Raw genomic sequence first — 54,837 nt, 5'->3', positions numbered from 1 at the left:
CGTGCTGGTGATGAGCTTTCTGATGCTGCTGGATATCAACCCGAAATATCGCTTCGAGGATATCGACGCGCTGGATCTGCGCGTCTGCTATAACGGCGAGTGGTATTACGTGCAGCCGGTTTCGGAAGGCGGGGTGAAGAAGATCCTGAATCTGCCGGATGCGCCGGAGCAGGTGAAAAGCGGCATCCATCGCCTGCTGCAGCAGAAAGGTGAGGTGGATTTCTATGACGTCTACTATCTGACCTGGGGCCACCAGCAGGCGGCGCGCATTTAACGACCGCGCTGGTCGGCAATCAGGCCGCCCAGCGTGTCGATCGCCGCTTCGGCGCGCGTGTCCCACGGCCAGGCGGCGTTGACGCGAAAACAGTGGGTAAACTCCTCGCCTGCGGAAAAGAGCCGCCCCGGCGCGATGCTGATCCCCTGCTGTAAGGCCTGCTGATAGAGTCGCGTGGTGTCATAGCCGCGCGGCAGCGTTACCCACAAAAAGAACCCGCCCGGCGAATCGCTTACGCTGGCTTCCGCCGGCAGCGCGCGGCTGAGCGCCTGGCGCACCCACTCTTTGCGCCGTGCCAGCGTCTGGCGCAATTTTTTCAGATGGGTGTCGTAGCGGCGCGTGGCGAGAAAATCCGCCAGCGCCAGCTGCATCGGCGCGCTGGTAGAGAGCGTGCTCATCAGCTGCAGACGCTGGATGCGCTGCGCGTGCTCCCCCGCCGCGACCCAGCCGACGCGAAACCCCGCCACCAGACATTTAGAAAACGAGCCGCAGTGCAGCACGCCGCCGCTGCGATCCCAGTATTTCGCCGGATGGGGCGGCTCGCCGCCGCTCCAGAGTTCGGCGTAGACGTCATCTTCGATCAGCGGCACCTGATAGCGCGCCAGCAGCGCCACCAGCTGCGCTTTGCGCGCGGGCGACAGCGTGACGCCGAGCGGGTTTTGCAGCGTGGTCATCAGCCAGCACGCTTTCACCGGCCAGCGCTGCAGCGTCTCTTCCAGCTGCTGCATGTCGATGCCCTGCTGTGGGTCGCTCGGCACCGCCAGCGCTTTCAGCTTCAGGCGCTCGATCGCCTGCAGCGCGCCATAGAAGGTTGGCTGCTCGATCACCACGTAGTCGCCGGGCTCGGTCAGCGCCTGCAGGCTAAGGTTGAGCGCTTCCAGCGCGCCGTTGGTAATCACGATTTCATCCGGCGACAGGGTAATACCCTGACGCGCGTAGCGCTGCGCCAGCATCTGCCGCAGCGCCGCGTTGCCGGGCGGAAGGTTGTTGAGCGCGTCGAGCGGCGTCAGCTGGTGGGAGACGTTAGAGAGAGAGCGCATCAGCTGGCGCTGCGGAAAAAGTTCGGGGTCGGGAAAGGCGGAGCCGAACGGCACAATCGCCGGTTCGCGTATCGCCTGCAGCACGTCGAAGACGAAGTTGTTGATATCCACCTGCTCGCTGAGCGCCACCTGCGCGGGCGCGGTTTGCAGCGCGCGCGGCGCGACATAGTAGCCGGACTGCGGCCGCGAGACGATCCAGCCCTGGCTCTCCAGCACCTCATAGGCGTGCATTACCGTCATCAGGCTCAGCCCATGCTGCGCCACCTGCTGACGCAGCGACGGCAGCTTCGTGCCCGGCGGCCAGATGCCCGCCTCAATCTGCTGCTGAATCTCATCCGTCAGTTGCTGGTATTTCGCCACGGGCTGCTCCTTTCGTTGCCGGCGCGCAGTTTAGCATGGGGAGAACAGAAGCGCCGAAGGCGGCATAAGATTTGATATCAGCGATACCCAGAAAGCAAAAACCCCGCTTGCGCGGGGTTTTCACCTGAAGAGTCGAAACTGACCGATAAGCCGGGTTCGTTCAACCCTAAGTCAGGCATCTGAGGCACCAGGGGCGTCTTGTGTCGCAGACTGTATCTAACCTTGTGTAACAGAGGAAAGCCCGTCAACTGAAGTGCCTTTACATCCAACCGTGCTCAATAGCAAACATTAACAATCCGCCAACGATAAAAGAAAACACGCTGGCAAGACCGAAAAATATCTCCACATAAAAAGGCCTTATAATCCTTTTTGGTAGCCCGCGAATAAAGTCCTTATCATCATTTTTAGTCAATATTGAACTTCGATTCCAGAGTAATGGCATAAATATAAACTGTGTTTTTATGCCATATGCACCACTGTAATAAAACGAGTTGACATTTTCAAAAAATAATACAGCATCGGGAAGAGATCCAAATTTTTCTTTATATAATACGCAAACTTCTCTGAATCGTTTTCGATTAAAAACAGATTGAATCAGACTTATGATTAACAATAAAACTCCTGTAAGAGTGAGTATTACTGAAGTCATTTTCAGATCAGTCATTGTTGGTCACCTCGTAAAACCCCAGTTTTTCTCCGATGAATTCACCGGCAGCTTTAAATGATCCGCTTAGAGCTTTATCACTTCCATATGCTATGCCACCACTAACACCGAGAGTGCAAATCAAAGCTCCAGCACCTCCTGCCTCTATAGTTGCTGCTCCCAGAACTACTGCACATATAGCCTCTGCTGCACCACCCTGTAAGATTCTACCAGCCAAAGCCCCCCAGCGAGACTCCCCGAAAACTCTCCAATGGAGGTAAACGAGGTTTTGGCGCAATCCCTGCCAACAGAACAGGCTTAGGCAATCTTTGCTGCGGTATCGAAAGCAGACAAGCCAATGCCAATCTTCCCGACTGTTTCCATCCACTTCACGTATTTCGCCAGCTTTTCGATATGGGTGGCATAACCTTCTATATCGCTCACGCCTGTTTCATTCCAGCGACGAGTAATTGAACGACTAGAGAGGCCGAGGGCGTTTTTCAGGTCTGTGTACTCGTTGAACATGAAACGGTGCTTCATAAACATCTTCAGCACGCTATCGAGCTGACCGAACAGGCAAGGGACGCAACTTTCACACCCAGCCATGCCTAATTACTAACATTTGTAACACACCAATAATGAGAAATAACAGACTGATAACCGCCAGGTATATCTCTACGTAGAACGGACCAATAAGCCGTTTGGGTAGCCCACGAATAAAGTCCTTGTCATCGTTTTTGGTCAGGATTGAGCTTTTATTCCACAACAGCGGCATGTATATAAAACTTACTTTTGTGCTGTATGCCACTTTGACATAAAGCGTATTGACGTTATCGAACAGCAATACAGCAGCGGGCAGATTACCGTATTTTTCTTTGTACAGGATGCAGATCTCTTTAAATCTATCCCTGTTGAGAACTGAAGCTATGATACTGGCTATACCAAAGCCGAAAGCAAGTGCTCCAATAATTACTGTTGCCTTGGCGCTAAGTAGATCATTAATGGTCATTGCTTGTAACCTCATATAGCGATTCACCAACGAAGCCACCGAACGCAGATGTGGCTTTATCGCTCCCATATGCAATAGCGCCATTTACGCCGAGCGTACAGAGTAATGCTCCGGCACCTGCGGCCTCTATGGTTGCAGCGCTGGGCTGTCTGGTATCACAGACTGTATCTAGCTTTGTGTAACAGAGTAAATCCCGTCAACTGAAGTGCCTTTTACACCCATCCGTGCTCAATCGCTAACATTAACAATCCACCAATAATAAAAAACAGTATGCTGGCAGCACCGAAGTATATTTCGACGTAAAATGGCCTAATCAGCCGTTTCGGTAGTCCTCTTATGAAGTCCTTATCATCATTTTTGGTCAGAGGTGAACTACTATTCCACAATAGTGGCATGTATATAAATTGTACTTTTATTCCATATGCTCCTTTGACATAGAGCGAATTGACATTCTCAAACAACAACACAGCATCTGGCAGGCTGCCATATTTTGCTTTATATAATTTGCAGATTTCATTAAAGCGTTTTCGGTTAAGCAGAGATGCAGTACTGCTGATAATTATCAGTAGTGTCCCAGTAAGAATAGCTATTACCGAAATCATTTCTAAATTAATCTTCACCGCTTACCTCATAAAGGCCAAACCCTTTCCCGATAGACTGCCCCGTTTTTCCTCCTGCCCAGCTTAGAGCCTTGTCACTTCCGTATGCTATGCCACCGCTCACACCAATAGTACAAAGTAACGCACCTGCCCCCATGGCTTCAAAAGTCGCAGCCCCCAAAACAACTGCACAGACAGTATTTGCAGCGCCCGCACCAATGAGCCTACTTGCGGCCATTCCACCTACCAGACTCCCGGAAAACTCCCCAATAGAGGTAAACGAGGTTTTCGCACAATTCCTGCCAACCGTGCAGGCTTCGGTAATCTTTGCGGCGGTATCAAAAGCAGACAGGCCAATGCCAATCTTCCCGGCTGTTTCCATCCACTTCACGTATTTCGCCAGCTTTTCGATATGGGTGGCATAACCTTCTATATCGCTCACGCCTGTTTCATTCCAGCGACGAGTAATTGAACGACTGGAGAGGCCGAGGGCGTTTTTCAGGTCTGTGTACTCGTTGAACATGAAACGGTGCTTCATAAACATCTTCAGCACGCTATCGAGCTGACCGAACAGGCGACGGCGCTCAGCAAAGAATTGTTCACCGATTAGTGTGCCGCTGGTGATGTACTGGTTCTTGTAGGTTTTCTCAATCTCGACAAGGATTTTTTCAACCTGTTCGAAATACCCTTTCGCGGCTTCGGTTACTTGTCCTGAGTATCCATAAGTATCGCTCGCCGTACTGGCAGCAGCAGCGAACATCTCAATGGTGTCTTTGTGCTTGTAGAGAAAGTTGGCTTGCTGAATGGAGAGAGGAGCCAAGGCTGCATCAACTCGCGCTTTCGCGGCCTGCATATGGGAGATTTGCTCTTCATCCTGCTTATTGGGGTCAACTACCAGCATGATAGAACCCGCTTTATATCTTTCATCCGGGCCGTTTAGTGTAGCGAATAGCTCCTTTACCCCTGCTGGCGGATTCTCTGTGAATAGCAGGCGCTGCCAGGCTTCTGTAGTACCACCGTAAGGGATAATGGTAAAACCTGCGTCGATACCGGTTTTCTTTTTAGCTGCCTGGGCGTGTTCGACTGGCTCAGGAAGTACAGGCATCATCTCCACGAGGTGAGATAGATCGGTGTTCGTTACTGTTGCTTCTCCACCAAGTTCGTAATCGTCATCGAAGTTTGAGGGAATAAATTTTGATTTACAGGGGCAAGAGCTATAGCTGTGCAGCGTTCCGGCAATCCTTTTGCCGTGTATATCATCATCAAGTCCACCACAGATACGGTAAATCCCTGGATGCTTACCACAAGTTACTTTATGCCCTTCGCAGGACATATCTCTGTCAAAATGCTGGTGGTCGCTCCATCCCTCAGTAATTACACCACCACATCGAGTTTTATCACCCCTGAATAAATAATATCCCTTAGCTCCCATCAGTGCTTACTCCCCGGCATGGTCAGGAATCCTTCCGGAAGTTCGCAGCCTTCACGCAATACCAGTTTAATGCTTGATTGCGGCGTTGAGATTATTTCATCACCATTATCAAGCATACTGCCAACAAGAGCCGCAGATGCTCCCTGCATAACACGCGCTTTACCTGCACCGGAAATAATTGCGGCCTCTCTGCCGTCAGCGTATACAACTTTATTTCCAACTCGCGCCATTAGATACCCGCCAACTGTACTGCTTCCTGTTACATGGCTGATTACCCCACCGTTTCGGGTAAGGCTTCCCACAACGGCGAACCGAAACACGTAAGCTAAAGAGCTACTTGTTTTTCGCTTGTTAATTTCTTCAGGTTTTTTGCGTGCCTGGCTGTCGCAGAGTGTTAAAAGTGCCTCGTTGTATGGCGGTTGTGAATGAGCCTCACTAATTTCAGGTGTGATTTCGTTAAAGTAATGCTGCATAAACCCCTCTACTCAGATCAATTAATCCTATAGAACATTCATTTTATAAATATCGCTATTTATTGAGAAGTGTTTTTCACTAAAATTGAAATTTTCTTTTGAATTATTTATCTCGTCATTTTTTGATGAATTTTATTCACTGCCATCTTTATCACAGGCCTTGATGTATAGAAAATGTTTTAACCCCGTGATAAATGTAAAAGTACAAGTGCCATTAAAGTTAAATTGCCAGAGATTTAACAGACACCTCTGATTCATTTTAGATGACTTAAAAAGAGGTGCGTATGAGCGGTAAGCGTTATCCCGGAGAGTTTAAAATTGAAGGAGTCGAACGGGTTGTTGATCGTAGTCATTCTGTTTCCGGCCTTGCAACACATCTTGATATTACTACTCACAGCCTTTACGCCCGGATAACGAAGTACGGTTCGAATTATTCTAATAAAGAACAGTCAGTTGCTTAGGCCGAAATCTGCCAACCTCAGAAGGGGTTGAAGCGGGTTAATGACGAACGGCACATGTTGCATACTTCACAAAGCTGATTGTGTTAATGATGTTGAGGAGTTGTTCGCGCCCTATCCTGCGAAATTTGAAGAGCGATATGCATGAGCTAAAGACGAGAAATGATAAACCGGCAGTGACAAGGGCTATCAATACTCAAAGAACAGTGAAAAAATTGGCGATCAATAAAGCGAAAGTAGACTTAGTAAATGTCGTTGCGGTGAAGCGTATAAGGGATAATGCAACCGTTGGTGTATCCCATTTCTGCTTAGGCGCGTGTTAGAAAGGTAAACATGTCAGAGGGGATTCCAGGCGCCAGAAAGCAAAAACCCCGCTTGCGCGGGGTTTTCACCTGAAAAGTCGAAACTGACCGATAAGCCGGGTTCTGTCGTGGACAGTCATTCATCTAGGCCAGCAATCGCTCACTGGCTCAAGCAGCCTACCCGGGTTCAGTACGGGCCGTACCATGCGAACCCCTATTTGGCCTTGCTCCGGGTGGAGTTTACCGTGCCGCGAACTGTTGCCAGACGCGCGGTGCGCTCTTACCGCACCCTTTCACCCTTACCTGATCCCATAAATGGGCCATCGGCGGTTTGCTCTCTGTTGCACTGGTCGTAGGCTTGCGCCCCCCAGGCGTTACCTGGCACCCTGCCCTATGGAGCCCGGACTTTCCTCCCCTCTGCCCGTCTCCCTACAAGAGGGACGACGACAAAGCGGCGACTGTCTGGTCAGCTTCGGCGCGAGATATTAGGGCATTCGACCGCGTTTGTCACGCCTCTTGCTGATCGAGCGCGAAGCGATAGAGCGCATTTTTCTTCACGCCGTGGATTTCCGCCGTCAGCGCCGCCGCCTTTTTTAACGGCAATTCTTTCTGCAGCAGCGCCAGCGTGCGCAGCGCGTCGGCGGGCAGCGCCTCTTCATCCGCCTTATGCCCTTCGACGATCAGCGCCATCTCCCCTTTGCGACGATTCTCATCCTCTTTGATCCAGGCGAGCAGCTCGCCTACCGGCGCGCCGTGAATCGACTCCCAGGTTTTGGTCAGCTCGCGCGCCAGCACCACATAGCGATCGGCGCCCAGCTCCTTCACCATATCTTCCAGGCTGTCGAGCAGACGGTGTGTCGACTCATAAAAAATCAGGGTGCGCGGCTCCTGCGCCAGCGCGCGCAGCGCATCGCAGCGCGCCTTGGTTTTGGCGGGCAGAAACCCTTCGTAACAGAAACGATCGGACGGTAACCCGGCGGCGCTTAATGCTGTGACGGCGGCGCAGGCGCCAGGCAGCGGCACCACGCGGATGCCCGCCTCGCGGCAGCGGCGCACCAGATGGTAGCCCGGATCGTTGATCAGCGGCGTGCCGGCATCGGAAACCAGCGCAATGCTCTGCCCTTCCTGCAGCTTCGCCAGCAGCAGTTCCGCCTTCTGCTGTTCGTTGTGGTCGTGAAGTGCGAAGAGCCGCGCAGCGATGGCGAAATGTTGTAGCAACAGTCCGGTATGACGTGTATCTTCCGCTGCGACCAGATCGACGCCCGAAAGCACCGTCAGCGCCCGCTGGGTGATATCACCCAAATTACCAATCGGGGTTGGAACGATGTAGAGCGTGCTGGCAGAAATCTCTGCCCGATCGAGTTGTTTCATTGTTTCATCCGAATTGCCGATTTAATATTGAGCATCTTGAAAAAAACATCACTGGATACAGTATGCTTCCTTCAAAAATCGTTCGTCATAAAGCAAGACGCTTTGTGCCTGTCCTTCTTGCTGGGCTGATTTTAGCCGCCTGTAGCGGTCAGGGGCCGCAAACCTCAAACGTAAATATTCAGGGGCCCATTACCGGCGGGTCTGATTACTATCTGCAGCAAGTGCAGCAAAGCAGCGATGATAGCAGGACAGACTGGCAATTACTTGCCATCCGTGCCCTGATGAAAGAAGGAAAGTATCCGCAGGCCGGGCAGCAGCTTAACCAGCTGCCGAGCCGCCTCAGCGACACGCAACAGCAGGAGCTGCTGCTGCTTAAGTCGCAGTTTCTGTTCAGCCAGCAGAACGTGCCGGGCGCAACGCAGCTGCTGAGCCAGGTGAAAGTTGACGACCTGTCGAAAGAGCAGCAGGCGCGCTACTACGGCCTGCAGATCGCCGCCGCGCAGGGCAAACCTTCGCTGACGCTGCTGCGCGCCTATATCGCGCAGGAGCCGCTGCTGAGCGGCGAGGATCATCAGAAAAACATCGACGCTACCTGGCAGGCGCTGACGCAGATGACGCCGCAGGAGGCGAGCAATCTGGTGATCAACGCCAGCGAGAATACCCTGCAGGGCTGGCTGGATCTGCTTAACGTCTGGCGCGCCAACGCCCAGGATGGCGAGATGCTGAAGTCCGCCCTTAAAGACTGGCAGACGCGCTATCCGCAAAACCCGGCGGCGAAAACCCTGCCAACGCCGCTCAGCCAGGCGCAGAACTTTACCAAAGCCTCGACCAGCACCATCGCACTGCTGCTGCCGCTGAACGGCCAGGCGCAGGTGTTCGCCAGCGCCATCGAGAAAGGCTTCAACGACGCCAAAAACGGCGCTCTGAACGGTGCGCCGCAGCCAACTGCCCAGCCCGCGACCCAGCCGGCCGCCGCAGACGCTGCGCAGCCCGCGCCGACCGGCGAAGCCAATACCGTGGTCAGCCCGGCCGCCGCCGCGATTACCCCAGCCGATACTCAGCAGCCCGCGGCGTCGCAGCCAGCGGCCAGCGCCGCGCCCGCCAGCAGCGCGCAGATCAAGGTCTATGACACCAGCAGCCAGCCGATTCAGCAGGTGCTGCAGCAGGCGCAGCAGGATGGCGCAACGCTGGTGGTTGGTCCGCTGCTGAAAAACAACGTCGAAGCGGTCGCCAACAGCCAGACGCCGCTCAACGTGCTGGCGCTTAACGCGCCGGAGCAGATCCAGAACCATCCGAATATTTGCTATTTTGCGCTTTCTCCTGAAGACGAAGCGCGCGATGCCGCGCACCATATGTGGGATCAGGGCAAACGCCAGCCGCTGCTGCTGGTGCCGCGCAGCAGCTTCGGCGATCGCGTGGTCAACGCCTTCGCCCAGGAGTGGCAGAAGCTGGGCGGCACGGCGCCGCTGCAGCAGCGCTTCGGCTCGACCGCCGAGCTGAAGCAGGGCATCAACAGCGGCGCGGGCATCACGCTGAGCGGCACGCCGGTCAACACGCAGCCTGCGGAACCGCAGGGCGTGACCATCGCCGGACTGACGATCCCGTCGCCGCAGCAGGAGAGCGCGCCGCCAGCGGCGAGCGGCGGCGGCGTCGATTCGGTTTATATCGTCTCGACGCAGGATGAGCTGCAGCTGATTAAGCCGATGATCGCCATGCGCACCGGCAGCCGCAGCGCGGCCTCGCTCTACGCCAGCTCGCGCAGCTATCAGGCAGGCGCCGGCCCTGACTTCCGTCTGGAGATGGAAGGGTTGCAGTTTAGCGACATTCCGCTGCTTTCAGGCCGCAATCCGGCGCTGATGCAGCGAGCAGCGCAGTCGTTCAACAACGACTATTCGCTGGTTCGCCTCTATGCGATGGGCATTGACGCCTGGACGCTGGCGAACAGTTTTAACCAGGTGCGCCAGACGCCGGGCTTCACCATCGACGGCAATACCGGCAAACTGAGCGCGAATCAGGATTGCGTGATCAACAGGACGTTGTCATGGAGCCAGTATCGTCAGGGCGAGATCGTTCCCGCCTCCTGAACCCTCGGCGCCTCGGCGCCGAACAGGAACAGCGCGCCCGGCGCTATTTAGAGCGCGCCGGTCTGCGCTGGGTCGCCAGCAACGTGAACTATCGCGGCGGCGAACTGGATCTCATCATGCGCGACGGCGCATGCTGGGTGTTTGTGGAGGTGCGCTACCGGCGCGATGCGCGCTACGGCGGCGCGCTGGCCAGCATCACCCGCCTCAAACAGCAGAAACTGCTGCGCGCCGCCGCCCTGTGGCTGGCGCAGCGCGGCGGCAGTTTTGAGACGGTGGATTGCCGTTTCGACATCATCGCCATTACCGGTACGGCGCTGGAATGGCTGCCCAATGCCTTTAATGCAGACGTATAGAACCAGGTGGTCGTGTGCAGGACAGAATCAAAGCGTGTTTTACTGAAAGTATTCAAACCCAGATTGCCGCCGCAGAGGCGCTGCCGGATGCCATTTCCCGCGCTGCGATGACGCTGGTGCAGTGCCTGCTTAACGGCAATAAAATTCTCAGCTGCGGCAACGGGGCCTCAGCCGCCAACGCGCAGCATTTCGCCGCCAGCATGATCAACCGTTTCGAGACCGAGCGCCCCAGCCTGCCTGCGCTGGTGCTCAGCGCGGACAACGTGATGCTGACGGCGATCGGTAACGATCGTCAGCACGATGAAATTTACGCTAAGCAGGTACGCGCGCTGGGTCAGACCGGCGACGTCCTGCTGGCGATCTCCACCCGCGGCAACACGCGCGATATCGTGAAAGCGGTAGAAGCCGCGGTGACCCGTGATATGACCATCGTTGCGCTCACCGGCTATGACGGCGGCGAGCTGGCGGGCCTGCTGGGCCCGCACGACGTGGAAATTCGCATCCCGTCGCACCGAAGCGCCCGCATCCACGAAATGCATATGCTGACGCTGAACTGCCTGTGCGACCTGATTGACAACACACTGTTTCCACACCAGGAATAGCTGAAGGAGCAAACATGAAAGCATTGAACGCTGTCGCCATCCTGTTAACCGCCATGCTGCTGCAGGGCTGCGTTGCCGTCGTCGCCGGCGGTGCGGCCGTTGCCACCAAAACTGCCACTGACCCGCGCACCGTGGGCACCCAGGTCGATGACGGCACGCTGGAGCTGCGCGTCAGCAACGCGCTGGCGAAAGATCAGCAGATCAAAACCGACGCGCGCATTATCGCCACCGCCTATCAGGGCAAAGTGCTGCTGACCGGCCAGGCACCGTCGCAGGATATCGCCAGCCGCGCGAAGCAGATCACCATGGGCGTGGATGGCGCGACCGAAGTTTACAACGAGATCCGCATCGGCCAGAAAGTGAGCCTCGGCACCTCGTCGTCAGACACCTGGATCACCACCAAAATCCGCTCGCAGCTGCTGGGCAGCGATCAGGTGAAATCGTCGAACGTGAAGGTCACCACCGAAAACGGGGAAGTGTTCCTGCTGGGTCTGGTGACGGCGGAAGAGGCGAAAGCGGCGGCGGATATCGCCAGCCGGGTCAGCGGCGTGAAGCACGTCACCACCGCGTTCACTATGCTGAAGTAAGCGAGCATCAGGCCGCTCATCTGTCCACAAGCGGATGATATGGGCCGAAGAGCAAAGCGTCCCGCGCCAGGGAAGGCGCGGGCCGAGCGAGCATGGATGCACTGAGCGACTTTGCGATCGGACCATGTCATCCGCGCAGGCACAGCGGCAACAGACGAACAGGGCGGCCTTAGCCGCCCTTTTTTACACCGGTATGTCGATCACCAGCGCCCGCGTCGCGGTCTTCGCCCGCAGCCGAATCTGCTGCTCCTCCTGCAAAAACGCCCCGTCGCCGCAGCCCAGCTTCTCCTGACGATCGCCAGGCGTCACCGCCTCCAGCGAGCCGTGAATCGACTGTAAATAGGCGCGCGGACCGCGCAGCGTCAGCGTCTGCTCTTCTCCCGGCGCCAGCCGCAGCTGATGGACCCACACCTGCTGACGCAGCTGCAGGCTATTGCCCGCGCCGTCCGGCGAGGCGATCAGCAGGCTGTTTTCCCGCGCCGGCAGCACGATTTTTTGCAGCGGCGGATTCTCTCGCTCGGGACAGGCGGCCAGCCAGAGCTGCATGCGCGTCAGCGGCTGATCCTTACGCAGGTTGATCTCGCTGTAGCTGACGCCCTGCTGCGTGGCGAGCAGCAGCGCTTCGCCTTCGCGCGCAACGATATGATTACCCTCGCTGTCGCGATACTCCGCCTCGCCCTGCAGCACGATGTTCAACACGTCGACCTGCGGATAGGTGCGCGGCTGAAAGGCGGCGCCCGGCGCCAGCACTTCCTGGTTCAACACGCGAAGCGAAGCGTAGCCCATCAGTTTGGGATCGAAATAGTGACCAAAAGAGAAACTGTAGCGCGCCTGAAGCCAGCCGAAATCGGCCTGGCCGCACGCGGACGCACTGCGCGTTGTTATCATGATAATCCTCCAGCTCGCCGCGGCAGAGAGCGGCCGCAGACTTGATACCCATTATGGTAAAAGGCTGGACGCCGTATTGTTAGCCAGTTAATCTGCCGTGCATATTCAAATTTCCTGAAAGAGAGTGCGGATGGCCAAAGAGCGGGCTTTAACCCTGGAAGCGTTGCGCGTGATGGATGCGATCGACCGGCGCGGCAGCTTTGCGGCGGCGGCGGATGAGCTGGGGCGCGTGCCGTCGGCGCTCAGCTACACCATGCAAAAGCTGGAGGAAGAGCTGGACGTGGTGCTGTTCGACCGCTCCGGCCACCGAACCAAATTCACCAACGTCGGGCGCATGCTGCTGGAGCGCGGACGCGTGCTGCTGGAGGCGGCGGACAAGCTCACCACCGACGCCGAAGCGCTGGCGCGCGGCTGGGAAACCCACCTCACCATCGTCACCGAGGCGCTGGTGCCGACCGACGCGCTGTTCCCGCTGGTGGAGAAGCTGGCGGAAAAAGCCAATACCCAGATTTCGCTGATCACCGAGGTGCTGGCGGGCGCGTGGGAGCGGCTGGAGCAGGGCCGCGCCGATATCGTTATCGCGCCGGATATGCATTTTCGCGCCTCCACCGAAATCAACACCCGCAAGCTCTACACCATGATGAGCGTCTATGTCGCCAGCGCCGATCACCCTATCCACAACGAGCCGGAGCCGCAGTCGGAAGTGACGCGCGTGAAATATCGCGGCATCGCGGTGGCCGACACGGCGCGCGAGCGTCCGGTGCTGACGGTGCAGCTGCTGGATAAGCAGCAGCGCCTGACGGTGAGCAGCATGGACGACAAGCGCCGAGCACTGCTGGCGGGCCTCGGCGTCGCCACCATGCCCTATTCGCTGGTGGAAAAGGATATTGCGGAAGGTCGGCTGCGCGTCGTCAGCCCGGAATATACCCGCGAGGTAGATATTATTATGGCGTGGCGCCGCGACAGCATGGGCGAAGCCAAAGCCTGGTGCCTGCGCGAGATCCCGCGCTTGCTGGCGAAAAGAAGCTAGGCCTCTCTAACGGCGCCAGGCTGGCGCCCGTTGTTACAGCCGTCCCAGACACTCAATCGCCACCGCCTTAAACCCGGCAAAATCGCTGCTGTCGCGCAGCCGGGCCACCGCCCTTTCGCGCAGAAACGTCACGAACAGATCGTAGATCGCCATCGCCTCTTCATACTCGCTTTTGCTGATCGCCAGCAGAAAGATCACCGAGGCGGTGTCGTCGCCCCAGGGTATGCCCTGCGGCGCCAGCACGGTATAGACCACGGTCTTCTTCGCCAGCAGGCCGAGCGAGTGCGGCAGCGCGATGCCCTCGCCCAGCATGGTGCTGACGATCGCCTCGCGCTCCTCTACCGAAGGGTAGAAGCTCGCGTCGACATAGCCTTCCGCCTCCAGCCGATCGCACAGCTGACGAAACAGCTGCGACTGCGTCATCGGCTTATCGACGATCAGGAAGTGCTGCGCGTCGAAAAACTTCTCCAGCATATAGGGCCGCGTGCGGTCCACCAGCACCAGCTTGCCGATCTGCTCCAGCTGAAAGCCGGTGGGAAACGGCGACATCACCACCACCGGCTTATCTTTCTCGCTCAGCCGCGCGGTGGAGATAACGAAATCCTCGTCGATGCGCGTGCGCGCCTCATACTCGCGCTGCGACAGCCGCGCGGTCACCTGCAGCTGCGGGTATTTGCGCAGCAGCATCGCCTCAATCATGCGCAGCGTCGAGTTGCCGCTGTCGCATACCAGCAACACCTGCGGATGTCGTTGATAGCCGACGTCGTAGTGACGCTCCAGCCCGACGCCGATGTGCAGCACCAGAAAGCCGATTTCGTTCTCGCTGATGGTATAGGGCGTGTATTTGCCCCAGCTGGAGACCGCCGCCAGCGTCACGTCGTAGGCCATCGGATAGTGCTGTTTGATATTGTCCAGCAGCGGGTTGGGAATATGGATCTGGTAACGCACGCGGGTGATCATGGTTTTAATGTGCGTCAGCAGATCGGCGCGCAGCTGCGCGTCGCCCTGCAGGTTGTAGTTGTAGTGGGTATTGATATAGCTCAGCAGGTAATCCACCAGCGCGTCGGCGTCATCGGCATTGATGGCGCTCGGCGCCGCCTCCTGGATCTGGCGCGCCGCGATATTGACCCGCAGCCAGCTCTCTTCCGCTGGGGACACCGGCTTGCCCACCAGCGGACGCAGCAGCGCGATCAGCTGGTGCGCCGCCTCGCGCACGTCCAGCCCGACATCTTCCGCGCCGGGATCGCTGAGCGGATAGCCTTCGCTGATGCGCCGCACCGCCACCGCGCAGTAGAGGCGCAGATAGCGCTCGCCCTCGTCGCTGAGGCGCACGTTATGGCGCGTCAGGCACTGCTGCAGCAGCGGGCGCAGCGTCTCGAGAATGCCGCTGTGCAGCGCTTCGACGGCGATCAGCGGGCTGTCGGCCTGCTCCTGGTCAATCTGCCACAGCAGGTCGGTTAAACAGGTGCGGATCGCCACTTCGCTGCCGAACAGCTTCATGCCGTAGTGCGGCTTGCTCTCAATGTTGAGGTGATAGCGCGCCAGCCATTCGCGCACCTCGGTCATGTCGTTTTGCAGCGTGGCGCGGCTGACGAACCACTCTTCCGCCAGATCCTCCAGCTTCAGCGACCAGGCGGCGGTGAGAAAACGCGTCAGCAGATAACGCACGCGCTCGGCGGAGGTGCGCGGCACGCGCAGCGGCGCGCGCTTGTGCGGCTCCAGCCGCTGGAAGCGCTGCGCGTCGTCGATTTTCAGCTGATAGCCGGCGCCGCGGCTCAGCACAAACTGTGCGCCGTAGTCCGCCAGCAGCGCGTTGAGCGCGCTGATATCGGTGCGCACGGTGCGCGTGGAAACGGCGAAGCGCCGCGCCAGCTCATCCTGGGGCAGCGTTTCGTTCTGCAAAGCGTCAAACAGTTGCGCAAGGCGCTGGTTAGGAAATCTCAAGGCGGTCTACCTGTTGCAGCGATGGCATGCTTCAGCGGCATCATGCCGAAAGATAGCAGCCTAAAGCGAACGCCGCGTCACGTCCAGGCATGCGCCGACGCCCTGTGAGGCGCGCCGGCGCAGCGGGCGTTACGGCAGCAGTTTCTTGCAAATCGCCAGCAGCTGGCGCACATCTTCCACGCGCGTATCGCCGCTGGCGGGATCGATAATCGAGCTGTAGACGTGCGGGATAATTTTACTGACGCCCGCCTCCAGCGCAATGCGCAGGATCGCTTCGACGTTATCCAGATCGATGCCGCCGGTCGGCTCCAGCCAGAAGTCGTGCGCCGCGCACGCCTGCGCCACGGCGCGATATTCGTCAACCGCCTTCAGGCCGCCCATAGGAAAGTATTTCACCGAGCTGCCGCCCATATCCTTCAATAGCGCGATGGCGGCGTCGATCGGCACCTGCGCGTCGCTGCCCTGCGAACTCAGCGGGCCGGTGGAGATCTTTACCAGGCCCGGCGTGCCGGTCGGCGAGATCAGGCCGTTGACCACGGTTTGCGACTGGCCGAGCAGCGCGCGGCTGGTGGCGACGCCGGTAAACACCTGGTTGACGTGCTGCGGCTGCAGCACGGCGGAAATCTCGCTCACCATTTTTGACTGATTTGGGTCGCCCGCGCCCAGCCCGACCGAGAGCGCGTTGTCGATCAGCGCGGCGTATTCGCGCATATCGGCGATGGCCGCCTCGTTGCTGCTGTAGTTTTTTGACAGCACGCCCACCAGCACATGCCCTTCCGCCGCTTCCCAGATGGCGCGCGCGTTGGCTTTCGATCCGGCCAGCACGTTAAGGCAGAGACGATCCTGATAGAAATTCGGGGTCAGCGTCATGCGGTTTTTCCTCCGTTCAACAGCGCCTGAATCGAGGTGAAAATGGTGTGCAGCTGCTCGGCGCTGACGCTGCGCACATCCGCCTCGATAATGCCTTCGTTGGCTTTGTAGCCGCGAAAATAGATGGCGATGGCACCGTTTTTCAGCGCCTGTACGATATCGCCGGTGCGCTGGCCGATGGCCGCCTCGTCGAATTTGATTTCGGCGCGGGCGATGTCGCGTCCCGCCGCGTCCCACACCACGCGCGCGCTGACGCCGCGCAGCTGGTTGAGGCTGTCGATAAAGGGCGTCATCTTCTCTACCATCTGCGCGCCGCTGGTTTTCTCCAGCCGCAGATAGTTTTCAACTGCCTGCGTCAGGCCGAGGATGCCCTCTTTGCCGACTTTCATTGCCCGGCCGATGCCGTTGCTCTGGCGTTTCACCCACTCGACGTACTGCTGTCTGCCGATCACCAGCCCGCTGGTCGGCCCCTCAATCGCCTTCGCGCCGCTGTAGATCACCAGATCGGCGCCGTACTGGTAGTAGCACTGCAGATCCTCTTCGGCGGCGGCATCGACGATCAGCGGCACGCCGTGTTTGCGCGCCACCACTGCCGCCTGCTCGACGCTCAGATGGCTTTTCTGCACGCAGTGGTGCGATTTCACGTAGAGGATCGCTGCGGTCTGCGGCGTGATCGCCGCCGCCAGCTGCTCGGGCGAGCATTCGTTGCTGTAGCCCGCCTCTACCAGCCGCCCGCCGCCCAGCGCCACCATGCTGCCGACCGGCGCGCCGTAGTTGACGTTATGGCCCTTCGGCACCACGATGTCGTGCGGCACCGCCAGCGGTGCGGCGTGCAGGTTATCCAGCAGCCAGTCGCTCTCTTTGACGATCACCGCCGCCACGCACTGCGCGATGCCCGCCGAGGCGCAGGAGACCACCACCGCGTTTTCTACGTTCAGCAGCTGCGCGATATAGGCGCCGGTTTTGTTGACCAGATCTTTCATTTCGAAATAGTGGCTGAGGCCGGTCTGGACGGTGTCGACTACATCCGCCGACGGCGTAGAGACGCCGAGGATGGTCATGCGGCCCGAGGCGTTGATCACCGGCTTCAGGCCATATTTTTCATAAATCGAAGACATTGGCTTTCCCTTCTTCTGTCAGGAACCACTCGCCCGCCACCACGGCGGCCAGCGGCGTAAGGTGTTTCTCCCCGGTAAGCTGTTCGCCTTCGGAATCCACAAACAGGCGGGGCGTGTCGGTCAGGCTGAACAGCGTCAGATCGCCGTCATAGCCGACCTCCAGTCGTCCTTTGCGCGTCAGGCGCAATCCTTCCGCCGCCTTCCAGGTGACGCAGTCGATCACCTGCGGCAGCGTCATGCCGACGCTAAGAAATTTCGACATCACGTGCGCCAGGCTATGCACCGGGCCATTGAGGCGGTTGCGGCAGTAGATATCGGAGCTGATGGTGTCGGGCAGAATGCCCTGCGCGATGGCGACGCGCGCCACCTCAAAGCTAAAGCTGGCGCTGCCGTGGCCGACGTCCATCTTCACGCCGCGCGCGATGGCGTTGCGCACCGACGCCTTGAGTTCGCCCTGCGGCGTCAGCACGCGGTTGGGCTTGCCGTTAAAGCAGTGGGTGATGATGTCGCCCGCGGTGAGACGATCGGCGATCTCCGCCAGATCCGGCGGATTGTTGCCGATATGCACCATCAGCGGCAGGCCGCCAACGCGCTGCTGGATCGCTTTGGCTTTGATCAGCGGCTGAATGCCGTTCTCGCCCACCACGCTGCTGCTCATGCGCGCCTTCAGGCCGACGATAAAGTCGGGTAGCCGCGCGACGGCGCCCGCTACCGCGTCGCCGTCGATCTGGCGCATATCCGCCAGCTCGTTCTGCGTGACGATGCCGGTGCGCGCGATATTGATCAGCGCGTAGACCTGAGTCGTGGCGGCGCGGGTAATCGCATAAAAATCATCGATATGGTCCGCGCCGGTGCTGCCCGCATCGATCACCGTGGTGACGCCGGTGGCAACGCCGATGGCGTCCGCCTCGTCGTGGTAGATGGGCGATTTGGGGTAGCAGTGCACGTGGGAATCGATCCAGCCTGCGCTGACGTAGCAGCGTCCGGCCAGATCGCGTTCGCGTTTGGCTTCGCCCGGCAGGCTGTCGGCGACGGCGGCGATTTTGCCCTCCTGCAGCGCGATATCCACCAGCCGTTCATTCGTCAGCCTGGCGCGGCGAAGGATCAGATCGAACATAGCAACTCCTTAACGCGGCGGCCCGCTGACGAGCCGCCGTTAGCTCTAGATGGCGACCGGGAAGATCGCGCCGAGGATCATGGCGCCGAGGATCGCGCCGCCGGTGATCGGCTTGTTCCACAGGTAAAACAGCAGCGCGCCGAGCAGCGATCCCAGGCCGATCGGGATCGAGGCCGCCATAGCGGAGAGAATGATCAGCGGCCCTAAAAAGCGGCCGGAGGCGTTGCCCGCGCCCATCATCACATCCGCGCCGTAGGTCGAGTCGCTCTGGTTGATGGTGAACTTGCGCGTCAGAATGATGATGTAGCCAATCGCCAGGCCGATCACCAGACCAGTCGCCAGCGAGGCGGCGAAGTTTGCCACCGGAAAGACGATGCCCGCGCCGAGCAGCAGCGCCGGCACGCCCAGTCCGACGCCGGTCTGGATAGCGCCGCCGATGTCGAGGATGCCCACCAGCGAGCCTTCGATAATGCGCGCAAACAGGAAGCTCGCGCCGAAGGCGGCCACCGCGCCATAGACGCCGGTTTCCATTCCGGCGCGCAGCATAGAGACGAACGCCACTTCGTTAAACGCGCCGATGCCGTAGAGATAGTACATATGGGTGCCGGCGAACACGCCCGACGAGAGCAGGCCGACGAAGATGGGAAAAGACCAGTCGGCGTACCAGAAGCCTTTATTTTCAGTCATGACGCTAGCCTCACTTGCCGCTCAGAGAGTTATGGATCATGTCGAGCCAGCCGGGAATGCCCAACTGGAAGGACTGCAGCAGCTTCATATCGAAACCGCGGAAGAAGCCGCTCAGCACGAACAGCAGCACGATCGCCACCATCATCACTTTGGTGACTTTGTTCCAGCCGCTCTCCTCCACGCCTTTGCCGATCAGAATGCCCAGCACCAGGCCCGGAACGGCGTTGCCCATGATCAGCTGCGCCAGACCGCCGAAAATCGTCGCCCAGAAGCCCGATTTTTTCCCGGCGTCGATGGCCGCCAGCCAGAAGATCACCGGCATCACCGTGTTGACCAGCAGGTTGGCCGCCGGCACCAGCACTTTCACCGCGGTGACCTGCAGCGCGGCCGGCACCGCCGAGGCGGTGGAGTTGAGGAAGGCGACCACGATCATGCCGATGATGCCGCAGGCGATGGCCATTTTTTTCGGGTCGTGCAGGGTTTCGGCCAGGTTGCGGTTTTTTATCATCAGCGCGGCCGCGCCCCAGTTAGGAATAATGCGGTGATCGACGTCCTGCGTGAAGGAGCCTGCCGCCACGGAAGATGCCCAGGCATTGAAGAAAAAGCCGAGACCAAAGGAGAAGTGCGACGCGGGATCGCCTTCGCAGGAGTTAAGCTCGCCCAGCGTACGGAACGCGCCCATCCCCTGCGACGTCGGCGCGTGGAACATGCGCGCCGCACCGGCGCCAACGCCCACACCCACCAGCCCCCCAATGATCAACGACTTAAACAAAATGATTAAAAACATGTTTTTTACCTTTGTTGTCGTCTGTTTTTACGGTGTCGCCGTGAATGCCACCTGTGCGGTATCGATCACGGTGACGCTGACGGTAATCTCCAGCTCAACGCTGTAGGTCCGCCGCTGGCGCGCCAGAAAAAAGAAGAGGAACTTCTCCGTTCGGACGCTCTCCTGCGCGCGCAGCACCCGTACATCCTGGGGTTCAATGCGCAGCAGAATTTTTTGCGTCGCGCGCAGCACCTGGCTCTGCACGCGACTCAGGGCATCGGCAAAGGCCTTCTCTTTGCTGTCGCCTTTGCCCTGCACCGTCACCTGAGTAACGTATTGTTCTTTCATGGTCAGCTGCCGTGCTTCTTGTTCCAGGCCTGCACCAGCCGCTCGCCTAACTCTTCTTTGTCCATAAAGCCGAAGCCGAGCACGTTGGCGCCTTCGTTAATGGCGGTGACCCCTTCGTCGATAGAGCGCATGCCGTGGCGCGCTTTATAGCCATATTTGTTCTGGGCGGTAATGGCGCCCGCGCCGCCGCTGCCGCAAAAGGAGATGCCGAAGTCGGCGTTTTCCGCCTTCATCACGTCGCCCAGCTTCATGTCCGCCGCCACGCCCGGCACCACCACGGCGCGTCCGCCCGCTTTTTCGATGCCTGCGGCCACTTTCTGTCCTTTACCTAAACGATCGCCAATGACTACGGTTACCATGATGATTTCCTCATTTAACAATTAGTTGGAACGTGCCACTTCTATATGGACGGAGAGAAGCCAGGCCTCTTCGCGCGGCAGATTGCCGAACAGATCGACCACCTGCTGCGCCAGCTGCATGGTTTCCGGCGATATATCCTCAAACAGCTCCGCGTCGACTTCTGGAAGGGGTTCGCCGGTCAGCGAGCGCAGCGCCATGGCGCGTACGTGCGACGCCAGCATCTGCTGCTGCACCGCGTTGGGCGCGATAGCGTGTTGGGCGTAGAGCGCCGCGATTTGCGCCATCACCCTGTGGGTCAGGGCCTCAATCTCATCCGGCGTGGTCTGCCGTACCGAAGCTTCGTTGCTGCTCACCTTGCTACTCCTGTTCACGAAAATTCGCGTTGCGAATAAATTACGGCGTAGCGCGGTGGAAGTGCAGACGCACTTTTTCCGCCTCGAAACGGAAATCGCAGTGGATGCTGTGCGCCAGATCGCAGGACGCACGGATTGTGTGATACAAGCCGCGTTATGCGCGCTTTAAAAGCGAAAAGCGGGTGTCAAAAGAGAAGCGTGCATGGACCGCCGCGCTGCGCGCAGGCCATAAAAGATGAGATAAGAAAAGCTGATGACGAAAAAAAGCCGGTCGCGCCGACCGGCCTGGCCGTTAGCGGAATTTTTTATGGTTGGCGTTGCGGATATCCGCCAGCTTTTTCGCTTCAGCTTTGGCGCCGTCGACGTTGTTGGCTTTCGCCAACTGGTCGACCACGTCAATCTGGGCGATAAGCGAGTCCAGCCCGGCGTGGTAGTCCTTGATCTGCGCGCTGTCGGCCGGCTCTCCTTCCAGCTTCTCCGGCGTCGATTTTTTGGCGTCTTGCGCCGCCTGACGCATCTCGCCCAGCGCCTTTTGCATCTCCTGCGCGTCGCTGGTTTTCATCACGGTGTTCAGCCCCGCTTTCAGGGTGTCCATGTCATGTTCCAGATCCGCCGCGTAGAGGCTGGCGCTTCCGAACAGCAAAGAGAGAGATAACATTGCAATCACATGCTTACGCATCGGTGTATCCTTTTTATTGTGGGCAAAAAAAAAGCAGCCAGAGCGGCTGCTTTCGGGAAGCGAGTATTATTATTGTCCGGCGATTTTCATCTCCGGCAGCAGCACCGAACCACATTGTATGTTGCTGCGGGTTTCAATGTCGTTACCGACCGTGACGATATTGCGCCACATATCCTTGAGATTTCCTGCAATAGTGATCTCGCTCACAGGATACTGAATCTCCCCGTTTTCCACCCAGTAGCCCGCCGCGCCGCGCGAATAGTCGCCGGTAATGGCGCTGACGCCCTGGCCCATCAGCTCAGTCACCACCAGACCGCGTCCCATCTGCTTGAGCAGATCGTCGAAGCTGCTGCTCTGGCCGGCGATGCGCCAGTTGTGAATGCCGCCCGCATGGCCGGTGCTTTTCAGCCCCAGCTTGCGCGCCGAGTAGCTGGTCATCAGCCAGGTTTGCAGCACGCCCTCTTTAATGATGTCGCGCGCCTGGGTGCGGACGCCTTCGCTGTCGAACGGCGTTGACGCCAGCCCCTTCAGCAGATGCGGCTGCTCCTGAATGGTCAGCCACTCCGGCAGGATCTGCTGGCCCAGCGCATCCAGCAGAAAGGTCGATTTACGGTAGACGCTGCTGCCGCTGATGGCGCCGACCAGATGGCCGAACAGGCCGGTGGCAACTTCCGGTGCGAAAATCACCGGCGCCTTCATGGTAGAGAGTTTGCGCGGCGCCAGGCGCGACAGCACGCGACGCGCGCACTCTGCGCCGACCCAGTCCGGGCTTTGCAGATCCTCGAAGGCGCGGCCGATGGTGTAGGCGTAGTCGCGCTCCATATCGCCATCCTGCTCGGCGATCACGCTGCTGGAGAGCGAATGACGGCTGGAGCAGTAGCTTTGCAGCATGCCGTGGCTGTTGCCGAACACCTTAATGCCGACGTGGCTGTTGAAGCTGCCGCCTTCGGTATTGGTGATGCGCGCATCTGCCTTTAGCGCCGCCTGCTCCGCCTGTGCGGCGAGCTCAATGGCGCGATCGGCGTCGATCTCCCACGGATGATAAAGATCGAGGTCCGGCGCCTCGAACGCCAGCAGCTCGGCGTCCGCCGGTGCAGCGTACGGATCCGCCGAGGTATAGCGCGCGATATCGATCGCCGCCTGCACGGTGCGCTTGATCGCTTCCGGGCTGAGATCGGTAGAGGAGGCGCTGCCCTTGCGGTTCTGATGATAAACGGTGATGCCGAGCGCGCCGTCGCTGTTAAATTCGACGTTCTCCACTTCGCCGTAACGGGTGCTGACGCCGATTCCGGTGGTTTTGGTCACTGCCACTTCCGCGCCGTCGGTGCTGGCTTTCGCCAGATCCAGCGCCTGCGCCACTGCCTGTTCCAACACTTTTCGCTGTTCTGCAACCTGAGTAGATACGTTCATCGGCCTGCCGTCTAATCTTATGTATGAAAGTTTTGAGTCTATCAGAGTCAGAGAACAATTTCGCAGTCACCCGATAAACTGATAGGATTAGCCTCTTTTTTTAGGGGAGCCCAGAAAATGACCAAACAGCCCGATGAGTGGCTCGACGATGTGCCAGATAATCAGGAAGAAGAAGACGAAGAGATTATCTGGGTCAGTAAAAGCGAAATTAAACGCGACGCTGAAGAGCTAAAACGCCTGGGTGCCGAACTGGTCGATCTGGGCAAGAACGCCCTGGAGAAGATCCCGCTGGATGAAGAGTTGCTGGCCGCCATCGAGCTGGCGCAGCGCATCAAGAAAGAGGGCCGCCGCCGTCAGCTGCAGCTGATCGGCAAAATGCTGCGCGCGCGCGACGTCGATCCGATTCGCCAGGCGCTGGATAAGCTGAAGAACCGTCACAACCAGCAGGTGGCGCTGTTCCACAAGCTGGAAGCGCTGCGCGATCGCTTGATCGACCAGGGCGACGAGGCGATGAACGAGGTGATCACCCTCTATCCGCACGCCGATCGCCAGCAGCTGCGCAGCATGATCCGCAACGCGCAGAAAGAGAAAGCGGGCAATAAGCCGCCGAAGTCGTCACGTCAGATCTTCCAGTACCTGCGCGAGCTGGCGGAAAGCTAAGCCTGTGCAAGGCGGGCAACGCTGCCCGCCTGCCAGCGGTTAACGATAAATGTAGGCAATGCCGGCGCGCAGTCGCAGCTGACGCTCGCTGGAGGTTGAAGAGCGACCAATATCGCCAAAGGTGACATAGGGAACCCAGGCGCGATCATTGCCTAGCGCATAGTCGAACTGCAACTCCTGCTCATAGTCATCGTGTTTATTTGCGAACAGCTTCGCATCCGCATGTTTATAGACCAGCTTATAGGTGGTGGTCAGCCGATCGCTTTTATTACGTAAATAGATATCGAAGCGATTGGCGGTGCGGTGACGATCGGTGTCGCAATAATCGATGCCGCCGGTGCGACATTTATCTTCATGCGCATAGTCGGTCAGCTCAAGGCGATATAATCCGCCGAGATACCACTGGTCATTAATTTTATACCAGGGCGCGACGCCGAATTTCCACTCGGTACGCGCCGAGTTAAATTCCGGCTGAATAAAGGGCGAAAGCGTCCAGTTGCCCCAGTAGTAGGATTTCAGAAAGGTGACTTCTACAACGTTCAATACGGTGTCGTTGTAAAATTTATCTTTCGCATCGGCGCCGCCGGTTTTGAATTTGGTTTCTACGCCAATAAACATATCATCCGGCAAGGTGGTGGCCAGCCCCAGCTTATCGTAATGGGTACGATCGCGCAGGCGGTACTCATGGCGGTAGTCCACCGTCGCGGTGGCCAGCGCCGCCGTCGAGCCCAGCAGCAGCGCGATACCCAGAGAGGCGCGCAATAATTTATTTTTTCCCATAATAACATCCTTATTTCATACAATGAGGCAAGTTTAAAAGAATAAGCAGACGAATAGTGGTCATTAACTTATATTTAACCCGCATACCAAAATAAGCATGATTGCATCATCAACACCTGTTATTTATTTCACTAACCGGAAAACTGTTTATTTCTTATATGGCAGCACGACCGATGCTAGAAATAATCGGCGCCGCAATCCTTTTTATTGATGACAGGTAAAAGTTAAAACTGGCAACCGCAGAAAGAGTAAACCGATCGGTTTCAAATATTAAGGGGTGGATTTTTCGCTACAGAATAAATAACCCGCTGATAATTAGCGAATTCATTAATAAAAAGGCGCCCGTCGCCGGACGCCTGATCGATTAAGCCAGTCGATCGAGCAGCTTCTGATGAATGCCACCAAAGCCGCCATTGCTCATCACCAGAATCGAGTCGCCCGGCTGCGCGGTTTTCGCCACCATCTCCACCAGCGTATCGATATCGGCGCTCCAGTGCGCCGGCGGCATGCACGCCTCGGCCACGTCAGAGACCTGCCACGGAATATGGTGCGGCTGGAACAGGAACACCTCGTCCGCGCGCGCCAGCGACGGCGCCAGGTCGTTTTTGCTCACGCCCATCTTCATGGTATTGGAGCGCGGCTCCAGCACCGCCAGAATGCGCGCCCGGCCGCCGACCTTGCTGCGCAAGGCAGAGAGCGTCGCCAGAATCGCCGTCGGGTGATGGGCGAAATCGTCATACACCTTGATGCCGTTCACCTCGCCGCGCAGCTCCAGACGGCGGCGCGCGTTGATAAAGCTGTCCAGCGCCTGCGCCGCGTCCTGCGGCTTCACGCCGACGTGACGCGCGGCGGCGATCGCCATCAGGCCGTTATGCATGTTGTGCTCGCCCACCAGCAACCAGTTCACCTCGCCGACGCTTTCGCCGTCGAGCAGCACTTCCCAGCGCGAGGCGTCCGGCACGAGTTTCTTCGCCTGCCAGCGGCCGCCTTCGCCGACGCTCTCCTGCTCGCTCCAGCAGCCCATCGTCATCACCTGGCGAATGTTGTGGTCGTGCTCCGGCAGCAGGATCTTGCCCTGGCCCGGCACGATACGCACCAGGTGGTGGAACTGCTTCTGGATAGCCCGCAGATCGTCGAAGATATCCGCATGATCGAACTCAAGGTTGTTGAGGATTAGGGTGCGCGGCGCGTAGTGAACGAATTTGGAACGCTTGTCGAAGAAGGCGCAGTCATATTCATCCGCCTCTATGACGAAGAATGGACTTTTTCCTAATTTTGCCGAGACGTCGAAGTTGCCCGGCACGCCGCCAATGATAAAGCCCGGCTCCAGTCCGCACGACTCCAGGATCCAGGCTACCATACCAGAAGTGGTTGTTTTGCCATGGGTTCCTGCTACTGCGACCACCCAGCGGTCGCGCAGTACAAAGTCATGCAGCCACTGCGGGCCGGAGAGATAGGGAATGCTGCGCTCCAGCACCGCCTCTACACAGGGGTTGCCGCGCGTCATCGCATTGCCGATGATAACGAGGTCGGGCGCGGGGTCGAGCTGGGAGGCGTCGTAACCTTCCGTCAATGCAATGCCCTGCTGCTCCAGCAGCGTGCTCATTGGCGGATAAACGTTGGCGTCCGAACCGGTCACCTGATGGCCGAGGGAACGTGCCAGCATCGCCAGACCGCCCATAAACGTGCCGCAAATCCCAAGGATATGAATGCGCATAACGAGATCCATTACTCAAAAGTTCGGCGCACAGTGTAACCCCGCTCGCAGCGTTAAGAAACGGATTAGGACTATGGTTTTTGAAGTTCAATCGGCTAAACTGCGTACGCAAACGTTGGCGGTTTGCCAGGCAGGCTGCCACTCCATCGAAGATTCAGGGAATGTGTTATGAAAACGTTAGGCGAATTTATCGTCGAGAAACAGCACGACTTTCCTCACGCTACAGGTGAACTGACGGCGCTGATTTCCGCTATCAAGCTGGGCGCGAAGATTATTCATCGCGACATCAATAAAGCGGGCCTGGTCGATATTCTCGGCGCCAGCGGCGTTGAAAACGTTCAGGGCGAACAGCAGATGAAGCTGGATCTCTTCGCCAACGAAAAGCTGAAAGCGGCGCTAAAAGCGCGCGGCATCGTGGCAGGGATCGCATCGGAAGAAGAGGATGAGTTTGTAATCTTCGAAGGGGTTGAGCACGGCAAATATGTGGTATTGATGGATCCGCTCGACGGCTCTTCCAATATCGACGTTAACGTCTCCGTCGGCACCATCTTCTCTATCTACCATCGCGTCAGCGCGCCGGGCACCCCGGTGACCGAAGCGGACTTTATGCAGCCGGGCCACAAGCAGGTCGCAGCGGGCTACGTCGTCTACGGCTCGTCCACCATGATGGTCTATACCACCGGCTGCGGCGTGCACGCCTTTACCTACGATCCGTCGCTCGGCGTTTTCTGCCTGAGCCACGAGCGTATGACCTATCCGCCGACGGGCTACACCTACTCGATTAACGAAGGCAATTATATTCGTTTCCCGCAGGGCGTGAAGAAGTACCTGAAGTTCTGCCAGGAAGAGGATCACGACACTCATCGTCCTTACACCTCGCGCTATATCGGCTCGCTGGTGGCGGACTTCCACCGCAACCTGCTGAAAGGCGGCATCTACCTCTATCCGAGCACCGCCAGCCACCCGAACGGCAAGCTGCGTCTGCTCTATGAGTGCAACCCGATGGCGTTCCTCGCCGAACAGGCGGGCGGCAAGGCGAGCGACGGCGCGAAGCGTATTCTCGATATCCAGCCGGAAACCCTGCATCAGCGCTGCCCGTTCTTCTGCGGCAACAACGCGATGGTCGACGACGTCGAGCGCTTCCTGCGCGAATACCCGGACGCGGCGCAGTAAAAGCGGACTCGGTCTAGACAAGGGCGCGAATCTCGCGCCCTTTCTTTTACGCCGTTTCCAGCCGGAACAGCGACACCGTCGACTGCAGATGCTGCGACTGCGCCTCCAGCGACTGCGTCGCCGCCGTGGCCTGCTCCACCAGCGCCGCGTTCTGCTGCGCCACCTCATCCATCTGCGTCACCGCCTGATTGACCTGCTCGATGCCGCGGCTCTGCTCATCGGACGCCATGGAAATCTCTTTCATCAGCGTCGTCACGCGCATCACCTCGCTGGAGATCTCATCCATGGTTTCCCCGGCGCGCGTCGCCATATCGCTGCCCTCTTTCACCCGCGACTGCGACTCGGCGATCAGCCCGCGGATCTCTTTCGCCGCGTTGGCGCTGCGCTGCGCCAGGGTGCGCACCTCGTTCGCCACCACGGCGAAGCCGCGTCCCTGCTCGCCTGCGCGCGCCGCTTCCACCGAGGCGTTCAGCGCCAGAATATTGGTCTGGAAGGCGATGCTGTCGATCACGCCGAGGATATCGCCGATGCGGTTGGCGCTGTCGGTGATCTCCTGCATCTTCTCCATCACATAGCACACCACCTCCGCGCCGCGATCGGCGGTGTCGGAGACGCTGTTCGCCAGCTTATGCGCCTGCTGTGCGTTGGCGGCGTTCAGACGAACCGTGGCAGTCAGCTGCTCCATGCTGGCCGCCGTCTGCTCCAGCGACGCCGCCGACTCTTCGGTGCGCTGGGAAAGATGCACGTTGCCTGCCGCCAGCTCGCGGCTGCCGACGTCGATCTGCATACTGGCGTCAAGCACCTGGCTCACCTGCGCGCGCAGCGCCTGCTGCATCTCCCCTAAGGCGCGGTTAAGGCGGCCCAGTTCGTTGTCGCCGGCGGGCGGCAGCGTCTGCGAGAGATCCCCCGCCGCCACCTGCTCCAGATGCGCGATGGCGCGGTTAAGCGGCTGCAGCAGCAGACGACGCATCAGCAGCCACGCCAGCGCGAACAGCAGCAGCGTCAGCGCCACCGCCGCGCCGATCAGCGTCTTCATCAGGGTTTCATTCCACGCCGCCTGCGCCAGCTGCGCCTCCGTCACCTGATCGGCGTAGCTGCCGAACGCCGCCACCGCCGTGCTGTAGGCGGTCGCCAGCCGGGCGAGATTGCCCTCCAGCACGCTGTAATATTCATCGGTGTACTGTTTTTCCAGCGCATCCATAATCGGCCTGATGCCCTGCGCCAGATAGGCGTTGTAGGAGGCCACCACCTCATCGGCCAGCTTTTTACCCTGCGCGGTGACCGTTCCGGCCGCAATAAAGGCCTTCATATTTTGCTGCGAGGTGGCGACGTCGGTCTGCGCCTGTTTTACCGAGGCGGCGCCTTCGTCCAGCAGGCCGATCTCGATTTTGCGCACCGCCAGCGCGGCGGTGGCGCGCGCGCGCATCAGATCGCCGTTGCTTTGATAGAGCGCGTTAAGTTCGATGCCCTGAATGCGGTTGATGACATCCAGCGATCGGTTTCCTTTGTTAATGGCAATAATGCCCATCACGCTGACCGCCAGCAGCAGCAGCGTCATAAAGGCGAGTAAAGCTAAGAGTCCTGTGCGTAGTGAGAGCTTTTTCATGATGTTGTTTTCCGTTTGCTTATAAAAAGGCAGAGAATCCAGCAGCCCTAAAACGAACAAGTTATCGGCAGTTGCGCAGGGAAACTTTATCGCTCTTGATGGTTATTTGCCTGATGATCACCCTTGTTTGCGCACGCTGCCGCAATAAAGGCAGTTGCGTCTGGCGCGCAGATTGTTGATAAATGAAGCCGGTCTGTTTTTTACGCGCGGGCGTCCGTCTGCGCATTCATCTATTTTCAGGGAGAACTCATGGCTGCGTACGCCTCGACTCTTATTCTTATCGGCCTCGCGGTCTTGAGCTATTTCGTTCACAACAGCGCGGTCACTATCTCTATTCTGATCCTGCTGGCGATCAAGCTGACGCCGCTGTCGCAGTTTTTCCCCTACGTGGAGAAGCAGGGCATTCAGCTCGGCATTATTATCCTGACGGTGGCGGTGATGGCGCCGCTCGCCAGCGGCTCGCTGCCCGCCTCGTCGCTGCTGAAATCCTTCGCTAACTGGCAGTCGATCGTGGCGATTCTGGTGGGCGTTTTCGTCGCCTGGCTCGGCGGCCGCGGCGTCAACTTTATGAGCGTGCAGCCCTCGGTGATCGGCGGCTTATTAATCGGCACGGTGATTGGCGTCGCCTTCTTTCGCGGCGTGCCGGTCGGACCACTGATTGCTGCGGGGATCGTCTCGCTGTTTGTCACCGCGAAGTAAGGCGTGGACCATTCCGAAACGTCAAAATTGGGGCATACTTTCCCAGGCAGTTGGCTATAATAGCCGACACTCAACATATGACTATTGAAGGAATGCCCGATGAGTTTGAACCAGGTGCCTGCAGGTAAAGAACTGCCAGAAGATATCTACGTTGTCATTGAGATCCCGGCGAACGCCGATCCGATCAAATACGAAGTCGACAAAGAGTCTGGCACCCTGTTCGTGGACCGTTTCATGTCTACGGCGATGTTCTATCCGTGCAACTACGGCTACATCAACCACACCCTGTCGCTGGATGGTGATCCGGTTGACGTGCTGGTTCCAACCCCGTATCCGCTGCAGCCTGGCTCGGTGATCCGCTGCCGTCCGGTTGGCGTGCTGAAGATGACCGATGAGTCTGGCGAAGACGCCAAACTGGTTGCGGTGCCGCACACCAAGCTGACTAAAGAGTACGATCACATCAAAGATGTGAACGACCTGCCGGAACTGCTGCGTGCGCAGATCACCCACTTCTTCGAGCAATACAAAGCGCTGGAAAAAGGCAAATGGGTCAAGGTGGAAGGCTGGGACAACGCCGAAGTGGCGAAAGCTGAAATCATCTCCTCTTTCGAACGCGCAAAGCAGAAATAATCTGACGCCGAGCGATAAAAAAACACCGTCCTCTGGACGGTGTTTTTGTTTGTGCGCCGGGTGAGTGATCGGGTGATATGGGCCGATCGCAAAGACGCAAAAAGCGGCATCCATGCCAGCTCGGCCCGCGCGATTACGCACCTCATCCCTGAGGTGCGCCCGTAGCCGGGCCAACGCGCTGCGTTGTTCAAAAACGCTCCCGGCGTTTTTGTCCCTGACGCGGGACGCTTTGCTCTTCGGCCCATATCACCCGCTCTTTAAGGCCGCAGATAAAAAACACCGTCCTCTGGACGGTGTTTTTGTTTATGCGTCTGACGGAGGGTCGTCGCGCCGCAGCCAGTCGCCGCTGGCGATGCGCTGACGTCCCTTTACCGGGCGCTGATAGACATAGAGCCATGCGCTGCCGTAAGGCGTTTGCATCAGCTGGCGCTTGTACTCGCCAGCCTTAGTGCGCAATGCATCCAGTTCGCCCAGCGTGGTGGCGTCGATGCGGTAAACTTCACAATAGACGGTTCCTTCGCCCGGGATCACGCCCGGATAATGGCCGAGACTGTAGAGCGCATAGCCCTCAATCTGCATATCCCCCAGCCATTGCGCATTCGTCATCCAGTGACTGTTTCCCTGTTTGCGCCGTAAACTGCCGTAGACAATTATTCGCATTGCTAAAACTCAAACTGATAGAGCAAATCAAGAGCCTGGTCCACACCGGACACGGCTTCCAAATAGAGTTTGGGCATCAGGCGATAACGCAAGGTCAAGGTCGCCAGTGAATCAAAAATGCCGACGCCATATTTTACTTGTAGACCCGGCAGCACATAGCCGCTGACCTGCACCTGCTGGCTGTCGCCAACCCCAGTCGTATCAAGGGCAAGATTGCTGACGCCAAACGTCTCACCGATTTTACCCACAACCTGACCACTTTGTGCAACCCCCAGCCCAACTAACGCCGAGGTTAATGCGTTTCCATCGCCGTCAGAGCCTAATCCCTGACCGCGCAGCAGGTAGGAAAGCGCTTCCTGCTGCGACATCGCCGGATCGGAGAACACCTCGACCTTCGGCTCGTCCGCCAGCCCGGTGACGCGCAGACCCGCCGTGACGTCATCCTCTGTCGCCTCAGGATTACGGATCGCTTCCAGGTTGACATAGGGCTGATCCGGCGGACCGGCGAACTGCAGCTCGCCTTTGCGCACGATCAGATCCTGACCGTAGGCGTGGAAACGCCCGGACGGAATATTGATCTGGCCATTGAGGCCGAGACCGGTTCTGTCCTGCACCACCTTCAGGTCGCCGTTGAGCTTCGCCTTCAGGCCGAAGGCAGAGAGGCGCACGTCGTTGCCGACGTGGATCACCAGATTGCTGTTAATCGGGATAGCGGCGGTTTTCGGCTGAATTGGCTGCAGGTTTTTATCCAGCAGCACCTCGTCCGACGAGACACCCGTCGCGCTCTCTGGCACCTCCTGCACCGTAATGCGCGCCCAGGGAATATCAACGCTGCCGTCCAGGCTGAGGGCCGCCGGCGTCGCCTCGAACACCAGATCCGGCGAGACATCCATGCGCACCATCGGCGGCACGGTGACGCGCACGCGGCTGCCCTGCGCGGCGATGCGCGCGCGCCAGTTGTCGAGCTGGCTCCAGTCCGCGTTGCCGTTGAGGTTGATGTTGCCCTGCGCGGTCTGCACCAGACCGTTCAGCGTCGAACTCATGCCGTTGAACACCATGTTCAGATTGGCAGCCGTGAGATCGACCGGCATAAAGTTGCCGTCGACGTCGACGCCCTGCAGGCCAAGCTGGCCGAAGATCTGCGGCTGCTTCACGCTGCCGCCGAGGCGCAGACTGCTGTTGAGGTTACCTTTGATCTTCTCGCCCTGCATCAGCGCCGGGTTGAGCATCGCCAGCGAGATATTACGGATGTTGACGTTGCCCGCCAGCGTACGACGGTTCTGCGGATCGCCGATCTGCACGTTGCCGTCGAGCTGGCCGTTGTTGGCGATGCGGATCAGCCAGTCGAGATCGGCGCGGCCGTTGCGCAGCGCCGCGTTGAGGTTCAGCGCGTTAAAGTCGATGGGCAGCGTATTGCCCTGCACATCCTGCCGCACCTTCACGCCGCTGCCCTTCAGCGAGAGGGTGCCGGTCGGCAGCGCGCCGTCCGCCGTCCAGTTGACGCGCGCGTCGCCGCTAAAGAGGCCCGCCAGCTGGGTTTCATCCGGCAGGAACGGCTTGATCATCGCCAGGTCGAAGCGGTTGAGCTGGATATGGGCGTGGCCGCTCGGACCCGCTTCAACCGGCTCCGGCACGCAGAGCTGAGCATTGGGGTTCTGCCAGCAGTGCGGGCCAATGGTGGCGGTCTGCTTCGCGTTGAGGTAGTCGATCGCCATCGCGCGCGTCAGTCGCCATTCGCCGACCGGCGTTTCAAAGCGCGTGTTGTTAAGCGTGCCCTGCCAGCGCTGCTGCTGGCGATCGAAGCTGCCGTTGAGCGCCAGCTGGCCGGAAACCGGCTCGCCCTGCACGTTAAGTTTGAGCTGATGCGCTTTTTCATTGCCGTCGGCGTTGAGCGTCAGCAGGCTGATAGTCAGCGCATCCTGCTTCAGCTGCTCGACGCGCAGCTGTAGCTTGCCGGCGACCTGATCGCTGGAGCGCACGTCGCCGTCCAGCGTCACGCGACGGATCTGCAGCTGCTGCCAGCGCAGCCCGGTGGCGTTGAGATCGGCGAGTAGCTGCGGCGCCTGCAGCGTGCCGCGCGCCTTGATGGTGCCTTTGGCAACGCCGCCCAGCCCCGGCAGGGCATTGTCGAGGTGCGGCGCGTCGATGGTGGCGTCGAGGTTAAGCGCGTCGCCCAGCGAGCCTTTCACATCCAGATTGTTGCGGCCCAGCACGATGTGCACGCCAGGAATATCCCACTGGTTGTAGCTGTTGCCTTTTAGCGACCCGTCGGCGCTGACCGCGTTCTGCTTGACGTTGCCCTTCAGCTGCAGCTGCGGCACGCTCACCTGCCAGCTGCCGCCGTAGAGGCTGCCGCGCGTGGCGATTTTGCCGTCCAGCTTCGCCGGCCAGTCGGGATACTGGCGTGCGGTGTTGATGCCGGAGAGCGTCAGCTCGCTGCGCCAGCTGATCGCCTTGCTCCAGTCCACCAGCGCCGTAAGATCGACGTTGCCCTGCAGCGCGCCGAGACGCAGCTTGTCGAGGCTAAACTGCTCGACGTTGCCTTTGCCGTCCAGCGCGACGGTGGCGGGCGGCAGGCCCTCTCCTTTCACCGCCGTGCGCAGCGACATCACGTAGTCTGTGGCCTTGCCCTTGAACTGATAGTCGAGATTGTCCGCCTGGTACTGCGCCGTGCCGGTCAGCGGCCAGCGCAGCTGCGGGCTGGTGAGGTGCAGCGACAGCGGCAGTCCCACCGCCGCCAGCTGGGTGGTGGCGTCGAGTTGCGCGCGCACCGGGCCGGAAAGATTCAGGCCCAGCTTCAGCTCATCGCGCATCGCGCCGCCCAGATCCAGTTTGATCTTCTCGCCCTTCAGCGGATCGACGTTGGCCGTGCCGTTAAGGGTGAAATTCACCGGCCAGTTGTCTGCCAGCGTCGCATCGCCGCTGCCGTTGAGCTGGCCAAGGTTAGAGTCGATGTCCAGCGTCTGCAGCTGCAGCTTGCGGTCAGCGGTTTTCGCCTTCAGCAGCAGGCGACTGACCGCAATGTCGGTGTCGCCGGTCAGGCGCAGCTGCTCGCCAAGGATCGACTGCACGTCGATATCGAGCGGCAGACGAAAGTCGGGCATCTCCGGCAGCAGCGGCTTCGCAAACATCGCCTGCAGGGTTTCGCCCAGCGGCTTCTCATCCGGCTGCGGCTGCTGTACCTTCGGCTGCACCACCTCTTCGTTGGCGACCTTCGTCGCTTTCGGCAGCGCCACCAGCAGGCTCTGGATATGGGTGGGATTTAGCGTCAGCGCGCGACCCTGCCACTGCAGACCGGTGGTGAAATCGAGCAGCGAGATGGCGGTGTCGTCGATTTTCACATTGACGTTATGCAGGCCGAGATGGCGCAGCGTAATCGGATAAGGCGTGCTGAGATCGCCGCTGCCGCTCTCCTCTTCCGGCGGCGCCTCCTGCGCGGGCGTCATCTTTTTGCTGTCGACCACCACGCTGACATCTTTCAGCGCGATATCGTTGACGCACACCGAGGAGTGCAGCAGGCAGTTAAGATCCACCGCCAGATGAAAGGAGCCGGCGTCAACGCTGACGCCGGGCATCTCATAGCGCAGGCCGCTGACGGTCAGATTACGCCAGCCGCCGTCCACCTGTTTGATCGACAGGCCCGGCACCCAGCGCGCCGCGCCGTTCAGCACCAGATGCAGTCCCGGCGTGGTGCCGATTAAAAACGCCACGCCGCCCAGTAACAGCAGCAGAAAGATCAGTACGCCGATCAGGACCTTTTTCCACAGCTTCATAGTTCAGGCCCCAGTCCGATATAAAATTGCAAACCATGCTCCTCGCTGTCGCCAATCGGCCGGGCGATATCCAGTTTGATCGGCCCGACCGGCGACGCCCAGCGCACGCCGAAGCCCGCGCCGGTTTTAAAATTGCTCTGTTTGATGTCGTTGACCGCCTCGCCCGAGTCGATAAACGCCGCGCCCCACCATTTGCCGGTCACGTTGTACTGGTACTCCAGCGAGCCGGTGGCGAGCTTCGAAGCGCCGGTCAGCTTGCCGTCTTCGTCGCGCGGGGAGATGTCTTTATATTTGTAGCCGCGAATGCTGCGATCGCCGCCCGCGAAGAAGCGCAGATCCGGCGGCACCTTCTCGAAGTCGTTGGTTTCGATCCAGCCGAGATTGCCGCGTGCCACAAAGCGATGCTTATCCGCCAGGGTGCGGATCCAGACGTTCTGCGCCTGCAGGATCAGGAAGTCGACGTCCGATCCCCAGGTGGTGTCGGAGACGTCAATGGAGTAGCGCTGCGAGTCGCCCCACGTCGGCATCAGGCCGCCGCGCGAGCGGGTGCGGTTCAGGCTGACGCCGGGATAGAGCAGCATGGTGGTGTTGGTGACGCTGCCCTGGGTAAAGTGATCGAGGCTCCATTTCAGGTTTATCGCCTTCTGCCAGCCGGTGCTGTTCTCCCAGTAGCGCGACACCCCGAGCGTGGAAGTGTCAGCTTTGGTGTCGTTAAGATCGGTGCGCTTCAGGCCGCCGGAGAAGATGTAATACTGCTCCAGCGGGCTTTTCAACAGCGGCACCTTATAGCTCAGGTCGAGCTGCTGCTCCGGCGCAGAGAGATAGGCGCTGGCCGCCATACTGTGGCCGCTGTCGTTAACCCAGGGCTTTTTCCACGTCGCCTTCAGGCGCGGCCCGACGTCGGTGGAGTAGCCGACGCCGGTTTCGATGGTGTTTTCGGTGCGCGGCGACACCACCGCGCTGAGCGGCAACACTTTGGTTTTCCGCCCCTGCGCGAATTCCGGCGCCACCACCACGGAGTTAAACCAGCCCGTCGCCGAGAGACGACGGTTCAGCTCGGCGAGATCGCGCGAGCTGTAGTTGTCGCCTTTTTTAAACGGCACCAGCTTCTCCAGGTACTCCTCGCGGATTTGCGAGCCGGAAAAGCTGACGTCGCCGAAGCGATAACGCTGCCCGCTGTCGTAGTCGATATCCCAGAAGGCTTCGCGACGCTCCACAGAAACGCCAAGCTGGCTCTTTTTAAAGTTGCCGTCGAAATAGCCGTTGCGCAGCGCCAGGTTCGAGAAGCCGCTTTTGAACTTCTCATATTCGCCGTGGTTGAGCTGGCGTCCTTTTTGCGGCGTGCCCTGTTTCACCCAGGCCCGATAGTCGGGATCGCGCAGCGCGTCGCCTTCGAGCACGATGGTGCTGCCGGCGATTTTCACCGGTTCGCCGGGTTTGACATGGGCGATCAGCACCGGTCGACCGCCCTGCGGTGGCGCGGGACGCGCCTCGAAATCGATATCGGGCTCATAGTAGCCGAGCGCTTTCAGCCCTTGCTGAATCGCCTCTGAAACGCGCGCGCGAAAGCGGCCGTCGTTCGACACCTCGTCAGCGCCGATGGTCGAGAGACGGGCGCGCACGTTTTTGTTGAGATCCCCGGTTAAGCCTTGCACTTCAAGGCGCACTTTCGCTGCCTCAGCGACCGGCGCGGCGGCCAGCAGGCAGGTCATAAAACAGACGTGAATTCGTGGCACGCGTACTCCTGTTAATCATGCCGACCCCTATTCCGCGGGGCGTGATATAGATCCCTGGATAAGAACATCGCAGCGGCGCTGTCATCATCATAGCCGCAGAAAGCGGCCTGCGGCTGCGAAAAAACGGCAACAAAGCCAAATAGCGCCCCATTGTCAGCAAATGACCGGATCGATACAACCGCTGCGCAGCAGATGCGCGCGCCACTCGGATTAATCTGAGCTAAACGCGGTCGCTGCGAACTCTGGCGGCCTTGAGGGCGCTGCTGCTATAATCAGCGGCGCAGGCTTCGCCTGCTCTTTTTCTGCCCCGACGCTGCTCTGTCGATAAGGCGCAGACATTTTTGGCACGGATAGCCCAGACTGAGAGGTGAGTACAGACGGTACGCCCTTTGCGTGCGCTGCCCAGGCCAAAAATGACAAGTGGATAACCCTTTGGAAACCCTATGTTAGATAGCTTGCTTGTCATCTTGTTGCTGATCGTGATCAGCGCCTTTTTCTCTCTCTCGGAAATCTCGCTGGCGGCCGCCCGCAAGATCAAACTTAAACTGCTGGCCGACGAGGGCAATATCAACGCCCAGCGCGTGCTGAAGATGCAGGAAACGCCCGGCACCTTCTTTACCGTGGTGCAGATTGGCCTGAACGCGGTCGCCATCCTCGGCGGTATCGTCGGCGACGCGGCCTTCTCGCCCGCCTTCAGCAGCCTGTTTAGCCGCTTTATGGAGCCGGCGCTCGCCGATCAGCTCAGCTTTATCTGCTCCTTTATCATCGTCACCAGCTTCTTTATTCTGTTCGCCGATCTGACGCCGAAGCGCGTCGGCATGATTGCGCCGGAAGTGGTGGCGCTGCGCATCATTAACCCGATGCGCTTCTGTCTGCTGGTGTTCAGCCCGCTGGTCTGGCTGTTCAACGGCCTGGCGAACGTCTTCTTCCGCGTCTTTAAGCTGCCGATGGTGCGTAAAGACGACATCACCTCTGACGATATCTACGCGGTGGTGGAAGCGGGCGCGCTGGCGGGCGTGCTGCGCAAGCAGGAGCACGAGCTGATCGAGAACGTGTTTGAGCTGGAATCGCGCACCGTTCCCTCTTCCATGACCTCACGCGAAAACGTGGTCTGGTTCGATCTGCGCGAAGACGAAACTACGCTGAAGACCAAAATTGCCGAGCATCCGCACTCGAAGTTCCTGGTGTGCGACGGCGACATCGACCATATCGTCGGCTACGTCGACTCCAAAGAGCTGCTGCTGCGCGTGCTGGGCAATCAGAGCATGGCGCTTAACAGCGGCGTGCAGATCCGCTCGGCACTCATCGTGCCGGACACGCTGACGCTCTCTGAAGCGCTGGAAAGCTTTAAAACCGCAGGCGAAGACTTCGCGGTGATCATGAACGAATACGCGCTGGTGGTGGGCATCATTACCCTCAACGACGTGATGACCACGCTGATGGGCGATCTGGTCGGCCAGGGAATGGAAGAGCAGATTGTGGCGCGCGACGAGAACTCCTGGCTGGTAGAGGGCGGCACGCCGATCGACGACGTGATGCGCGTGCTGCATATCGACGAATTCCCGCAGTCAGGCAACTATGAAACCATCGGCGGCTTTATGATGTATATGCTGCGCAAAATCCCGAAACGTACCGATTTCGTCAAGTTCGCCGGATTTAAGTTCGAAGTGGTGGATATTGACAGCTATCGCATCGATCAGCTGCTGGTGACGCGGATTGACGATCGTCCGCCGGTGCTGAATGTGGCGAAGGCCACGGAAGGGGAAGAGTAGAAAATCAGAGGGCGCCGACGGCGCCCTTTTTGTCAGTTGAACTCCGCCTGAAGGCGCAGAACCTGACGGTTAATTTCGGACATCACGCTTAAGTGCTGTACGTCCTTTACGCGCGGGATCAACACTTTCCCTTTGTCGAACTCGAACGCGCCAACGTCCTTGATATACATCCTTCCTTTGAACAGCGTTTTTACATATTTCGCTATTTGCAGTGGATTATAGCGTTGGAAAATCTTCATGCTGTCTAACTCCTGTATATATTTAAATACGCTTCGCCGTTTCCAAGTTCGGTACGAGCCCATGAAGCGCAAATGCCGGTAAACTATAGAACACTTAACGGGGTTAATGTTCCGAAAGCTGAACTTTTTTACTGAGTTGACACATCATTACAGAATAGTCTGTTATCACGCGTCACCAACACAGTATAAATCCAAGCTTGTTAATAAATTGTGTCATAGATAACAAACCTGACACCTCAACAAGACAGGCGCATCATCCCCGCTTACTATTGCAGAAAAATGACTAACTGGTCGGATCACTCAAGGAGATTCACTATGCGACTCGCCTGTGCCCTGTTTGCGCTGGTTCTACTGCCCGGCGCGGTTTTCGCCCACGTTCTGAAACCGGATGAACGCGTGCCTGCGGTCGGCGTCGACGATAAAGGCGAGCTGCTTTATCAGCAGGATGATTTCAGCTATAAGCGCTGGAACAGCGCTCAGCTGGCGGGCAAGGTGCGCGTGATACAGCATATTGCCGGACGCTCCTCCGCTAAAGAGAAAAATGCCGCCGTGATTGAGGCGATTAAAGCGGCGCAGTTCCCGCACGACCGCTATCAGACCACCACCATCGTCAACACCGACGACGCCATCCCCGGCACCGGCATGTTCGTGCGCAGCAGCATTGAGAGCAATAAGAAGCAGTATCCCTGGTCGCAGTTTATCGTCGACAACAAAGGCAACGTTAAACACGCCTGGCAGCTACAGGACGCCGGCTCGGCGATTGTGGTGCTGGATAAAAACGGCCGCGTGCGCTTTGTGAAAGATGGCGCGCTGACGCAGCAGGAGGTGACGCAGGTGATCGATCTAGTGCGGACGCTGCTGAAGCAGTAACAGAAAACGGGAGGCATGCGCCTCCCGTGTTGATCAGAACAGCGACACGCGGAAGCCAGGATTAAGAAAAGATTCGCGCGGCGCATAGTCCAGCGTTTTGCCCTGCCAGTCATGCACGTGCGCGCCCGCCGCCATCGCGACGGCGTGCCCCGCGCCGGTGTCCCAGATGTTGGTCGGCCCAAAGCGCGGATAGAGCTGCGCCTTGCCTTCTGCCACCAGACAGAATTTCAGCGACGAGCCGATAGCGACAGTCTGATGCTCGCCCAGCTGCTTCAGATACTCTTTCAGTTCGTCGTCGGCGTGAGAGCGGCTTACCACCACCAGCGGCGGTCGCGCCGCCTGGGCGTGGATCGCCGTCTTGTGGCCGCCCTCTTCTTTCCAGGCCTTGCCGTCGGCGGCAGAGTACATCACGTCGAGCGCCGGCGCATAGACCACGCCCAGCACCGGTTTGCCCTGATCGATCAGCGCGATGTTGACGGTAAATTCGCCGTTGCGCTTGATAAACTCTTTGGTGCCGTCGAGCGGATCGACCAGCCAGTAGCGCTGCCACTGCTGCCGCTCGCTCCAGGCGGGCGGATCTTCTTCCGACAGCACCGGCACTTCCGGCGTCAGCTGCCGCAGCCCCTGCAGAATTATATCGTGCGCGGCGATATCTGCTGCGGTCACCGGGGAGTCGTCGGATTTGCGTGAAACGTCTATCGCCGTTTCTTTCTCGTAAATCAGCATGATCGCGTTGCCCGCTTCGCGCGCCAGCTGGCAAATGTGCTCTAACATTGTTCACCTCCTGATCGGTGGCTGCTGCACGCGTTAACGTGCGCCACATCGGTTAAATTTTAGCAGCTACAGCGCTGCCGCCCGGCCTCCCAGGCGCTAAACCCTCAATATTTTAACAATATCAATACCATAGATTGCGGCCTGGCGCCATGCCGCGCGCTTTTCAGCGGTTTCAGCCGCTAAAACGAGAATCCCATCACGTATTCCTCTGACACATCATCGTTGTTTTACATTACTTTGAGAGCCTTACCTTTTTGCAGCAGGAGCATGCATGTTTAAACCGACTCTGACTTTTCTGGCGCTGGGCCTCTCAACCGCCCTGCACGCCGCCACCGTGGATCTTCGTCTGCTGGAAACCACCGATCTGCACAGCAACATGATGGATTTCGACTACTACAAAGACGCCCCCACCGAGAAGTTCGGGCTGGTGCGCACCGCGACGCTGATCCATGCCGCGCGTCAGGAGGTGAAGAACAGCGTGCTGGTGGATAACGGCGATATTATTCAGGGCAGCCCGCTCGGCGACTATATGGCGGCGAAGGGGCTGCAGCAGGGCGAGATCCATCCGGTTTATAAGGCGCTCAATACGCTTGATTACAGCGTCGGCAACCTCGGCAACCATGAATTCAACTACGGCCTGCCTTACCTGCGCAAAGCGCTGGCGGGGGCGCGCTTTCCCTACGTTAACGCCAATATTATCGATCTGAAAACCAACCAGCCGATGTTTACACCCTGGCTGATAGAGCCCATTGAAGTAACGGATCGCGACGGCAATAGCCAGCTGCTGAAGATTGGCTTTATCGGCTTCGCGCCGCCGCAGATTATGGTGTGGGATAAAGCGAACCTGCAAGGCAAGGTGCGCGTCGAGGACATCACCGAAACCGCGCGCCGCTATGTGCCGCAGATGCGCGCTCAGGGCGCGGATCTGGTGGTGGCGATCCCCCATTCCGGCCTTAGCAGCGAGCCCTATCACGCGATGGCGGAAAACTCGGTCTACTACCTGAGCCAGGTGAAAGGGATCGATGCGATCCTGTTCGGCCACGCGCACGCGGTTTTCCCCAGCAAAGAGTTTGCCGCTATCAAAGGCGCGGACGTGGAAAAAGGCACGCTGAACGGCGTGGCGGCGGTGATGCCCGGCATGTGGGGCGATCATCTCGGCGTGGTGGATTTGGTGCTGACCCATGACGACGGCCGCTGGCAGGTCAGCGACCGCAAAGCGGAAGCGCGCCCGATTTACGACGCGGCGCAGAAAAAGTCGCTGGCGGCGGAGGATCCGGCGCTGGTGAAGGTGCTGGAACAGGATCATCGCGCCACGCGCACCTTTGTGGCGCAGCCGATCGGCAAATCGGCGGACGTGATGTACAGCTATCTCGCGCTGGTGCAGGACGATCCCACCGTGCAGATCGTCAATAACGCGCAGCGCGCCTACGTCGAGCATTTTATTCAGGGCGATCCCGATCTTGGCCGCCTGCCGGTGCTCTCCGCCGCCGCGCCGTTTAAAGCGGGCGGGCGCAAAAACGATCCTGCCAGCTATACCGAAGTGGAAAAAGGCGACCTCACCTTCCGCAACGCCGCCGATCTTTATCTCTACCCGAATACGCTGGTGGTGTTGAAAGTCAGCGGCGCCGAGGTCAAAGAGTGGCTGGAGTGCTCCGCCGGCCAGTTTAACCAAATCGATCCACAGCGCCGCGATGCGCAGTCGCTGATTAACTGGGACTTCCGCACCTACAACTTCGACGTCATCGACGGCGTCAGCTATCAGATCGACGTTACCCAGCCGGCGCGCTACAACAACGACTGCCGGCTGATCCATCCAGACGCCTCGCGCATCAAAAACCTGACGTGGCAGGGCAAGCCGATCGATCCGCACGCCACCTTTCTGGTCGCCACCAATAACTATCGCGCCTACGGCGGCACATTTGCCGGCACCGGCGATAGCCATATCGCCTTCGCCGCGCCCGATGAGAACCGCGCGGTAGTGGCGGCCTATATCAGCGCGGAGACAAAGGCGCATGGCGAGGTGCGTCCACAGGCGGACAACAACTGGCGGCTGGCGCCGGTTAGCAGCAGCGCGCCGCTCGATATTCGCTTTGAGACCGCGCCGGGCGACAAGGCGACGGCGTTTATCCGCAGCCATGCGCAGTATCCGATGCAGCCGCAGGGCAGCGACGCCATCGGTTTTGCGCTGTGGCGCGTGGATCTGCAGCCGCGATAGGGGCGTAAAAAAGCCAGCCCAGGGGCTGGCTTTTGCGTAATGAAAAGCAGCGGAGATTACAGGATCTCCAGCAGCTCCACTTCGAAGATCAGGGTGCTGAATGGCGGAATGGAGGCGCCTGCGCCGCGCTCGCCGTAGGCGAGGTTGTGCGGAATGGTCAGCTCCCACTTCGAGCCGACCGGCATCAGCGTCAGCGCTTCAATCCAGCCGGCGATCACGCCGGTGACCGGGAATTCAGCCGGTTCGCCGCGCACAACCGAGCTGTCGAACACCGTGCCGTCAATCAGCTTGCCGGTGTAGTGGACGCGTACGCGATCCTGACGTGACGGGATCGGGCCATCGCCCTGTTTGATCACGCTGAACTGCAGGCCCGATTCGGTGCTGTTGACGCCTTCACGCTGGGCGTTTTCCGCCAGGAAGGTTTGACCTTCGGCCGCCATCGCCTCGACGCGCTCGCGACGTACGCCTTCGGCGCGCTCATGCACTTCGCGCAGCGCACGATGCACGACGTCAACCGGCACGGCCGGCGAATTCCCTTCCAGCGCGTCGCGCAGGCCCGCGAGCAGCGCTTCCGGCTGAAGTCCCTGCAGACCGGACTCCAGCAACTGCTGGCCAACCTGTAAACCGATTCCGTAACTTGCTTGTGATTCGACGCTGTCGAATGAAGGGGTCGTCATCTTGATACCTGTCTCTTTCGCTAATTGAACCGGCAGCATAACAGCGCGGGCCGCCGGCGTAAAATCCCGCGCGCGCAGATGACTTTTGCCGTTGAAACAGAAACAATACGCAGGTCATATTTCATCGGGCTGGCAGGCGCGTCGCGCTCGCATTGCCCATACTATAACTCTGGTTCAAGGCCATCTTTGCCAGAGTACTGAAAGAAGAGAGATACATGGGCCAAATCGCCCCAAGACGCCGCAGGACGCGCGCACCCCGCGCTTTGCGCACTTTGCGCCAACGCTTCGCCTGGCGGCCCGCTACCCCGCCGACCGCCGCTGGCGATGAGGAGGATTCACGAATGGCTTCAGACGCGCCTTCCCGCATGCCCGCCTGGCTGAGTAAAATCTGGCACTTTACCGACACCCTGCGCTGGATGGGTCCACTGCCGCCGGCGCACCGGCGCGGCATCGTTATCGCCCTGCTGGTGATGCTGCTGGCCTTTTTATGGCCCTCCAGCTCGCCGCAATACCCGATTGAGCGCCCGCAGACCGCGAGCGGCGAAAAAGAGGTGCCGATGCAGGCGGAGATCGTCGATCAGAACGCGCCGCAGCAAAACGCGCAGCCGCCGAAGGCGGATTCTCAGGGCGCGTGGCGCAGCTATACCATCGCCTCTGGCCAGACGCTGGCGCAGTTGTTTCGCGACAATAATCTGCCGGTCGGTGACGTCTTCGCCATGGCGCGCGTGGAAGGCAACGACCAGCCGCTGAGCGCGCTGCAGAGCGGCCAGCAGGTGAAGATCAGGCAGAATGGACAGGGCGTGGTGACGGGACTGACGGTGGATGGCGCGAACGGCCCGGTGCTGTTTACTCGCCAGCCGGACGGCACCTTTATACGCGCTCAGTAGCGCGGCGGCAAAAACAAAAAAGCCGGCACAAGGCCGGCTTTTTCGCATTACCGAGTAAAATTACTCAGCAACTACATTTACAACCAGTTTCGCGAAAACTTCGCTGTGAACCTGGAAGTCAACTTCGTGCTCACCGGTGGTGCGCAGAACGCCGTTCGGCAGACGAACTTCGCTCTTAGCTACGTCAACGCCAGCTGCAGTTACAGCGTCAGCGATGTCGCGCGTACCGATAGAACCGAACAGTTTACCTTCGTCGCCTGATTTAGAGGCGATGGTCACTGAACCCAGTGCATTGATTTTCTCAGCGCGTGCGTTGGCAGCAGCCAGAACGTCGGACAGCTTAGCTTCCAGTTCAGCGCGACGAGCTTCGAAATATTCAACGTTTTTCTTGGTAGCAGGAACAGCTTTGCCCTGCGGTACCAGGAAGTTGCGCGCGTAGCCCGCTTTAACGTTGACCTGATCACCCAGGCTGCCCAGGTTTGCTACTTTATCAAGCAGAATAACTTGCATTACCTTATCCTCTTAAAGTCGTTAATGGACAGTTGCCGATTACTGATGACGATCAGTGTACGGCAGCAGAGACAGGTAACGCGCGCGCTTGATAGCACGAGCCAGCTGACGCTGGTATTTTGCGCGAGTACCGGTGATACGGCTCGGTACGATCTTGCCGCTTTCAGTGATGTAGTTTTTCAGCGTTGCGATATCTTTATAATCGATCTCTTGAACGCCTTCCGCGGTGAAACGGCAGAACTTGCGACGACGGAAATAACGTGCCATTTGGCTAGTCTCCAGAATCTATCAATTCAATCTGCTCGGCATGCAGCACCATTTTACTCTGGCCATTTCGCGCCTGATGGCAGCTAATGAAACCTTCGAGGGTGAGCGGCGTGCCGACCGTTATATGTTGAGTAATCTCCTGATGGAGCGTGCCGCTGATAATCACAGGCATTCTGCACCAGGCTTGCCGGTGGAAACCGGCTTCTTCCTGCACTGAGCGGTGCTCAAGCACGAACTGACAGTGAGGAATTCCTGACGGGCTCACTTTTCGAACCGGCGTCTTGCACACGGTGCCAGACAGGCGCAGTCGATTGGCCGTCACGAATGATTACTCTTCAGAATCCCCAGCATCTGACTCATCAGAGGTTTCGTTAGCGAAGTCTTCGCGGCGCTCACGACGCTCGTCTTTCGCTTTAACCATCGGAGAGGCTTCAGTTACCGCGTGCTTAACGCGCATAACCATGCTGCGGATAACGGCGTCGTTGAAGCGGAAGTTCGTTTCCAGCTCGTCGATCGCTTCCTGCGGCGCTTCTACGTTCAGCAGAACGTAGTGAGCTTTGTGCAGTTTGTTGATCGGGTAAGCCAGCTGACGGCGGCCCCAGTCTTCCAGACGGTGAATCGTGCCCTGTGCACCAGTGATAGCACCAGTGTAACGCTCGATCATGCCCGGAACCTGTTCGCTCTGGTCAGGATGGACCATAAATACGATTTCGTAATGACGCATCGAAATTGCTCCTTACGGATTATTCAGCCTCCTGTCAGGGTCAGCTGCGGCCCACGGAAGCAAGGAACGTTATAGGTCGTGAAACATTCATTGAATGTAACGCGCCCCTGAATGCAGCTGAAAAATTGACGCGTAATCATACTGGCGTCGCTGTCTAAACTCAAGCGCACATTTCATTAAATCGCGTTTAATGCGGCTTTCTTTGCTATGACCAAAAATTCAACAGCTTGCGCATAACTTCATCAATTTTACTGATTAAGGCGTTCAGCGTTGCCGTCTGGCATCGGCGACGGCAGGCACTAAACTTACTCATGACGCTGCGAGTCTTCTCTCCGCCGTCGCAGAGTGTGTTCCCATCAGTGAGGAGTCGAGCATGAAAACGTTCGTCGTCGCCACTTTACTGGGTCTCTTCCTGTCTCCACCCGCCCTTGCCAGCCAGACTGACTGTGCGCAGCAGATGAGAAGTAACAGCAGCAAAGCGGCCTCAGGCTATGTCTACGTCAATCGACTGGACGCGCCGGGCAGTACGCACGCCAGCGCCACCACCAGCGCGGCGCAGCGGTTGTCGAATCAGTTGTAATCTCTGCAGGGCAACGGGCTGACGGCGCGCCGCCAGCCCGGCTGCGCTACAGCTGCGCCTTGAAGAAATCCACCAGCGCGCGCAGCGCGAAAGGGGTGATTTTGTGGCCGATGCCCCCCTCTGAGAAAAAGGTCATGTTCTCTGCCTCTCCGTTTGCCTGCAGCGCCTCTACCAGCCGCGCCGTTTCGGCGAAGGGCACCACCTCGTCCGCTTCGCCGTGCCACAGCAGCAGCGGCCGGTTCGCCAGCGTCTCCAGTCTGGCGCTGGGATCGTAAGCCGCCAGCGGCGCCATCAGCCGATCGAACTGCGCCTGCTCCTCCGGCGAGCCGACGCGCAGCGGCGGAAACAGCGAACGGCTAAGAGACATAAAGTAGCCCGATCCCATCAGGCAGGCGACGCTGCGGATATGCGGATAGCGCGCCATCGCGCCCAGCGCGGTCATGCCGCCCAGCGAGGCGCCCGCCACGCCGAAGCGGTCGCCGTCGACCAGATTCGCGGCGCGCAGCGCGCTCTCCAGCTGCGGCAGCTCGTCGATATTGCGCTGCAGAATCTGCCAAAAGCGCGACAGCCGCAGCGCGTCGTTGCCGTTGTCGCGCGCGCCGTGCAGGTCAGCGTCGGGCATCACGGCGCGAAAGCCCGCCTGCGCCAGCGCCACGGCCAGATAGGCATACACCTCTTTCGAGGAGGTGAAGCCATGATAAAGCAGCACCGTCGGCAGCGGCGCGTGACGCTGGCCCGCCGGCGCGGCATGCAGCACCTCAATGCCCGCCAGCCTTTCCGTATTCAGTTCAATCATGCCTGCCCCGCTCTTTTTGTTAACTCCGCTGAGTTTACGCGCCGCGGCGTTAATCTGCGAACCGCTTCACAAATCTACTGCCCTTTTTAGGGGGTAAACCTTTTGCTGCCGATGCCGTTAATCGTATATCCCGTAAACCGACCTAAAGGTATTTTATGAAGCGTCTCTCTCTCAGCCCCATGAGTCTTGGAGTCAAGCTGTCTGTACTGACGTCTCTCAGCGTCGCGCTGCTGCTGTTCGTCCTGACACTGACTCAAAGCCACACAGCAGCCCGCCAGCTGGAAAGCCTCGCCACCGATGATATGCATAATCAGGTGCAGGGCATTAGCGAAATGGCAACGATGTTCAACGCCACCCTGACCGAAGAGGTCAACAACTACACCCAGCTGTTTGCCAGCTTTCTGCCGCAGCGCTTTAGCCGCGACGACAGCGCGCGCATTCAGGTGGGCGAGTTCTCGACCCCGACGCTGCGCGCCGGACTGAAAACCCTGAACCTCGATCAGGTGGCGGTGGATGACTTTCTACAGCGCACCACCGCCGTCTCTACCATCTTTGTGCGTGACGGCGACGACTTTTACCGTATCTCCACCTCGCTGAAAAAAGAGGATGGCAGCCGCGCCATCGGCACCCGTCTCGACCGCAGCAGCGCGGCGTGGAAAAGCGTCAGCCGCGGCGAGATCTATCGCGGGCTGGCAACGCTGTTCGGCCATCGCTATATCACCCAGTATCAGCCGGTGAAAGATGACGCCGGTGCGGTGGTTGGCATTCTGTTCGTCGGCGTGCAGATCGATAAACAGTACGCGCTGATGCGCGACAAGGTACTGGCGCGCAAGCTGGGCGACAGCGGCCATTTCTTTGTGCTGAACGGCGCGCCGGGCGCGGCGCAGGGCCGCTATCTGTTTGACGCGCGCCATGAAGGCCAACAGCCGGGCTGGGACGCCAGCGTACAGCAGGCGCTGCTGAGCCAGCCGCAGGGCATTCAGGAGGCGCAGATCGACGGCGAGAGCAAAATGCTGGCCTGGCAGCAGCTGCCGGGCTGGGAGTGGATTGTGGTCGGCGAAGTGAGCCGCGACAGCCTGCTGGCGCCGATTACCCACAGCCGCAATCTCTTTATGCTGACCGGACTGGCGCTGGTGCTGCTTTTTGCGCTGGGCTTTGTGTTCTACAGCCGCCGCGCCATTACTCAACCGCTGCAGCAGGTGATCCATCTGGCGGAGCAGTACGCGGCGGGCAACCTGCGCGTGCACCTCGATACCCGACGTCGCGACGAAGTGGGCCAGCTGATTACCGCCATTAATGGCATCGGCGACGGGCTGGAGAAGATTGTCGGCCAGGTGCGTGCCGCCGCGCAGGAGATCAGCGACGGCACCGATACCATCGCTGCCAGCAGCCTGAATATCAGCGAGCAAATTGGCCGTCAGGCGAGCAGCGTGGAGGAGACCTCGGCGAGCATGGAGCAGTTCGGCGCCACGGTCGAGCACACCGCGGACAACCTGCGCCAGGCGATGACGCTGGTGGCGGAAGCGAGCAGCCTGGTGGGCCACGGCAGCCAGACGGTGAGCCGCTCGGTGAACACCATGTCCGCCATTCAGGTCTCTTCGCAGAGCATCGCCGACATTACGCACGTCATCGAATCGATCGCTTTCCAGACCAATATCCTGGCGCTGAACGCCGCGGTGGAAGCGGCGCGCGCCGGCGAGCACGGCCGCGGCTTCGCCGTGGTGGCGGCGGAAGTGCGCGCGCTGGCGCAGCGTAGCGCGCAGGCGGCGAAAGAGATCGACGGTTTGATCGCCACCTCGATCAGCAACGTCTCGGAAGGGCATCAGCTGTCGCAGCAGACCCACGACGCCATGACCCATATCGTGTCGCATATCGAGCAGGTTCAGGCGCTGATGGGCGAGATCAACGTCGCGGCGCAGCAGCAGGCGGCGGGCATCGGCCAGGTCAATCTGGCGATGAACCAGATCAGCCAGGCGACCCATGAAAACAGCGAGCTGATGGCGCAGGCGGATGCCTCGGCGCAGAATCTGAGTCACAAAGGCCACCACCTGACGCAGTTAGTCAGCGTCTTTCATCTGAAATCCTGACCCGCTTTTGGGGCGGTGACTTACACTTATGTCACCGTCCCTCTGGAGGAAATCCTATGCGTTACGCTTACTTACTGACCCTGGCGCTGCTGCTGAGCGGCTGCTCGGCGCTGAAAACCACGCCGCAGCCACCGCCTGCGCCCACTCATCAGGCGCAGGAAATTACGCGCGCGCAGAGTACCGGCCTGCCGAGACTCGGCAGCATCAGCACGCAGGTGCGGGGTTCGCCGGATGACGCGCAGCGCGCGCTGGCGGCGGAGGCCAACCAGCGCGGCGCGGTCTACTATCAGGTGATTATGGTGGATGAAACGGTCACGCCGGGATACTGGTACGCTACGGCGATCCTTTACGGCGCGTCACCCACCGCTGGCGCGCAGCAGTAAGCGTTCCGCCACCAGGCTCTCTAGCGGACGGACGCCGCGACCGTCGAGCCACTGCCGGCACCAGGCGTCCGCCAGCGGCGGCTCACCATATTTCAACAGCTGCGCGCCCGTCGCCAGCAAAAACAGGCGCTGGGCGATGTCGCGCGCCTGGCTCTCCTGCAGGCGGCTAAGCCGCAGTTTTAGCTGACGCCAGGCTGCGTCAAACAGGCGATTAACGCCCTTCACCGCCCCGAACTCCTCATCCAGCATCTCGATCACGCCCGGCTGCTTGCGCAGCACCCGCAGCACGTCGAGACACATGACGTTGCCGGATCCCTCCCAGATGCTGTTGACCGGCATATCACGATAGAGGCGCGGCAGTTCGCTCTCTTCGCAGTAGCCTACGCCGCCCAGCACCTCCATCGCCTCGGCGACGAACGGCATGCCCGCCTTGCAGACGGCGTATTTCGCCGCCGGAGTGAAAAGCCGGGCGAACAGGGTTTCCAGCGGCTGCGCCGGCTGCGACCAGGCGCGCGCCAGACGCATCAGCAGCGCCGTTTGCCCCTCCAGCTGCAGCGCCTGCGCCGCCAGCACCTGGCGCATCAGCGGCTGATCCAGCAGATTTTTGCCCATCACCTGGCGCTGGTGCGCATGATAGAGCGCGACGGAGAAGGCGCGCCGCATCTGGCCGTGGCTGCCGAGCGCGCAGTCGAAACGCGTCATACCGCCCATTTGCAAAATCAGCCGCACGCCGTCGCCCTCTTCGCCCAGCAGCCAGCCGGTGGCGTCCTGAAACTCCGCTTCGCTGCTGGCGTTGGCGCGGTTGCCCAGCTTCTCTTTCAGCCGTTCGAGGCGGATGGCGTTGCGCGTGCCGTCCGGCAGCAGACGCGGCACAAAGAAGCAGCTCAGCCCGTTGCCGCTTTGCGCCAGCACCAGGTGCGCGTCGCTCTGCGGCACGGAAAAGAACCATTTATGGCCGGTGAGGCGCCAGAGCGAGCCGGGCGCGCGATCCGCCAGCGGCTCCGCGCGCGTGGTGTTGCTGGTGACGTCGCTGCCGCCCTGCTTTTCCGTCATGCCCATGCCGATCAGCAGGCCGCGCTTCTGGCCGCCCGGCTGCGCGTGGGTGTCGTAGCGATCGCTGAGCAGCGGCTCGCGCCAGTCGCTGAAGGCGTCGGGCAGCCAGCGCTGCAGCAGCGGAACGGCGGCGTGCGTCATGGTCGCCGGACAGAGCGTGCCCGCCTCGACCTGCGCATGCAGGATAAAGCGCGCGGCGCGCGCCACCATGGCGCGATCGAGCACGTCGGGCTGCCAGCTGAGATTATGCAGCCGGCTGGCGCAGACGCCCTGCATCAGCAGATGCCAGGCGGGGTGAAAACGCACCTCGTCGATGCGCACGCCGCGCGCGTCATAGCGCAGCAGCTCCGGCGGCGCGGCGTTGGCCAGCCGGCCTAACTCCAGCGACTCGGCGCCGCCGAGCTGCGCGCCCACCGACGCCAGCCACTCGCGGTCCCACTCGGCGCCTTCACGGGCGAGCGCCTCGCGCAGCGGCGTGTCGGAGAGAAAGAGGTTGCTGTTGCTCAGGGGCTGTGGCTGATTGAAAACGGTGTGGGTGGTCCAGGTCATAACCCTTCCTCGCGTTGCCTGTCCCAGTGAGTATGGGAGAATGACGCGCGGTTATGCCTGGCACTAAGAGGATTTTGCGGCGGGGATCACGCCCCGCGCTGGCGTACCGCTTCGAACAGGCAGACGCCGGTCGCCACAGAGACGTTAAGCGACGAGACGCTGCCCGCCATCGGAATGCTGATCAGCTCATCGCAATGCTCGCGCGTCAGACGGCGCATGCCTTCACCTTCCGCACCCATCACCAGCGCCATCGGCCCGGTCATTTTGCTCTGATAGAGCGTATGGTCCGCTTCGCCCGCCGTGCCAACCACCCAGATGTTGTACTCCTGCAGCAGGCGCAGCGTGCGCGCCAGGTTGGTGACGCGGATCAGCGGCACGTTTTCCGCCGCGCCGCTGGCGACTTTTTTCGCCGTGGCGTTGAGCGACGCAGAACGATCTTTCGGTACGATTACCGCGTGCACGCCCGCCGCATCGGCGCTGCGCAGGCAGGCGCCAAGGTTGTGCGGATCGGTGACGCCGTCCAGCACCAGCAGCAGCGGTTTTTCCAGACTCGCCAGCAGATCCGGCAGATCGCCTTCCTGATACTGACGGCCCGGCTTGATGCGCGCCACGATACCCTGATGCACGCCGCCCTCTACCTGACCATCCAGCCACTGGCGGTTCGCCAGCTGGATAACGATGCCCTGAGCTTCCAGCGCCGCCACCAACGGCTGCAGGCGACGATCGTCGCGGCCCTTGAGGATAAAGACTTCCTGGAAGCGCTGGGGATCGCGCTCCAGCAGCGCCTGCACGGCATGGATACCAAAAATAATTTCGCTCATCGATCTGCTCAGTTTGGAATGAATTGGACTTCAGCGGACGCCCTCTGCGGGCAGAAGGCGTCCGTTAACGCATCAGGCGGAGTCAGCCTGTTTCTTCGCGGCGCGCTTCGCCCTGGTGGCGGCGGCGATTTTACGGGTTTTTTCCGACGGGGTTTTGCTTTTTTTCTCTTTCTTCGCTTTGGCCGGTTTTTCCTTGCCGTCGCGGAACGCTTCGTTCGGCTCAAAGTTGCCTTTTTTGCCGACCTGACGACGACGCTTCGGCGGCGCTTTGCCTTCGCGCTTCGCTTTGTCGCGCGCGGTTTTGCCTTCGCCGCGCGGCTGACGCTGGCTGGAGATCAGCGCGAAGTCGATCTTGCGCTCGTCCAGATGCACCGCCTCGACGCGCACTTCCACCGCATCGCCCAGACGATAGGTGCGTCCGCCCGATTCGCCGATCAGACGCTGCCCGACCGGATCGAAACGGTAGTAGTCGTTGTCGAGCGTCGAGACGTGCACCAGCCCGTCGATAAAGAGATCGTTCAGGCGCACAAAGAAGCCGAAGCCGGTCACGCTGGAGATCACGCCGTTAAAGGTATTGCCGACCTGATCCTGCATAAAGTCGCATTTCAGCCAGTCGGCGACGTCGCGCGTCGCTTCGTCGGCGCGACGCTCGGTCATCGAACAGTGCTGGCCCAGCTGCAGCATCTGCGGCAGATCGTAGTGATAGCCGCCGGTCGCGGTGGTGTTGCCTTTTACCTCGCCCTCGGCCTGCGCCAGCAGGTATTTGATGGCACGGTGCAGCAGCAGATCGGGATAGCGGCGGATCGGCGAGGTAAAGTGCGCATAGGACTGCAAGGCCAGACCGAAGTGACCGCGGTTTTCCGGATCGTAGACCGCCTGCTTCATTGAGCGCAGCAGCATGGTTTGCAGCATCTCCGCATCCGGGCGATCGGCGATCTGCGTCAGCAGCTCGGCGTAGTCGATCGGCTCCGGCTTCGCGCCGCCCGGCAGCGACAGGCCCAGCTCATTCAGCACGGTGCGGAAGCTGGTGATGCTGTCGTCGCTGGGACGATCGTGGTCGCGGAACAGCGCCGGCTCCTGGTGCTTCTCAACGAAGCGCGCTGAGGCGATGTTGGCGAGGATCATGCACTCTTCGATCAGCTTGTGCGCGTCGTTGCGCACGGTACGCTCTACGCGCTCGATGCGGCGCTCGGCGTTGAAGATAAACTTCGCTTCTTCGGTCTCGAACGAGATGCCGCCGCGCGCGTCGCGCGCCTGCTCCAGCACCTTATACATGGTGTGCAGCTCTTCCAGCGGCTTCAGCAGCGGCGCGTACTGCTCGCGCAGTTCCGGGTTGCCCTGCAGAATGTTCCACACTTTGGTGTAGGTCAGACGCGCGTGGGAGTTCATCACCGCTTCATAGTGCTTATAGCCGGTCAGCTTGCCTGTGGCGGAGATGGTCATTTCGCACACCATGCAGAGGCGATCGACCTGCGGATTCAGCGAGCAGAGACCGTTGGAGAGCACTTCCGGCAGCATTGGCACCACCTGCGACGGGAAGTAGACCGAGGTGCCGCGCTGCAGCGCTTCGTCGTCGAGCGGCGTGCCGGGACGAACGTAGTAGCTCACGTCGGCGATCGCCACCCACAGGCGCCAGCCGCCGCCGCGTTTTTTCTCGCAGTAGACCGCATCGTCGAAGTCGCGCGCGTCTTCGCCGTCGATGGTGACCAGCGGCAGCTTGCGCAGATCGACGCGCCCTTGCTTCGCCGCTTCCGGCACCTCTTCGCTGAGTTTGCTGACCTGCTTTTCCACTTCCGGCGGCCAGCTGTGCGGGATCTCATGGGTGCGCAGCGCCATATCGACCGCGAGGCCGGTGCCCATGTTGTCGCCGAGGATCTCCGCGACTTTGCCGATCGCCTTGGTGCGGCGCGTCGGGCGCTGCACCAGCTCCACCACCACCACCGAGCCCATACGCGCCTGTAAGGTCGCTTCCGGCGGGATGAGAATGTCGAAGCTCAGACGGCTGTCGTCCGGCACCACGAAACCGGCGCCCGCGTCGGTGAAGTAGCGGCCGACGATCTGGTTGTTGCGCGGCTCGAGCACGCGCACCACGCGCGCTTCGCGCCGTCCTTTGCGATCGGCGCCCAGCGGCTGCGCAAGGATAACGTCGCCGTGCATGCACATTTTCATCTGCTCGGCGGAGAGATAGAGGTCATCTTTCTGACCTTCCACGCGCAGGAAGCCGTAGCCGTCGCGGTGGCCAATCACCTTGCCGCGCAGCAGATCGAGGCGTTCCGGCAGCGCGTAGCACTGGCGACGGGTAAACACCAGCTGACCGTCGCGCTCCATGGCGCGCAGGCGACGACGCAGCGCTTCAAGGTGCTCTTCGTCGGTCAGGTTCAGTTCCTGCGCCAGCTCGTCGCGGCTGGCGGGTTTTTCGCGTTTTTCCAGATGAGCCAGAATAAATTCACGGCTCGGAATAGGATTTTCGTATTTTTCAGCTTCTCTTTCCTGAAAAGGATCTTTTGACATAGCGGTTCCTCCGATGTCATTTCAGATTCATTGCCACCGGCGGTTCGGACAATAAAATGTGGTATAAGGGTTCATTCCCCTCGACTAGGTCTGCCAGCGTGTAGCTGTCCAGTTCCCGCAAAAACAGCTGTACCGCATCGTTCAGCGCCTTTCTCAGGCGGCAGGCTGGCGTAATGACGCAGGTGGCGCAGTCCACTAACTGTAGCGGCTCCATTTTTCGTACCACGTCGCCGATGATGATATGACGCGGATCCATCCCGAGACGGATGCCGCCGTTTTTGCCGCGCGTCGCCGCGATAAATCCCGCACGGCTGAGCTGATTAATAATTTTAACCATATGGTTGCGCGACACGCCGTAGGTCTCGGTGACTTCGGTGATGTTAGTCATTTTGCCTTCCGGCAAACTGGCCATGTAAATTAGGGCCCGCAGACCATAATCGGTAAAACTTGTCAGCTGCACAGTGACCTCAGTAGCGCACTCACGGCGTATTTATCTGCTCTGCCCGCGTTGCGGTTGATTTTAATAGTAAA

Annotated in this window: 55 protein-coding genes, 1 other RNA gene and 1 pseudogene (1 of these 57 cut by a window edge); 18 read left to right on the top strand and 39 right to left on the bottom strand. The window is 59.4% G+C overall.

Annotated features, from left to right (window positions below; translation table 11 throughout):
* Positions 1-274, top strand: partial view of a YlaC family protein gene (locus tag B2J69_RS16885; RefSeq protein WP_081140802.1) — the 3' portion only. 209 nt of this gene lie to the left of the window's left edge; the window shows 274 of its 483 coding nt (coding positions 210-483); the start codon falls outside the window, past its left edge; the stop codon is at positions 272-274.
* Here B2J69_RS16885 and B2J69_RS16880 read toward each other — a convergent pair.
* The 7 genes from B2J69_RS16880 to B2J69_RS16850 all read right to left on the bottom strand — a co-directional run bounded on the left by B2J69_RS16880 (position 271) and on the right by B2J69_RS16850 (position 5,830).
* A complete protein-coding gene (locus B2J69_RS16880) occupies positions 271-1,674 on the bottom strand; it encodes an aminotransferase-like domain-containing protein (RefSeq protein WP_081140801.1) in 1,404 nt (467 codons plus the stop codon). The genes B2J69_RS16885 and B2J69_RS16880 overlap by 4 nt on opposite strands.
* Positions 1,675-1,933: 259 nt before the next feature.
* Entirely contained in the window at positions 1,934-2,338 is a 405-nt protein-coding gene (locus tag B2J69_RS16875; RefSeq protein ID WP_081140800.1) for a hypothetical protein, read from the bottom strand.
* Between the two features lie 297 nt (positions 2,339-2,635).
* A complete protein-coding gene (locus B2J69_RS24375) occupies positions 2,636-2,857 on the bottom strand; it encodes a hypothetical protein (RefSeq protein ID WP_236722744.1) in 222 nt (73 codons plus the stop codon).
* Between the two features lie 52 nt (positions 2,858-2,909).
* On the bottom strand, positions 2,910-3,326 hold the full coding sequence (locus B2J69_RS16865) for a hypothetical protein (RefSeq protein WP_236722743.1): 417 nt from the start codon (positions 3,324-3,326) through the stop codon (positions 2,910-2,912).
* 212 nt (positions 3,327-3,538) lie between these two features.
* On the bottom strand, positions 3,539-3,946 hold the full coding sequence (locus tag B2J69_RS16860; RefSeq protein ID WP_236722742.1) for a hypothetical protein: 408 nt from the start codon (positions 3,944-3,946) through the stop codon (positions 3,539-3,541).
* Entirely contained in the window at positions 3,936-5,357 is a 1,422-nt protein-coding gene (locus B2J69_RS16855) for a PAAR domain-containing protein (protein ID WP_081140798.1), read from the bottom strand. The genes B2J69_RS16860 and B2J69_RS16855 overlap by 11 nt, the downstream gene beginning before the upstream one ends.
* On the bottom strand, positions 5,357-5,830 hold the full coding sequence (locus B2J69_RS16850) for a PAAR domain-containing protein (RefSeq protein ID WP_081140797.1): 474 nt from the start codon (positions 5,828-5,830) through the stop codon (positions 5,357-5,359). The genes B2J69_RS16855 and B2J69_RS16850 overlap by 1 nt, the downstream gene beginning before the upstream one ends.
* A gap of 284 nt (positions 5,831-6,114) precedes the next feature.
* Here B2J69_RS16850 and B2J69_RS23915 point away from each other — a divergent pair.
* Positions 6,115-6,366 (top strand): annotated as a pseudogene (locus B2J69_RS23915) (transposase); the annotation flags it as partial.
* Positions 6,367-6,686: 320 nt separating this feature from the next.
* Here B2J69_RS23915 and rnpB read toward each other — a convergent pair.
* Both rnpB and rsmI read right to left on the bottom strand, forming a co-directional pair.
* Positions 6,687-7,064, bottom strand: an RNA gene (gene rnpB / locus B2J69_RS16845) — RNase P RNA component class A.
* 33 nt (positions 7,065-7,097) lie between these two features.
* On the bottom strand, positions 7,098-7,961 hold the full coding sequence (gene rsmI / locus B2J69_RS16840) for a 16S rRNA (cytidine(1402)-2'-O)-methyltransferase (RefSeq protein WP_081140796.1): 864 nt from the start codon (positions 7,959-7,961) through the stop codon (positions 7,098-7,100).
* A gap of 62 nt (positions 7,962-8,023) precedes the next feature.
* On the opposite strand from rsmI, the gene B2J69_RS16835 reads away from it, so the two are divergent.
* The 4 genes from B2J69_RS16835 to dolP are packed head-to-tail and all read left to right on the top strand — an operon-like array spanning position 8,024 to position 11,587.
* A complete protein-coding gene (locus B2J69_RS16835; protein ID WP_081140795.1) occupies positions 8,024-10,045 on the top strand; it encodes a penicillin-binding protein activator in 2,022 nt (673 codons plus the stop codon).
* Complete coding sequence (locus B2J69_RS16830; protein WP_081140794.1) at positions 10,003-10,398, top strand: YraN family protein; 396 nt, start codon at positions 10,003-10,005, stop codon at positions 10,396-10,398. The genes B2J69_RS16835 and B2J69_RS16830 overlap by 43 nt, the downstream gene beginning before the upstream one ends.
* 14 nt (positions 10,399-10,412) lie before the next feature.
* Positions 10,413-11,000, top strand: coding sequence for a DnaA initiator-associating protein DiaA (gene diaA / locus B2J69_RS16825; RefSeq protein ID WP_081140793.1), 588 nt, complete (start codon positions 10,413-10,415; stop codon positions 10,998-11,000).
* A 14-nt stretch (positions 11,001-11,014) separates the two neighbouring features.
* Positions 11,015-11,587: a division/outer membrane stress-associated lipid-binding lipoprotein gene (gene dolP / locus B2J69_RS16820; RefSeq protein WP_081140792.1), complete on the top strand. Its 573-nt coding sequence runs from the start codon at positions 11,015-11,017 to the stop codon at positions 11,585-11,587.
* A 183-nt stretch (positions 11,588-11,770) separates the two neighbouring features.
* Here the strand turns inward: dolP and B2J69_RS16815 are convergent, their stop codons facing one another.
* Positions 11,771-12,475, bottom strand: a complete 705-nt coding sequence (locus B2J69_RS16815; protein WP_081140791.1) for a pirin family protein — start codon at positions 12,473-12,475, stop codon at positions 11,771-11,773.
* 130 nt (positions 12,476-12,605) lie between these two features.
* On the opposite strand from B2J69_RS16815, the gene B2J69_RS16810 reads away from it, so the two are divergent.
* Complete coding sequence (locus B2J69_RS16810) at positions 12,606-13,505, top strand: LysR family transcriptional regulator (protein WP_081140790.1); 900 nt, start codon at positions 12,606-12,608, stop codon at positions 13,503-13,505.
* Between the two features lie 33 nt (positions 13,506-13,538).
* Here B2J69_RS16810 and B2J69_RS16805 read toward each other — a convergent pair whose 3' ends face one another.
* The 11 genes from B2J69_RS16805 to pmbA form a co-directional block, all read right to left on the bottom strand.
* Positions 13,539-15,449, bottom strand: a complete 1,911-nt coding sequence (locus B2J69_RS16805; RefSeq protein WP_081140789.1) for a BglG family transcription antiterminator — start codon at positions 15,447-15,449, stop codon at positions 13,539-13,541.
* Between the two features lie 129 nt (positions 15,450-15,578).
* Positions 15,579-16,319 carry a 2-dehydro-3-deoxy-phosphogluconate aldolase gene (dagF, locus tag B2J69_RS16800; protein WP_081140788.1) on the bottom strand — a complete coding sequence of 247 codons (741 nt, stop codon included), beginning with the start codon at positions 16,317-16,319 and terminating at the stop codon, positions 15,579-15,581.
* The gene (locus B2J69_RS16795; RefSeq protein WP_081140787.1) at positions 16,316-17,437 is read right to left on the bottom strand and encodes a DgaE family pyridoxal phosphate-dependent ammonia lyase; all 1,122 of its coding nucleotides are present in this window, start codon (positions 17,435-17,437) and stop codon (positions 16,316-16,318) included. Before B2J69_RS16795 ends, dagF begins: the two co-directional genes overlap by 4 nt.
* Positions 17,421-18,554 (bottom strand): amidohydrolase/deacetylase family metallohydrolase, encoded by a 1,134-nt coding sequence (locus tag B2J69_RS16790; protein ID WP_081140786.1) that lies wholly within the window; start codon positions 18,552-18,554, stop codon positions 17,421-17,423. The genes B2J69_RS16795 and B2J69_RS16790 overlap by 17 nt, the downstream gene beginning before the upstream one ends.
* Positions 18,555-18,599: 45 nt before the next feature.
* Positions 18,600-19,241: a DUF4310 family protein gene (locus B2J69_RS16785; RefSeq protein ID WP_081140785.1), complete on the bottom strand. Its 642-nt coding sequence runs from the start codon at positions 19,239-19,241 to the stop codon at positions 18,600-18,602.
* A gap of 10 nt (positions 19,242-19,251) precedes the next feature.
* The gene (locus B2J69_RS16780) at positions 19,252-20,028 is read right to left on the bottom strand and encodes a DUF4311 domain-containing protein (RefSeq protein ID WP_081140784.1); all 777 of its coding nucleotides are present in this window, start codon (positions 20,026-20,028) and stop codon (positions 19,252-19,254) included.
* A gap of 27 nt (positions 20,029-20,055) precedes the next feature.
* Positions 20,056-20,355, bottom strand: a complete 300-nt coding sequence (locus tag B2J69_RS16775; RefSeq protein WP_081140783.1) for a DUF4312 family protein — start codon at positions 20,353-20,355, stop codon at positions 20,056-20,058.
* Between the two features lie 2 nt (positions 20,356-20,357).
* Positions 20,358-20,714 carry an SFCGS family glycine-rich protein gene (locus tag B2J69_RS16770; RefSeq protein ID WP_081140782.1) on the bottom strand — a complete coding sequence of 119 codons (357 nt, stop codon included), beginning with the start codon at positions 20,712-20,714 and terminating at the stop codon, positions 20,358-20,360.
* 21 nt (positions 20,715-20,735) lie between these two features.
* Positions 20,736-21,068: a glycine dehydrogenase gene (locus tag B2J69_RS16765; protein ID WP_081140781.1), complete on the bottom strand. Its 333-nt coding sequence runs from the start codon at positions 21,066-21,068 to the stop codon at positions 20,736-20,738.
* A gap of 292 nt (positions 21,069-21,360) precedes the next feature.
* Complete coding sequence (gene cybC / locus B2J69_RS16755; RefSeq protein WP_081140779.1) at positions 21,361-21,747, bottom strand: cytochrome b562; 387 nt, start codon at positions 21,745-21,747, stop codon at positions 21,361-21,363.
* A gap of 69 nt (positions 21,748-21,816) precedes the next feature.
* On the bottom strand, positions 21,817-23,157 hold the full coding sequence (pmbA, locus tag B2J69_RS16750) for a metalloprotease PmbA (RefSeq protein ID WP_081140778.1): 1,341 nt from the start codon (positions 23,155-23,157) through the stop codon (positions 21,817-21,819).
* Positions 23,158-23,274: 117 nt separating this feature from the next.
* Here pmbA and yjgA point away from each other — a divergent pair, with 117 nt between their 5' ends.
* Positions 23,275-23,817, top strand: coding sequence for a ribosome biogenesis factor YjgA (gene yjgA / locus B2J69_RS16745; RefSeq protein WP_081140777.1), 543 nt, complete (start codon positions 23,275-23,277; stop codon positions 23,815-23,817).
* 39 nt (positions 23,818-23,856) lie between these two features.
* Here yjgA and B2J69_RS16740 read toward each other — a convergent pair whose 3' ends face one another.
* Positions 23,857-24,597 carry an oligogalacturonate-specific porin KdgM family protein gene (locus tag B2J69_RS16740; protein ID WP_081140776.1) on the bottom strand — a complete coding sequence of 247 codons (741 nt, stop codon included), beginning with the start codon at positions 24,595-24,597 and terminating at the stop codon, positions 23,857-23,859.
* A gap of 364 nt (positions 24,598-24,961) precedes the next feature.
* Entirely contained in the window at positions 24,962-26,314 is a 1,353-nt protein-coding gene (mpl, locus tag B2J69_RS16735; protein ID WP_081140775.1) for a UDP-N-acetylmuramate:L-alanyl-gamma-D-glutamyl-meso-diaminopimelate ligase, read from the bottom strand.
* A 168-nt stretch (positions 26,315-26,482) separates the two neighbouring features.
* Between mpl and fbp the strand changes: the two genes are divergently transcribed.
* Positions 26,483-27,487: a class 1 fructose-bisphosphatase gene (gene fbp / locus B2J69_RS16730; protein WP_081140774.1), complete on the top strand. Its 1,005-nt coding sequence runs from the start codon at positions 26,483-26,485 to the stop codon at positions 27,485-27,487.
* A 46-nt stretch (positions 27,488-27,533) separates the two neighbouring features.
* On the opposite strand, the gene B2J69_RS16725 is transcribed toward fbp, so the two are convergent.
* The gene (locus B2J69_RS16725) at positions 27,534-29,093 is read right to left on the bottom strand and encodes a methyl-accepting chemotaxis protein (protein WP_081140844.1); all 1,560 of its coding nucleotides are present in this window, start codon (positions 29,091-29,093) and stop codon (positions 27,534-27,536) included.
* 249 nt (positions 29,094-29,342) lie between these two features.
* Between B2J69_RS16725 and B2J69_RS16720 the strand changes: the two genes are divergently transcribed.
* Positions 29,343-29,792 (top strand): DUF441 domain-containing protein, encoded by a 450-nt coding sequence (locus B2J69_RS16720; RefSeq protein WP_081140773.1) that lies wholly within the window; start codon positions 29,343-29,345, stop codon positions 29,790-29,792.
* A gap of 99 nt (positions 29,793-29,891) precedes the next feature.
* Positions 29,892-30,422 carry an inorganic diphosphatase gene (gene ppa, locus B2J69_RS16715; protein ID WP_081140772.1) on the top strand — a complete coding sequence of 177 codons (531 nt, stop codon included), beginning with the start codon at positions 29,892-29,894 and terminating at the stop codon, positions 30,420-30,422.
* A 303-nt stretch (positions 30,423-30,725) separates the two neighbouring features.
* On the opposite strand, the gene B2J69_RS16710 is transcribed toward ppa, so the two are convergent.
* Genes B2J69_RS16710 through tamA form a run of 3 tightly spaced genes read right to left on the bottom strand, consistent with a single transcriptional unit; the run spans position 30,726 to position 36,567 of the window.
* Positions 30,726-31,082 (bottom strand): gamma-glutamylcyclotransferase family protein, encoded by a 357-nt coding sequence (locus B2J69_RS16710; protein ID WP_081140771.1) that lies wholly within the window; start codon positions 31,080-31,082, stop codon positions 30,726-30,728.
* A 2-nt stretch (positions 31,083-31,084) separates the two neighbouring features.
* On the bottom strand, positions 31,085-34,855 hold the full coding sequence (gene tamB, locus B2J69_RS16705) for an autotransporter assembly complex protein TamB (protein ID WP_081140770.1): 3,771 nt from the start codon (positions 34,853-34,855) through the stop codon (positions 31,085-31,087).
* Positions 34,852-36,567, bottom strand: coding sequence for an autotransporter assembly complex protein TamA (tamA, locus tag B2J69_RS16700; RefSeq protein ID WP_174580921.1), 1,716 nt, complete (start codon positions 36,565-36,567; stop codon positions 34,852-34,854). Before tamA ends, tamB begins: the two co-directional genes overlap by 4 nt.
* Before the next feature lie 467 nt (positions 36,568-37,034).
* Between tamA and B2J69_RS16695 the strand changes: the two genes are divergently transcribed.
* Positions 37,035-38,363: a hemolysin family protein gene (locus B2J69_RS16695; RefSeq protein WP_081140768.1), complete on the top strand. Its 1,329-nt coding sequence runs from the start codon at positions 37,035-37,037 to the stop codon at positions 38,361-38,363.
* 32 nt (positions 38,364-38,395) lie between these two features.
* On the opposite strand, the gene B2J69_RS16690 is transcribed toward B2J69_RS16695, so the two are convergent.
* Complete coding sequence (locus B2J69_RS16690) at positions 38,396-38,602, bottom strand: DUF1107 domain-containing protein (protein ID WP_081140767.1); 207 nt, start codon at positions 38,600-38,602, stop codon at positions 38,396-38,398.
* 315 nt (positions 38,603-38,917) lie between these two features.
* On the opposite strand from B2J69_RS16690, the gene B2J69_RS16685 reads away from it, so the two are divergent.
* The gene (locus B2J69_RS16685) at positions 38,918-39,472 is read left to right on the top strand and encodes a YtfJ family protein (protein WP_081140766.1); all 555 of its coding nucleotides are present in this window, start codon (positions 38,918-38,920) and stop codon (positions 39,470-39,472) included.
* Between the two features lie 33 nt (positions 39,473-39,505).
* On the opposite strand, the gene cysQ is transcribed toward B2J69_RS16685, so the two are convergent.
* The gene (cysQ, locus tag B2J69_RS16680; RefSeq protein WP_081140765.1) at positions 39,506-40,246 is read right to left on the bottom strand and encodes a 3'(2'),5'-bisphosphate nucleotidase CysQ; all 741 of its coding nucleotides are present in this window, start codon (positions 40,244-40,246) and stop codon (positions 39,506-39,508) included.
* Between the two features lie 271 nt (positions 40,247-40,517).
* Between cysQ and B2J69_RS16675 the strand changes: the two genes are divergently transcribed.
* Positions 40,518-42,461 carry a bifunctional 2',3'-cyclic-nucleotide 2'-phosphodiesterase/3'-nucleotidase gene (locus B2J69_RS16675; protein WP_081140764.1) on the top strand — a complete coding sequence of 648 codons (1,944 nt, stop codon included), beginning with the start codon at positions 40,518-40,520 and terminating at the stop codon, positions 42,459-42,461.
* A 56-nt stretch (positions 42,462-42,517) separates the two neighbouring features.
* Here B2J69_RS16675 and fklB read toward each other — a convergent pair whose 3' ends face one another.
* A complete protein-coding gene (fklB, locus tag B2J69_RS16670; RefSeq protein ID WP_081140763.1) occupies positions 42,518-43,138 on the bottom strand; it encodes an FKBP-type peptidyl-prolyl cis-trans isomerase in 621 nt (206 codons plus the stop codon).
* 215 nt (positions 43,139-43,353) lie between these two features.
* Between fklB and B2J69_RS16665 the strand changes: the two genes are divergently transcribed.
* Positions 43,354-44,025, top strand: coding sequence for an OapA family protein (locus B2J69_RS16665; protein ID WP_158083441.1), 672 nt, complete (start codon positions 43,354-43,356; stop codon positions 44,023-44,025).
* Positions 44,026-44,085: 60 nt separating this feature from the next.
* On the opposite strand, the gene rplI is transcribed toward B2J69_RS16665, so the two are convergent.
* From rplI to rpsF, 4 genes are read right to left on the bottom strand one after another with little or no spacing between them, the layout of a single operon-like run.
* Positions 44,086-44,535, bottom strand: coding sequence for a 50S ribosomal protein L9 (rplI, locus tag B2J69_RS16660; protein WP_081140761.1), 450 nt, complete (start codon positions 44,533-44,535; stop codon positions 44,086-44,088).
* A 39-nt stretch (positions 44,536-44,574) separates the two neighbouring features.
* Positions 44,575-44,802: a 30S ribosomal protein S18 gene (gene rpsR, locus B2J69_RS16655; protein ID WP_000135199.1), complete on the bottom strand. Its 228-nt coding sequence runs from the start codon at positions 44,800-44,802 to the stop codon at positions 44,575-44,577.
* A gap of 4 nt (positions 44,803-44,806) precedes the next feature.
* Positions 44,807-45,124 (bottom strand): primosomal replication protein N, encoded by a 318-nt coding sequence (gene priB, locus B2J69_RS16650; RefSeq protein ID WP_081140760.1) that lies wholly within the window; start codon positions 45,122-45,124, stop codon positions 44,807-44,809.
* A gap of 6 nt (positions 45,125-45,130) precedes the next feature.
* Positions 45,131-45,526, bottom strand: a complete 396-nt coding sequence (rpsF, locus tag B2J69_RS16645) for a 30S ribosomal protein S6 (protein ID WP_081140759.1) — start codon at positions 45,524-45,526, stop codon at positions 45,131-45,133.
* Positions 45,527-45,899: 373 nt separating this feature from the next.
* Here rpsF and B2J69_RS16640 point away from each other — a divergent pair, with 373 nt between their 5' ends.
* Complete coding sequence (locus B2J69_RS16640; RefSeq protein ID WP_081140758.1) at positions 45,900-46,106, top strand: hypothetical protein; 207 nt, start codon at positions 45,900-45,902, stop codon at positions 46,104-46,106.
* Positions 46,107-46,152: 46 nt separating this feature from the next.
* Here the strand turns inward: B2J69_RS16640 and yjfP are convergent, their stop codons facing one another.
* On the bottom strand, positions 46,153-46,902 hold the full coding sequence (gene yjfP, locus B2J69_RS16635; protein WP_081140757.1) for an esterase: 750 nt from the start codon (positions 46,900-46,902) through the stop codon (positions 46,153-46,155).
* A 155-nt stretch (positions 46,903-47,057) separates the two neighbouring features.
* On the opposite strand from yjfP, the gene B2J69_RS16630 reads away from it, so the two are divergent.
* Together B2J69_RS16630 and bsmA are read left to right on the top strand one after the other, a co-directional pair.
* The gene (locus tag B2J69_RS16630) at positions 47,058-48,989 is read left to right on the top strand and encodes a methyl-accepting chemotaxis protein (RefSeq protein WP_081140756.1); all 1,932 of its coding nucleotides are present in this window, start codon (positions 47,058-47,060) and stop codon (positions 48,987-48,989) included.
* Positions 48,990-49,045: 56 nt separating this feature from the next.
* Positions 49,046-49,372 (top strand): biofilm peroxide resistance protein BsmA, encoded by a 327-nt coding sequence (gene bsmA / locus B2J69_RS16625; protein WP_081140755.1) that lies wholly within the window; start codon positions 49,046-49,048, stop codon positions 49,370-49,372.
* On the opposite strand, the gene B2J69_RS16620 is transcribed toward bsmA, so the two are convergent.
* The 4 genes from B2J69_RS16620 to nsrR form a co-directional block, all read right to left on the bottom strand.
* Positions 49,346-50,974 carry an isovaleryl-CoA dehydrogenase gene (locus B2J69_RS16620; protein WP_081140754.1) on the bottom strand — a complete coding sequence of 543 codons (1,629 nt, stop codon included), beginning with the start codon at positions 50,972-50,974 and terminating at the stop codon, positions 49,346-49,348. The two genes, bsmA and B2J69_RS16620, sit on opposite strands and share 27 nt — an antisense overlap.
* An 86-nt stretch (positions 50,975-51,060) precedes the next feature.
* The gene (gene rlmB / locus B2J69_RS16615) at positions 51,061-51,795 is read right to left on the bottom strand and encodes a 23S rRNA (guanosine(2251)-2'-O)-methyltransferase RlmB (protein WP_081140753.1); all 735 of its coding nucleotides are present in this window, start codon (positions 51,793-51,795) and stop codon (positions 51,061-51,063) included.
* Between the two features lie 72 nt (positions 51,796-51,867).
* A complete protein-coding gene (rnr, locus tag B2J69_RS16610) occupies positions 51,868-54,306 on the bottom strand; it encodes a ribonuclease R (RefSeq protein ID WP_081140752.1) in 2,439 nt (812 codons plus the stop codon).
* Positions 54,307-54,322: 16 nt separating this feature from the next.
* Positions 54,323-54,766: a nitric oxide-sensing transcriptional repressor NsrR gene (gene nsrR / locus B2J69_RS16605; protein ID WP_081140751.1), complete on the bottom strand. Its 444-nt coding sequence runs from the start codon at positions 54,764-54,766 to the stop codon at positions 54,323-54,325.
* Positions 54,767-54,837: the final 71 nt, after the last annotated feature.

Source organism: Pantoea latae (assembly GCF_002077695.1).
In the GTDB taxonomy this organism is placed as follows: Bacteria; Pseudomonadota; Gammaproteobacteria; order Enterobacterales; family Enterobacteriaceae; genus Pantoea; species Pantoea latae.
This window is presented reverse-complemented; position numbering and strand designations above follow the sequence as displayed.

Bases quoted from the DNA above. Each gene is read 5' to 3' on its own strand.
- B2J69_RS16855 (WP_081140798.1), bottom strand. From the start codon at position 5,357: ATGGGAGCTAAGGGATATTATTTATTCAGGGGTGATAAAACTCGATGT.
- pmbA (WP_081140778.1), bottom strand. From the start codon at position 23,157: ATGAACGTATCTACTCAGGTTGCAGAACAGCGAAAAGTGTTGGAACAG.
- cysQ (WP_081140765.1), bottom strand. From the start codon at position 40,246: ATGTTAGAGCACATTTGCCAGCTGGCGCGCGAAGCGGGCAACGCGATC.
- B2J69_RS16865 (WP_236722743.1), bottom strand. From the start codon at position 3,326: ATGACCATTAATGATCTACTTAGCGCCAAGGCAACAGTAATTATTGGA.
- B2J69_RS16725 (WP_081140844.1), bottom strand. From the start codon at position 29,093: ATGAAAAAGCTCTCACTACGCACAGGACTCTTAGCTTTACTCGCCTTT.
- rnr (WP_081140752.1), bottom strand. From the start codon at position 54,306: ATGTCAAAAGATCCTTTTCAGGAAAGAGAAGCTGAAAAATACGAAAAT.
- dagF (WP_081140788.1), bottom strand. From the start codon at position 16,319: ATGACGCTGACCCCGAATTTCTATCAGGATCGTCTCTGCCTTAACGTG.
- tamB (WP_081140770.1), bottom strand. From the start codon at position 34,855: ATGAAGCTGTGGAAAAAGGTCCTGATCGGCGTACTGATCTTTCTGCTG.
- B2J69_RS16830 (WP_081140794.1), top strand. From the start codon at position 10,003: ATGGAGCCAGTATCGTCAGGGCGAGATCGTTCCCGCCTCCTGAACCCT.
- rsmI (WP_081140796.1), bottom strand. From the start codon at position 7,961: ATGAAACAACTCGATCGGGCAGAGATTTCTGCCAGCACGCTCTACATC.
- B2J69_RS16835 (WP_081140795.1), top strand. From the start codon at position 8,024: ATGCTTCCTTCAAAAATCGTTCGTCATAAAGCAAGACGCTTTGTGCCT.
- rpsR (WP_000135199.1), bottom strand. From the start codon at position 44,802: ATGGCACGTTATTTCCGTCGTCGCAAGTTCTGCCGTTTCACCGCGGAA.
- ppa (WP_081140772.1), top strand. From the start codon at position 29,892: ATGAGTTTGAACCAGGTGCCTGCAGGTAAAGAACTGCCAGAAGATATC.
- mpl (WP_081140775.1), bottom strand. From the start codon at position 26,314: ATGCGCATTCATATCCTTGGGATTTGCGGCACGTTTATGGGCGGTCTG.
- B2J69_RS16620 (WP_081140754.1), bottom strand. From the start codon at position 50,974: ATGACCTGGACCACCCACACCGTTTTCAATCAGCCACAGCCCCTGAGC.
- B2J69_RS16785 (WP_081140785.1), bottom strand. From the start codon at position 19,241: ATGACTGAAAATAAAGGCTTCTGGTACGCCGACTGGTCTTTTCCCATC.
- B2J69_RS16640 (WP_081140758.1), top strand. From the start codon at position 45,900: ATGAAAACGTTCGTCGTCGCCACTTTACTGGGTCTCTTCCTGTCTCCA.
- bsmA (WP_081140755.1), top strand. From the start codon at position 49,046: ATGCGTTACGCTTACTTACTGACCCTGGCGCTGCTGCTGAGCGGCTGC.
- B2J69_RS16790 (WP_081140786.1), bottom strand. From the start codon at position 18,554: ATGTTCGATCTGATCCTTCGCCGCGCCAGGCTGACGAATGAACGGCTG.
- B2J69_RS16690 (WP_081140767.1), bottom strand. From the start codon at position 38,602: ATGAAGATTTTCCAACGCTATAATCCACTGCAAATAGCGAAATATGTA.
- B2J69_RS16665 (WP_158083441.1), top strand. From the start codon at position 43,354: ATGGGCCAAATCGCCCCAAGACGCCGCAGGACGCGCGCACCCCGCGCT.
- B2J69_RS16740 (WP_081140776.1), bottom strand. From the start codon at position 24,597: ATGGGAAAAAATAAATTATTGCGCGCCTCTCTGGGTATCGCGCTGCTG.
- B2J69_RS16810 (WP_081140790.1), top strand. From the start codon at position 12,606: ATGGCCAAAGAGCGGGCTTTAACCCTGGAAGCGTTGCGCGTGATGGAT.
- B2J69_RS24375 (WP_236722744.1), bottom strand. From the start codon at position 2,857: ATGAAGCACCGTTTCATGTTCAACGAGTACACAGACCTGAAAAACGCC.
- fbp (WP_081140774.1), top strand. From the start codon at position 26,483: ATGAAAACGTTAGGCGAATTTATCGTCGAGAAACAGCACGACTTTCCT.
- rplI (WP_081140761.1), bottom strand. From the start codon at position 44,535: ATGCAAGTTATTCTGCTTGATAAAGTAGCAAACCTGGGCAGCCTGGGT.
- fklB (WP_081140763.1), bottom strand. From the start codon at position 43,138: ATGACGACCCCTTCATTCGACAGCGTCGAATCACAAGCAAGTTACGGA.
- B2J69_RS16630 (WP_081140756.1), top strand. From the start codon at position 47,058: ATGAAGCGTCTCTCTCTCAGCCCCATGAGTCTTGGAGTCAAGCTGTCT.
- B2J69_RS16850 (WP_081140797.1), bottom strand. From the start codon at position 5,830: ATGCAGCATTACTTTAACGAAATCACACCTGAAATTAGTGAGGCTCAT.
- yjgA (WP_081140777.1), top strand. From the start codon at position 23,275: ATGACCAAACAGCCCGATGAGTGGCTCGACGATGTGCCAGATAATCAG.
- dolP (WP_081140792.1), top strand. From the start codon at position 11,015: ATGAAAGCATTGAACGCTGTCGCCATCCTGTTAACCGCCATGCTGCTG.
- tamA (WP_174580921.1), bottom strand. From the start codon at position 36,567: ATGACCTGCCTGCTGGCCGCCGCGCCGGTCGCTGAGGCAGCGAAAGTG.
- B2J69_RS16815 (WP_081140791.1), bottom strand. From the start codon at position 12,475: ATGATAACAACGCGCAGTGCGTCCGCGTGCGGCCAGGCCGATTTCGGC.
- cybC (WP_081140779.1), bottom strand. From the start codon at position 21,747: ATGCGTAAGCATGTGATTGCAATGTTATCTCTCTCTTTGCTGTTCGGA.
- B2J69_RS16795 (WP_081140787.1), bottom strand. From the start codon at position 17,437: ATGTCTTCGATTTATGAAAAATATGGCCTGAAGCCGGTGATCAACGCC.
- B2J69_RS16695 (WP_081140768.1), top strand. From the start codon at position 37,035: ATGTTAGATAGCTTGCTTGTCATCTTGTTGCTGATCGTGATCAGCGCC.
- rlmB (WP_081140753.1), bottom strand. From the start codon at position 51,795: ATGAGCGAAATTATTTTTGGTATCCATGCCGTGCAGGCGCTGCTGGAG.
- yjfP (WP_081140757.1), bottom strand. From the start codon at position 46,902: ATGATTGAACTGAATACGGAAAGGCTGGCGGGCATTGAGGTGCTGCAT.
- B2J69_RS16685 (WP_081140766.1), top strand. From the start codon at position 38,918: ATGCGACTCGCCTGTGCCCTGTTTGCGCTGGTTCTACTGCCCGGCGCG.
- B2J69_RS16770 (WP_081140782.1), bottom strand. From the start codon at position 20,714: ATGGTAACCGTAGTCATTGGCGATCGTTTAGGTAAAGGACAGAAAGTG.
- B2J69_RS16875 (WP_081140800.1), bottom strand. From the start codon at position 2,338: ATGACTGATCTGAAAATGACTTCAGTAATACTCACTCTTACAGGAGTT.
- rpsF (WP_081140759.1), bottom strand. From the start codon at position 45,526: ATGCGTCATTACGAAATCGTATTTATGGTCCATCCTGACCAGAGCGAA.
- B2J69_RS16710 (WP_081140771.1), bottom strand. From the start codon at position 31,082: ATGCGAATAATTGTCTACGGCAGTTTACGGCGCAAACAGGGAAACAGT.
- B2J69_RS16775 (WP_081140783.1), bottom strand. From the start codon at position 20,355: ATGAAAGAACAATACGTTACTCAGGTGACGGTGCAGGGCAAAGGCGAC.
- B2J69_RS16780 (WP_081140784.1), bottom strand. From the start codon at position 20,028: ATGTTTTTAATCATTTTGTTTAAGTCGTTGATCATTGGGGGGCTGGTG.
- B2J69_RS16720 (WP_081140773.1), top strand. From the start codon at position 29,343: ATGGCTGCGTACGCCTCGACTCTTATTCTTATCGGCCTCGCGGTCTTG.
- B2J69_RS16675 (WP_081140764.1), top strand. From the start codon at position 40,518: ATGTTTAAACCGACTCTGACTTTTCTGGCGCTGGGCCTCTCAACCGCC.